Source organism: Burkholderia sp. 4NA327C6 (assembly GCF_005502655.1).
GTDB lineage: Bacteria > Pseudomonadota > Gammaproteobacteria > Burkholderiales > Burkholderiaceae > Burkholderia > Burkholderia contaminans.
Genome location: NZ_SCNZ01000009.1, coordinates 55,708 through 112,601 on the forward strand (window position 1 = coordinate 55,708; position 56,894 = coordinate 112,601).

The 56,894-nt window shown below is 64.6% G+C and carries 50 protein-coding genes and 1 tRNA gene (2 of these 51 only partly in view); 16 read left to right on the top strand and 35 right to left on the bottom strand.

Annotation, left to right across the window (positions count from 1 at the left end; all coding sequences use genetic code 11):
- On the bottom strand, positions 1-470 hold the 5' portion of the coding sequence (locus FFS49_RS11745) for a LysR family transcriptional regulator (protein ID WP_105816488.1). It extends 451 nt beyond the left edge of the window; only the first 470 of its 921 coding nucleotides appear in the window; its start codon is at positions 468-470; its stop codon lies off the left edge, out of view.
- A 161-nt stretch (positions 471-631) separates the two neighbouring features.
- Between FFS49_RS11745 and FFS49_RS11750 the strand changes: the two genes are divergently transcribed.
- Together FFS49_RS11750 and FFS49_RS11755 are read left to right on the top strand one after the other, a co-directional pair.
- Positions 632-1,609, top strand: coding sequence for a zinc-binding alcohol dehydrogenase family protein (locus FFS49_RS11750; RefSeq protein WP_039352079.1), 978 nt, complete (start codon positions 632-634; stop codon positions 1,607-1,609).
- A 24-nt stretch (positions 1,610-1,633) separates the two neighbouring features.
- Positions 1,634-1,786 carry a DUF1427 family protein gene (locus FFS49_RS11755; protein ID WP_105816487.1) on the top strand — a complete coding sequence of 51 codons (153 nt, stop codon included), beginning with the start codon at positions 1,634-1,636 and terminating at the stop codon, positions 1,784-1,786.
- 24 nt (positions 1,787-1,810) lie between these two features.
- Here FFS49_RS11755 and FFS49_RS11760 read toward each other — a convergent pair whose 3' ends face one another.
- On the bottom strand, positions 1,811-2,836 hold the full coding sequence (locus FFS49_RS11760; RefSeq protein WP_039352239.1) for a transporter: 1,026 nt from the start codon (positions 2,834-2,836) through the stop codon (positions 1,811-1,813).
- A 206-nt stretch (positions 2,837-3,042) separates the two neighbouring features.
- The gene (locus FFS49_RS11765; protein WP_105816486.1) at positions 3,043-3,999 is read right to left on the bottom strand and encodes a phage tail protein; all 957 of its coding nucleotides are present in this window, start codon (positions 3,997-3,999) and stop codon (positions 3,043-3,045) included.
- A gap of 121 nt (positions 4,000-4,120) precedes the next feature.
- Between FFS49_RS11765 and FFS49_RS11770 the strand changes: the two genes are divergently transcribed.
- The 4 genes from FFS49_RS11770 to FFS49_RS11785 all read left to right on the top strand — a co-directional run bounded on the left by FFS49_RS11770 (position 4,121) and on the right by FFS49_RS11785 (position 11,165).
- The gene (locus FFS49_RS11770) at positions 4,121-4,966 is read left to right on the top strand and encodes a M15 family metallopeptidase (RefSeq protein ID WP_105816485.1); all 846 of its coding nucleotides are present in this window, start codon (positions 4,121-4,123) and stop codon (positions 4,964-4,966) included.
- 301 nt (positions 4,967-5,267) lie between these two features.
- Positions 5,268-9,212: a type VI secretion system membrane subunit TssM gene (tssM, locus tag FFS49_RS11775; protein ID WP_105816484.1), complete on the top strand. Its 3,945-nt coding sequence runs from the start codon at positions 5,268-5,270 to the stop codon at positions 9,210-9,212.
- Complete coding sequence (tagF, locus tag FFS49_RS11780; protein ID WP_105816483.1) at positions 9,209-10,198, top strand: type VI secretion system-associated protein TagF; 990 nt, start codon at positions 9,209-9,211, stop codon at positions 10,196-10,198. The genes tssM and tagF overlap by 4 nt, the downstream gene beginning before the upstream one ends.
- 4 nt (positions 10,199-10,202) lie before the next feature.
- Positions 10,203-11,165, top strand: coding sequence for an OmpA family protein (locus FFS49_RS11785; RefSeq protein ID WP_105816482.1), 963 nt, complete (start codon positions 10,203-10,205; stop codon positions 11,163-11,165).
- Positions 11,166-11,249: 84 nt separating this feature from the next.
- Here the strand turns inward: FFS49_RS11785 and FFS49_RS11790 are convergent, their stop codons facing one another.
- The 13 genes from FFS49_RS11790 to FFS49_RS11855 all read right to left on the bottom strand — a co-directional run bounded on the left by FFS49_RS11790 (position 11,250) and on the right by FFS49_RS11855 (position 28,977).
- Entirely contained in the window at positions 11,250-13,511 is a 2,262-nt protein-coding gene (locus FFS49_RS11790; RefSeq protein ID WP_105816481.1) for a DUF2235 domain-containing protein, read from the bottom strand.
- On the bottom strand, positions 13,498-14,418 hold the full coding sequence (locus FFS49_RS11795; protein ID WP_171026756.1) for a hypothetical protein: 921 nt from the start codon (positions 14,416-14,418) through the stop codon (positions 13,498-13,500). Before FFS49_RS11795 ends, FFS49_RS11790 begins: the two co-directional genes overlap by 14 nt.
- Positions 14,419-14,573: 155 nt before the next feature.
- Positions 14,574-15,623: a DUF4123 domain-containing protein gene (locus tag FFS49_RS11805; RefSeq protein WP_105816480.1), complete on the bottom strand. Its 1,050-nt coding sequence runs from the start codon at positions 15,621-15,623 to the stop codon at positions 14,574-14,576.
- Positions 15,623-18,181 (bottom strand): type VI secretion system Vgr family protein, encoded by a 2,559-nt coding sequence (locus tag FFS49_RS11810; protein ID WP_105816479.1) that lies wholly within the window; start codon positions 18,179-18,181, stop codon positions 15,623-15,625. Before FFS49_RS11810 ends, FFS49_RS11805 begins: the two co-directional genes overlap by 1 nt.
- Before the next feature lie 122 nt (positions 18,182-18,303).
- Entirely contained in the window at positions 18,304-19,425 is a 1,122-nt protein-coding gene (tssA, locus tag FFS49_RS11815; RefSeq protein WP_071335508.1) for a type VI secretion system protein TssA, read from the bottom strand.
- 42 nt (positions 19,426-19,467) lie between these two features.
- Entirely contained in the window at positions 19,468-22,137 is a 2,670-nt protein-coding gene (tssH, locus tag FFS49_RS11820) for a type VI secretion system ATPase TssH (protein WP_105816478.1), read from the bottom strand.
- Between the two features lie 43 nt (positions 22,138-22,180).
- Entirely contained in the window at positions 22,181-23,281 is a 1,101-nt protein-coding gene (gene tssG / locus FFS49_RS11825; RefSeq protein WP_105816477.1) for a type VI secretion system baseplate subunit TssG, read from the bottom strand.
- Positions 23,245-25,080 (bottom strand): type VI secretion system baseplate subunit TssF, encoded by a 1,836-nt coding sequence (gene tssF / locus FFS49_RS11830; protein ID WP_039352038.1) that lies wholly within the window; start codon positions 25,078-25,080, stop codon positions 23,245-23,247. The genes tssG and tssF overlap by 37 nt, the downstream gene beginning before the upstream one ends.
- Positions 25,081-25,157: 77 nt before the next feature.
- The gene (gene tssE, locus FFS49_RS11835; RefSeq protein ID WP_046544812.1) at positions 25,158-25,643 is read right to left on the bottom strand and encodes a type VI secretion system baseplate subunit TssE; all 486 of its coding nucleotides are present in this window, start codon (positions 25,641-25,643) and stop codon (positions 25,158-25,160) included.
- A gap of 62 nt (positions 25,644-25,705) precedes the next feature.
- Positions 25,706-26,209: a type VI secretion system tube protein Hcp gene (locus tag FFS49_RS11840; protein ID WP_006477093.1), complete on the bottom strand. Its 504-nt coding sequence runs from the start codon at positions 26,207-26,209 to the stop codon at positions 25,706-25,708.
- A 70-nt stretch (positions 26,210-26,279) separates the two neighbouring features.
- Positions 26,280-27,770, bottom strand: a complete 1,491-nt coding sequence (tssC, locus tag FFS49_RS11845; protein ID WP_006477094.1) for a type VI secretion system contractile sheath large subunit — start codon at positions 27,768-27,770, stop codon at positions 26,280-26,282.
- Positions 27,771-27,785: 15 nt separating this feature from the next.
- The gene (gene tssB, locus FFS49_RS11850) at positions 27,786-28,301 is read right to left on the bottom strand and encodes a type VI secretion system contractile sheath small subunit (RefSeq protein ID WP_027783377.1); all 516 of its coding nucleotides are present in this window, start codon (positions 28,299-28,301) and stop codon (positions 27,786-27,788) included.
- Positions 28,302-28,347: 46 nt separating this feature from the next.
- Positions 28,348-28,977: a tetratricopeptide repeat protein gene (locus FFS49_RS11855; RefSeq protein ID WP_105816476.1), complete on the bottom strand. Its 630-nt coding sequence runs from the start codon at positions 28,975-28,977 to the stop codon at positions 28,348-28,350.
- Positions 28,978-29,351: 374 nt separating this feature from the next.
- Between FFS49_RS11855 and tssJ the strand changes: the two genes are divergently transcribed.
- The 3 genes from tssJ to icmH all read left to right on the top strand — a co-directional run bounded on the left by tssJ (position 29,352) and on the right by icmH (position 32,192).
- Complete coding sequence (gene tssJ, locus FFS49_RS11860) at positions 29,352-29,963, top strand: type VI secretion system lipoprotein TssJ (protein WP_011350757.1); 612 nt, start codon at positions 29,352-29,354, stop codon at positions 29,961-29,963.
- A gap of 103 nt (positions 29,964-30,066) precedes the next feature.
- Positions 30,067-31,413 (top strand): type VI secretion system baseplate subunit TssK, encoded by a 1,347-nt coding sequence (tssK, locus tag FFS49_RS11865; RefSeq protein ID WP_039352024.1) that lies wholly within the window; start codon positions 30,067-30,069, stop codon positions 31,411-31,413.
- Positions 31,410-32,192, top strand: a complete 783-nt coding sequence (icmH, locus tag FFS49_RS11870) for a type IVB secretion system protein IcmH/DotU (RefSeq protein ID WP_105816475.1) — start codon at positions 31,410-31,412, stop codon at positions 32,190-32,192. Before tssK ends, icmH begins: the two co-directional genes overlap by 4 nt.
- A gap of 89 nt (positions 32,193-32,281) precedes the next feature.
- Here icmH and FFS49_RS11875 read toward each other — a convergent pair whose 3' ends face one another.
- The 4 genes from FFS49_RS11875 to FFS49_RS11890 all read right to left on the bottom strand — a co-directional run bounded on the left by FFS49_RS11875 (position 32,282) and on the right by FFS49_RS11890 (position 40,937).
- Positions 32,282-32,599: a hypothetical protein gene (locus tag FFS49_RS11875; protein ID WP_105816474.1), complete on the bottom strand. Its 318-nt coding sequence runs from the start codon at positions 32,597-32,599 to the stop codon at positions 32,282-32,284.
- A 164-nt stretch (positions 32,600-32,763) separates the two neighbouring features.
- The gene (locus FFS49_RS11880) at positions 32,764-33,072 is read right to left on the bottom strand and encodes a hypothetical protein (protein ID WP_105816473.1); all 309 of its coding nucleotides are present in this window, start codon (positions 33,070-33,072) and stop codon (positions 32,764-32,766) included.
- Between the two features lie 8 nt (positions 33,073-33,080).
- The gene (locus FFS49_RS11885; protein WP_105816472.1) at positions 33,081-37,703 is read right to left on the bottom strand and encodes an RHS repeat-associated core domain-containing protein; all 4,623 of its coding nucleotides are present in this window, start codon (positions 37,701-37,703) and stop codon (positions 33,081-33,083) included.
- A 54-nt stretch (positions 37,704-37,757) separates the two neighbouring features.
- On the bottom strand, positions 37,758-40,937 hold the full coding sequence (locus tag FFS49_RS11890) for a type VI secretion system Vgr family protein (RefSeq protein WP_105816471.1): 3,180 nt from the start codon (positions 40,935-40,937) through the stop codon (positions 37,758-37,760).
- A 365-nt stretch (positions 40,938-41,302) separates the two neighbouring features.
- Between FFS49_RS11890 and FFS49_RS11900 the strand changes: the two genes are divergently transcribed.
- Complete coding sequence (locus tag FFS49_RS11900) at positions 41,303-42,103, top strand: transporter substrate-binding domain-containing protein (RefSeq protein WP_105816470.1); 801 nt, start codon at positions 41,303-41,305, stop codon at positions 42,101-42,103.
- 59 nt (positions 42,104-42,162) lie between these two features.
- Here the strand turns inward: FFS49_RS11900 and FFS49_RS11905 are convergent, their stop codons facing one another.
- The gene (locus FFS49_RS11905; protein WP_039366802.1) at positions 42,163-42,366 is read right to left on the bottom strand and encodes a hypothetical protein; all 204 of its coding nucleotides are present in this window, start codon (positions 42,364-42,366) and stop codon (positions 42,163-42,165) included.
- 356 nt (positions 42,367-42,722) lie between these two features.
- A complete protein-coding gene (locus FFS49_RS11910) occupies positions 42,723-43,265 on the bottom strand; it encodes a hypothetical protein (RefSeq protein ID WP_105816469.1) in 543 nt (180 codons plus the stop codon).
- Positions 43,266-43,678: 413 nt separating this feature from the next.
- Here FFS49_RS11910 and FFS49_RS11915 point away from each other — a divergent pair, with 413 nt between their 5' ends.
- The 5 genes from FFS49_RS11915 (at position 43,679) to FFS49_RS42375 (ending at position 47,503) form a co-directional block, all read left to right on the top strand.
- A complete protein-coding gene (locus FFS49_RS11915) occupies positions 43,679-44,764 on the top strand; it encodes a histidine kinase (RefSeq protein ID WP_224755860.1) in 1,086 nt (361 codons plus the stop codon).
- A 1-nt stretch (position 44,765) separates the two neighbouring features.
- The gene (locus tag FFS49_RS11920; RefSeq protein WP_105816468.1) at positions 44,766-45,500 is read left to right on the top strand and encodes a LytTR family DNA-binding domain-containing protein; all 735 of its coding nucleotides are present in this window, start codon (positions 44,766-44,768) and stop codon (positions 45,498-45,500) included.
- Positions 45,501-46,060: 560 nt separating this feature from the next.
- A complete protein-coding gene (locus FFS49_RS11925) occupies positions 46,061-46,318 on the top strand; it encodes a hypothetical protein (RefSeq protein WP_124473431.1) in 258 nt (85 codons plus the stop codon).
- Between the two features lie 386 nt (positions 46,319-46,704).
- Complete coding sequence (locus FFS49_RS11930; RefSeq protein WP_105816467.1) at positions 46,705-47,220, top strand: hypothetical protein; 516 nt, start codon at positions 46,705-46,707, stop codon at positions 47,218-47,220.
- A 49-nt stretch (positions 47,221-47,269) separates the two neighbouring features.
- Positions 47,270-47,503 carry an integrase gene (locus FFS49_RS42375; RefSeq protein ID WP_082138526.1) on the top strand — a complete coding sequence of 78 codons (234 nt, stop codon included), beginning with the start codon at positions 47,270-47,272 and terminating at the stop codon, positions 47,501-47,503.
- Positions 47,504-47,560: 57 nt separating this feature from the next.
- Here the strand turns inward: FFS49_RS42375 and FFS49_RS11940 are convergent.
- From FFS49_RS11940 to FFS49_RS11970, 7 genes are all read right to left on the bottom strand, one after another.
- A tRNA-Thr gene (locus FFS49_RS11940) sits at positions 47,561-47,636 on the bottom strand.
- 18 nt (positions 47,637-47,654) lie between these two features.
- Complete coding sequence (locus FFS49_RS11945) at positions 47,655-48,182, bottom strand: ClpXP protease specificity-enhancing factor (RefSeq protein WP_105816466.1); 528 nt, start codon at positions 48,180-48,182, stop codon at positions 47,655-47,657.
- Positions 48,183-48,253: 71 nt separating this feature from the next.
- Positions 48,254-48,865: a glutathione S-transferase N-terminal domain-containing protein gene (locus FFS49_RS11950; RefSeq protein WP_006400565.1), complete on the bottom strand. Its 612-nt coding sequence runs from the start codon at positions 48,863-48,865 to the stop codon at positions 48,254-48,256.
- 92 nt (positions 48,866-48,957) lie between these two features.
- Positions 48,958-49,716, bottom strand: coding sequence for a cytochrome c1 (locus FFS49_RS11955; RefSeq protein ID WP_039366615.1), 759 nt, complete (start codon positions 49,714-49,716; stop codon positions 48,958-48,960).
- Between the two features lie 21 nt (positions 49,717-49,737).
- Complete coding sequence (locus FFS49_RS11960; protein WP_105816465.1) at positions 49,738-51,120, bottom strand: cytochrome bc complex cytochrome b subunit; 1,383 nt, start codon at positions 51,118-51,120, stop codon at positions 49,738-49,740.
- Positions 51,117-51,737 (bottom strand): ubiquinol-cytochrome c reductase iron-sulfur subunit, encoded by a 621-nt coding sequence (petA, locus tag FFS49_RS11965; RefSeq protein ID WP_039366620.1) that lies wholly within the window; start codon positions 51,735-51,737, stop codon positions 51,117-51,119. The genes FFS49_RS11960 and petA overlap by 4 nt, the downstream gene beginning before the upstream one ends.
- A 218-nt stretch (positions 51,738-51,955) precedes the next feature.
- The gene (locus FFS49_RS11970) at positions 51,956-52,702 is read right to left on the bottom strand and encodes a Nif3-like dinuclear metal center hexameric protein (protein ID WP_105816464.1); all 747 of its coding nucleotides are present in this window, start codon (positions 52,700-52,702) and stop codon (positions 51,956-51,958) included.
- 21 nt (positions 52,703-52,723) lie between these two features.
- Between FFS49_RS11970 and FFS49_RS11975 the strand changes: the two genes are divergently transcribed.
- Positions 52,724-53,929 carry a Do family serine endopeptidase gene (locus tag FFS49_RS11975; protein WP_039366626.1) on the top strand — a complete coding sequence of 402 codons (1,206 nt, stop codon included), beginning with the start codon at positions 52,724-52,726 and terminating at the stop codon, positions 53,927-53,929.
- Between the two features lie 215 nt (positions 53,930-54,144).
- Here the strand turns inward: FFS49_RS11975 and tatC are convergent, their stop codons facing one another.
- The 6 genes from tatC to FFS49_RS12005 form a co-directional block, all read right to left on the bottom strand.
- On the bottom strand, positions 54,145-54,933 hold the full coding sequence (gene tatC, locus FFS49_RS11980; RefSeq protein WP_039366629.1) for a twin-arginine translocase subunit TatC: 789 nt from the start codon (positions 54,931-54,933) through the stop codon (positions 54,145-54,147).
- Positions 54,934-54,974: 41 nt separating this feature from the next.
- Positions 54,975-55,496 (bottom strand): Sec-independent protein translocase protein TatB, encoded by a 522-nt coding sequence (gene tatB / locus FFS49_RS11985; protein ID WP_046544798.1) that lies wholly within the window; start codon positions 55,494-55,496, stop codon positions 54,975-54,977.
- A 26-nt stretch (positions 55,497-55,522) separates the two neighbouring features.
- Positions 55,523-55,753 (bottom strand): Sec-independent protein translocase subunit TatA, encoded by a 231-nt coding sequence (gene tatA / locus FFS49_RS11990; RefSeq protein WP_021161850.1) that lies wholly within the window; start codon positions 55,751-55,753, stop codon positions 55,523-55,525.
- Positions 55,754-55,846: 93 nt separating this feature from the next.
- Complete coding sequence (locus FFS49_RS11995; protein WP_011350735.1) at positions 55,847-56,212, bottom strand: histidine triad nucleotide-binding protein; 366 nt, start codon at positions 56,210-56,212, stop codon at positions 55,847-55,849.
- 31 nt (positions 56,213-56,243) lie between these two features.
- The gene (locus FFS49_RS12000) at positions 56,244-56,636 is read right to left on the bottom strand and encodes a membrane protein (RefSeq protein WP_011350734.1); all 393 of its coding nucleotides are present in this window, start codon (positions 56,634-56,636) and stop codon (positions 56,244-56,246) included.
- 69 nt (positions 56,637-56,705) lie between these two features.
- Positions 56,706-56,894, bottom strand: partial view of a phosphoribosyl-ATP diphosphatase gene (locus FFS49_RS12005; RefSeq protein WP_006485344.1) — the 3' portion only. Its footprint extends 177 nt past the window's final position; the window shows 189 of its 366 coding nt (coding positions 178-366); its start codon lies off the right edge, out of view — the gene reads right to left on this strand; it ends in the stop codon at positions 56,706-56,708.

Below are 56,894 nucleotides of genomic sequence, written 5' to 3' on the forward strand. Positions count from 1 at the left end.
GTGTCCTCGAGCGGGCCGATGCGCACCGCGAGATCGACGTCGGAGCCGAGCCGCGCGCCCTGCAGGTCGACCATGCTGTCGGTCAGCACCAGGTCGACCTGCAGCGCCGGATGGCGCTGCATGAAGGCCGCCAGCGCGGCCATCAGGTGCCGCCGGCCGAACGGCGCCGGGCAGTCGACGCGCAGCAGCCCGCTCGGCTCGTCGTGCTGGCTGTGCAGGTCTTCCTGCAGGCCGCGCAACTCGGCCAGCATCCGCGTCGCGCGCCCGTACAACAACTGTCCAGCTTCGGTCGGCCGCAGCGCGTGCGTCGTGCGATGCAGGAGGCGGATGCCGAACTGCGTCTCGAGCCGGTCGATGCGCCGCGTGACCGACGACGCGGCGACACCCAGCCGGCGCGCGGCCGCCGAGAAGCTCTGCTGGTCGACCACGTCGACGAACAGCGCCAGATGCGGGGAAAGGAAGTCGTCCATTCGGTGCCCTCGGAGTTGGCTATGCGTTTCGTGCAAAACAATCATCCGCCTTTGCACGTTTCCGCGTCAAACCGGGCCGACTAGACTGCATGCATCCTTTTCACCCGCTGCGCGCGCCACCCCATCGGGCCGCGCGACAGCCATCCGCCACGGAGATCATCATGCGCAGCATCCGCTTCGACGCCCCCGCCGCCGACATCGAGTCGCTCGACGCGCGCGTCAGGGAAATCGACCCGCCCGTCCCGGCCGACGGCCAAATGCTGATCGAGGTGCGCGCGGCCGGCGTGAACCCGAGCGACGTGAAGGCCGCGCTCGGCCGCATGCCGCACGCGGTGTGGCCGCGCACGCCCGGGCGCGACTGGGCCGGCATCGTGCGCAGCGGCCCGGACGGCTGGATCGGCGCGCCGGTGTGGGGCTCGGGCGGCGATCTCGGCGTGCATCGCGACGGCTCGCACGCGGAGTGGCTCGTGCTCGACGCGGCCCTGGTGCGCCGCAAGCCCGCCGTGCTGACGCTCGACGAAGCGGCCGGCGTCGGCGTGCCATTCGTCACCGCCTATGAAGGCTTGCGCCGCGCCGGCATGCCGAAGGCCGGCGACGTCGTGCTCGTGTTCGGCGCGAACGGGAAAGTCGGCCAGGCGGCGATCCAGCTCGCGACCGCGCACGGCGCGACCGTGATCGGCGTCGAGCGCAGCGCCGGCGGCTATCGGGGCCACGCATCGGGCGACGTGCGCATGATCGACGCGTCGAAAGAACCGGTGGCCGACGCGGTACGCGCGGCCACCGGCGGCCATGGCGCGGACATCGTCTACAACACGGTCGGCAGCCCGTACTTCGAAGCGGCGAACGCGTCGATGGCGATCGGCGCGCGGCAGATCTTCATCTCGACGATCGACCGCAGCGTGCCGTTCGACATCTTCGCGTTCTATCGCGGCCAGCACACGTTCGTGGGCGTCGATTCGCTGCAGCTCGACGGCGCCACGGTGGCGCAGATCCTCGACACGCTCGCGCCGGGCTTCGGTAACGGCACGCTGCGCCCGTTCCCGATCGGCGACGACTACGTGTACCCGCTCGAGCGCGCACACGACGCGTATCGCGCGGTGCTGGCCGGTGCGCGCGAGCGCGTCATCCTCAAGCCCTGACGCCTGAGCGCACGGGAGACTGCCATGACGGAATACGTGACTTCACTCGCGGTGGGCCTCGGCGTCGGCGTGCTGTACGCGCTGCTGCACGTGCGCTCGCCGGCCCCGCCGCTCGTCGCGCTCGTGGGGCTGCTCGGGATGGTGATCGGCGAACGCGCGATCGTGCTGCTGCGCTGACGCGCCGACGCGGCGCCGGTGGTGCTAGCGATCGTCGCGCCGGCGGAACGCCCACCATGCGGCGAGCCCCGTGAAACCTGCGACGAGCAGCACCATCAGCCAGAAGCCGTGCTTGTTCTCCGAGAACGGCACGCCGCCGACGTTCATCCCGAAGAAGCCGGCGACGATGTTGATCGGCAGCGCGATCACGGTCACGAGCGTCAGCGTGAACAGCGTCCGGTTGTTCTGCTCGTCGAGACGCGAACCGATCTCTTCCTGCAACAACTTGATCCGCTCGTTGAGCCCCGCCAGATCGGCCAGCACCAGCGAGAACTCCTCGGTCGATTCGCGCAGTTCCTGCACGTCCTGCAGATGCAGCCATGCAGGCGGTTTCGCGAGCAGCCGGAAGATCGACCCGGGCTCGGGCGCGAGCATGCGCTGCAGCCGCGTCAGCGTGCGGCGCATCGCGCCGAGCTCGATGCGGCTCGACGTGAGCCGCTGCGACAGGAAGCGATCCTCGATGCGGTCGACGTCGACGCTCGTGCGCCGCATGATCTGGCTCAGCAGGTCGGCCTGGTCGCGCAGCAGGTGCACGAGCAGCTCGGCCGGCGACCTGAACTGCTCGCCGTCGCGCACGCACGCGCGCAGCGTGTCGACCGAGCGCAGCGGCTTGAGCCGCGCGGTGACCATGATGCGCCGCTCGACGTGGACGAACAGCGTCGCGATCTCCGACGGCGTCAGTTCGAGGTTGAACATCACGTCGTTGACGATCGCGCGCAGCACGCCGTCTTCCTGCTCGATGCGCGTCGAGCGCGAGCCTTCGTGGAGGAATTCGAAGAAGCTGTCGGGCAGGCCGAGGTGCGTGCGCATCCAGCGCTCGCTCGCGCCGTGCGCGAGATTGAAGTGCAGCCAGACGAAATCGTCCGACGCGGCATCGTGCTCGCGGCACGTGCGCAGCCAGGCCGCAGCCGCGTCCGCATCCAGCGTCGCGCCGGAGCCGCCGGGAACGAAGCGGAATCCGCACACCATGCCGGATGTATCGGCGCCGTAAGTCTGTACGATCAGGTCCATCGTGTCGAAGGTCGTGCTGCGCACGGCGCGCCGCGCAAAGCGGGTCGCGCGCCCGCGCCGGAAAAGGAAAGGAGACGTATGCCCGACGGGCATGACGCGCCGGTGACAGCGTCACGCCGCATCATACCGGCCGATTCCGCGCCCCAAAAACAACGCGCCGCCCAACGGGCGGCGCAGGTGCAGCGGGTCGACACGCGCGGGACGTGTTACTGCCGCGTCTCCGACTGCGCGGCGCTCGGGCACGCGGGATCCTTGCCCCAGTGACCATCGCAGACGCGCCAGCGGCACAGCTGATCCTCGAAGAAACCGCGCTCCGAACACTCCTTCACGCGCGACGCCAGCGAGCCGGTCGTCGCGGCCGTCTTGGTCGGCACGGGCTGCGCCTTCTGTGCAGCGAGCTTCTTGTCGGCCGGCTTCGTGCGCGCGACGAGCGCCGCGAGCAGGTCCGCATCCGGATCGTCCTTCGTGGCCGCCTTCGCGGTACGGGCCGGCGTCGCGTCGCGATGCTTCTTTGCCTGCGCGAGTTCGGCCTGCTGTTCCTTGTGACGCTTGCGGGCCTCGGCTTTCGTATCGGCCTTCGTATCGGTCTTGCCGTGCGCGGCGACCTTCGCGCCCTTTGCGGCGTCGCCCTTGGCGGTTTTGGTCGTGGCAGCAGCAGCGGCGGCGGCCGCGCCGGCCGTGGCCGCACCCGATGCGTCGTCGGCGCCGTTGGCGAGCGCACGCGACAGGCGGCTGTTGTCCGCGGCGGGCGCGGACGATGCGGATGCAACGGTTCGGGAAGCTGCGTCGTCGTTGACGATCGTGGCCGGTTGTACAGCGGATGCGGCGGACGCGGCATTCTGCGCGACCTGCACGGCGGCATCGCTGGCCGCTGCGGCCTTCGCCGGTGCGGCGGCAGCCGGCGCAGCCTCGGCCGTGACGGCGGGGGCCTGCTCGCCCGCATGTTGCATGCGCCATGCACCCCAGCCGCCGACAGCGACCACCAGGGCCACGACGGCGGCGATCGGCGCCTTCAGCGAACGGCGCGGCGGCTCGGCCGGCGGCGTGACACGTCCTTCCAGATTCGCGAGAATGCGCGACTGCTGAGCTCCGTCGCCTGCCGGTTTGGTATCGGACAGCAGGCTGGGCGGAGATTTCGAATTTGAATTTTCCGGCGCACTCATTCAGCGTCTCATTGAATCCTGGTTTAATTCACCGCGATAATATAGCCCGGCCTCTCGAAGCAGCCTGATTCTAAGAGCAAGCATTGCAAAACACAATCAATTCCAATTTCCGGGGATTTCTTTGATTGCCGTCGCACTCGTCGCCTATTTCGCCCTTGCCGTAGCGGTTGCGGCACTGTTGCTTTTACCGGGTATCCGCGCGACCGTATTCGAATCCGTCGCCCAGTTTCACGGCCGCCTGACGCGCCGTGCGAACGATCGCGCCTCGCGTACGCGAAGTCAGATTGTTAAATCGGCAAGCGTTACGCGCGGGGCTTTAAACGACGTGCAAAATTTACTGATTCGCCGGCGCTTGATGATTATGGTATCGGCAGGTATTCTTGCGACGCCGCCATTGGTCGCCATTGCGTTACGCGGCCGGCAATTGTTCCAGTACGACGACACGGCGCGCGTGCCCGACGAGAAGATCGCCGCGCTGCTGCAGGGCGAACAGCTCGTGCCGCCCCCGCCGCTGCCGCCGGAAGTCTTCGCCACCAAGGAAGTCGAGCAGATACGCCCGGCGCTGAAGGATGCGAGCCGCGACTGGAACCTGCTGGATCCGGATTTCCGTACGCGTTTGCTGCTGGTCTACAAGATCATGCACGAACAATATGGTTATGAAATGGCGTTGCTGGAAGGTTATCGGAGCCCGGAACGGCAGAACCGGCTGGCGCAGATGGGCAGCAACGTGACCAACGCGGCCGCCTTCCAGAGTTATCACCAGTTCGGGCTGGCGGCCGACAACGCATTCCTGCGCGACGGCAAGCTGGTCATTTCCGAGAAAGATCCATGGGCGATGCGCGGCTACCAGTTGTACGGCCAGGTCGCCGAGCAAGTCGGCCTCACCTGGGGCGGCCGATGGAAAATGATGGATCTCGGGCACGTGGAATACCATAAACCCGGTTTTAAACTGGGACGCGGCAGCTAGTCAGGGCTGCCGGACAAGAAATAATGAGGGCGGCATGGGGCTTTTTAATCACCCGGCAGGAAACGATTTGGGCGGCGCAAACAATCGGGCATTCCGGTGCGCGATTTTTTCCGGCCGCCGCTTCCGTTTTAAATCTCACAGCGTCCTTTCGTTAATGCGCGCGCCTTCTCCGATGCCGCGGGCGCATTGATGCCAGCCTCCTTCATCCCGTTTGACAGCATGGCGACACATCGCGGCGCCACTCTTGCCGCTCGGCGCGCCTGCGTCGCCTCATCGAATCGCACCGGAACCTGAACGTCCTATGCAACGCATCCTCAACGTGCTGACTCATCCGCGTACGCTCTCGATCGTCGGGATCGTCGCGCTAGCGGCCATTCTCTTCATCGTCGCCGACATGCTGCAGCTGCCGCTCCTGTGGGCGGCGATCGCCTTTGCGGCGATCCTCGCGCTGTGGCTCGTCGTCGCGCTGTGGCGCCGCTGGCGCGTGAAGCGCGCGAACCAGCAGCTAGGCCAGGTGCTGGAAGAGCAGGCGGAAACCGGCAAGATCGCCGCGCCCGCCGCCGCCGCGCTCGCCCCCGACGCGAAGACGGCCGACCTCGACGTGCTGCGCACGCGCCTGTCGGATGCGGTGAAGACGATCAAGACGTCGAAGATCGGCCAGGTGTCGGGCGGCTCCGCGCTGTACGAACTGCCGTGGTACATCGTGATCGGCAACCCGGCCGCGGGCAAGAGCAGCGCCGTGCTCAATTCCGGCCTGCAGTTCCCGTTCGCGGACAAGAACAGCGCCGTGATCCACGGCATCGGCGGTACGCGTAACTGCGACTGGTTCTTCACGACCGAGGGGATCCTGCTCGACACGGCCGGCCGCTATTCGGTGCACGAGGAAGACCGCAGCGAGTGGCTCGGCTTCCTCGGCCTGCTCAAGCGCTACCGCCCGAAGGCACCGATCAACGGCATCATCGTCACCGCGAGCATCGCCGAACTCACCGGCAACCGCCCCGAATTCGCGATCAACCTCGCGAAAAACCTCCGTCAGCGTGTTCAGGAGCTGACCGAGAAGCTCGAAGTGTTCGCGCCGGTCTACGTGATGTTCACGAAGGCCGACCTGATCACCGGCTTCACCGAATTCTTCAGCAGCAGCGACAAGCACGAGTACGACCGCGTGTGGGGCGCCACCCTGCCCTACGAACCGGACGACAAGCGCGACGTCGTCGCGCAGTTCGACACGCACTTCGAGGAACTCTACGAAGGGCTGAAGGAGATCAGCGTCGCGCAGCTGTCGCTGTCGCGCGGCAACCAGCTGTCGCCGGGCCAGTTGAGCTTCCCGCTCGAATTCTCGACGATCAAGCCGTCGCTGCGCGCATTCCTCGCGACGCTGTTCGAGAACAACCCGTTCCAGTACAAGCCGATCTTCCGCGGCTTCTACTTCACCAGCGCGCTGCAGGAAGGCGAAACCAACAGCGCGGCCGCGCAGCGCATCGCGCATCGCTTCGGCCTCGACGGCGCCGCGCTGCCGAAGCCGCACAGTGCGTTCTCGAAGAACGGCTTCTTCCTGCGCGACCTGTTCTCGAAGGTGATCTTCGCGGACCGCCAGACGGTGCGGCAGTTTGCCAGCCCGACCAAGACGCGGCTGCGCTACGCGACCTTCTTCGGCTTCGTCGCGGCGCTCGCGCTCGCGCTCGGCGGCTGGACCTGGTCGACGATCGGCAACCAGCAGCTCGTCGCGAACGTGCAGGCCGACCTCGACAACGTCACGCGCCTGCAGCAGGGCCGCAACGACCTGCAGTCGCGCCTGCAGGCGATGGACATCCTCGAGGACCGGATCGAGCAGCTCGAGCAGTTCCGCCGCGACAAGCCGATTTCGGTGTCGCTCGGCCTGTACCAGGGCGACCGTCTCGAGCAGCACCTGCTGACCGAGTACTACAACGGCGTGCGCCAGATCCTGCTGGCCCCGGTGTCGCAGAACCTCGCGTCGTTCATGAAGGACGTGAACGCGCACCCCGAACAGCTCGTGCCGATGACGCGCCCGCCCGAATCGGGCGCCGTGCAGGGTGGCACGATGCCGGTCTCGACCAACGCGGCGGGCGCCGCGCAGCAGGCCGGTGCCGCACTGGCCGCGTCCGGCGCCGCGCCGGCCGCCGCGCAGCAGCCGGCCGCGCCGCAGGGCGGCCTCTACAGCGACGCGTCACCGACCAACGTGCAGGACGCATACAACGCGCTCAAGACGTACCTGATGCTGTCCGACAAGCGCCACGTCGAGCAGGCGCACCTGACCGACCAGCTCGCCCGCTTCTGGCGCGGCTGGCTCGAAACGAATCGCGGCAACATGCCGCGTGACGAGATGATCAAGAGCGCGGAGCGCATGATCTCGTTCTACCTGTCGCGCGTGAACGACGACAACTGGCCGATGATCGACGCGAACCTCGCGCTCGTCGACCAGACCCGCGAGAACCTGCGCCACGTCGTGCGCGGAATGCCGGCCCGCCAGCGCGTGTACGAGGAAATCAAGGCGCGCGCGTCGACCCGCTTCGCGCCGATGACCATCGCGCGCATCGTCGGCGACGGCAACCAGGGGCTCGTGGCAGGCAGCTACGCGATTCCGGGCACGTTCACGCGCGAAGCCTGGTTCGACTACGTGCAGCCGGCGATCCGCGACGCGGCGACCAAGGAACTGCAGGCGAAGGACTGGGTGCTGAACACGTCGACGCAGGACGACCTGACGCTCGAGGGCAGCCCCGAGCAGATCCAGAAGACGCTGGTCGGCATGTACAAGACCGAGTACGCGCAGCACTGGCAGAAGTTCATGCAGGGTATCGCGGTACAGGGCTTCACCAGCTTCGGCCAGGCCGTCGACGGGATGAACCGTTTGGGCGACCCGCAGGATTCGCCGATCCGCAAGATTCTCGAGACCGCGTACGACCAGACGTCGTGGGACAACCCGTCGCTCGCGAACGTGACGATCAAGAAGGCGCAGACGGGCGTCGTGAACTGGGTCAAGCAACTGTTCTCGCGCTCGCAGGCCGGCCAGGTGGCGGCCGCCAACATCGACATCAACGGCAATCCGGCCGAGGTGCCGATGGGTCCGATCGGCCAGGAGTTCATCGGGCTCGCGCGGATCGTCGCGACGCATGACGGCACGTCGATGCTCAAGGGCTACATGGATTCGCTGTCGAAGGTCCGCACGCGCTTCAACGTGATCAAGAACCAGGGCGACCCGGGCCCGGGCGCGCGCCAGCTGATGCAGCAGACGCTCGACGGCAACGGTTCGGAACTCGCCGATTCGCTGAAGCTCGTCGACGAGCAGATGCTGACGGGCCTGACCGATTCGCAACGCAAGTCGCTGCGCCCGCTGTTGGTGCGGCCGCTGATGCAGGCGTTCGCGGTCGTGATCCAGCCGGCCAGCGCCGAAGTCAACAAGGTGTGGAACGCGCAGGTCTACCAGCCGTTCCAGAACTCGCTCGCGACGAAGTACCCGTTCGCGGCGAGCGCGAAGGTCGAGGCCGGCGCCGGTGAAATCGCGCAGGTGTTCGGCCCGGACGGCTCGATCGCGAAGTTCGTCGGCACGACGCTCGGGCCGCTCGCGGTGCGCCGCGGCGACACCCTCGCCGCCCGCACGTGGGGCGACATGGGCATCGGCCTCACGCCGGACTTCACGAACGGCTTCGCACGCTGGGTCGCGCCGCTTGCCGGCGGTGCGGCCGGCAGCGCCGCCGCGTCGTCCGAGCCGCAGACCGTGTTCCAGATCCTGCCGCAGCCGAGCACGGGCACGACGGAGTACACGATCGCGATCGACGGCCAGCAACTGCGCTACCGCAACACGCCGCCGCAGTGGACCAACTTCGTGTGGCCGAACCCGCAGGGCTCGCCGGGCGCGACGCTGTCCGCGACGACCTTCGACGGCCGCACGGTGCAGCTCGTCAACGAGCCGGGCCGCTACGGTCTCGAGAAGCTGATCAACTCGGCGCAACGCAAGCGCCGTCCGGACGGCACCTTCGACCTGACGTGGGCGCAGGGCAGCGTGAACGTGTCGGTGACGATGCGCATCATCAGCACGTCGCAACCGTCCGGCGGCGGCGGTGACCAGCCGCAGCAGCAGAGCCTGCGTGGCCTGCAGCTGCCGTCGTCGGTCGCCGACGCAAGCGCGGGCGCCGCGCAGAACGCAACCCAGACCACCGGCACGGGCACGCCGGCCGCAGCGCCGGCCGTCGCGGCCGCCAACGCAACGCATGCCCAGGGGGCGCAATGACGCAAACCGTACAGGCGCAAATCGCCTACTTCGGCAAGATTCCGTCGCGCGGCGACTTCGTGAAGAGCGCGCACAACCCGCAGTTGCTGCAGACGCTCGACCGCTGGATCGCGCAGGCGCTCGAACTGCTCGCGGAAGATCCGCGCTGGAAGCTCGTCTACGAGGATGCGAAGCCGATGCATTTCGCGTTCCTCGGCTCGCGCAGCAAGCTCGCGATCGCGGGCCACATGGTCGCGAGCCACGACGTGTCGATGCGCCGCTTCCCGTTCCTCGGTGCGACCGCGCTGGAGGTCGACCGGCCGGTCGCGTTCCTCGCGCGCAGCCCGCTCGCGTTCGCGCGGCTGTGGTCACGCGTCGCCACGCAGATTCCGCCGCTGCTCGGCAAGGACGAGCCGCCCGGCGCGCTGCAGGCACTCGGCGACACGCAGGTGCCGATCGACGTCGGCGGCCCCGGCACGTCGCATGACGGCACCTTCAACGATTTCGTCGAACACCAGACGCTGTACGGCCTGCAGGAGATGCTGCTCGAAAGCGGTCATCCGGTGCGGCTGCGCGGCGCGATGCTCGCGCTCGGCTCGCTGCTGCGGCCGGTGATGCAGAGCGGCTCGTCGCACATCGAGCGCGGCCTCACGCTGCCGCTGCCGGTCGATCCGTTCTACCGCAGCCTCGTCGCCGCGTTCTGGCTCGAGCTGATCGCGCCGTTCGTCGCGCAGGCCGACTTCGAGCTCGCGATCTTCATCGGCACGATCGCCGAGCGCGAACGGCTCATCATCGGCTTCAACGGCGCGTCGGCCAAGACGCTGCTGAGCGTCGTCGACCCGCAGACCTACGCCGCCCACAACATCGACATCGACGATCCCGAGTGGATCGACGCCCATGCGCAAAACGATCAGCAGATCAGCAAGCTCGTCAGCTACCTCGACCAACCGCAACTCTCGCTGCGCGTCGCCATCGACGCGTTCCGCGAAGCGTTCATCGGAGGCTGACGGGATGCTTCGCACGATTCAAACCCGGCGCGCGCGCTTTTCGGCCGCGCTCACGCCTGCCGTCGCCGCCCTTCTCGCCGCCGGGCTGTTCGCCAGCGGCGCGGCGTTCGCGCAGAACACGGGCGCGACCGTCACGCCGGTCGGCAACGGCACGGTTGCGGCAACCGCGCTCTCCGCGAACCCCGGCGCCGCGCCGGGGACGGCCTCCGGCGCCGTCGTGCACGGCACGGCCGGCACCGCGAACACCGTCACGCCGCCGGCCGCAACCGCGACGCCCGGCCAGGTGGTCGTCGGCGGCAAGGTGCCCGACGAGGCGACCAAGGCCGCCGTGCTGCAGAAGCTGCGCGATACCTACGGCGCGACGAACGTCGTCGACCAGATCGAGGTGGGCGACGTCGCAACGCCGCCGAACTGGAGCGCGAACGTGCAGAAGCTGCTCGGCACGCAGCTCAAGCAGATCAGCAAGGGGCAGTTGAAGATCAACGGCACGCAGATCGAGATGAAGGGCGAGGTGCACAACGAGGCGCAACGCCAGCAGCTCGCGAGCGACATGGCGAACACGCTGAACCCGACGTATACGATCAAGAACGGGCTGCGCGTGTCGGCGTCCGAACAGGGCGTGCTCGACCAGACGCTCGCGAACCGGACGATCGAGTTCGAAACCGGCAGCGCGACGCTCACGCCGCAAGGCAAGCTGATCCTCGACCAGATGGCGGCCGCGCTCGCGAAGATGCAGAACCGCACGGTCGACATCATCGGGCACACCGACAACTCGGGGAACCGCACGTCGAACATCGCGCTGAGCCAGGCGCGCGCGGATGCGGTGAAGGGTTATCTGATCACGAAGAGCATTCCGCCGCAGCAGATGACGACGACGGGCGTCGGGCCGGATCAGCCTATTGCGCCGAACGATACGGCGGATGGGCGGGCGAGGAATCGGCGGATCGAGTTCCGGGTGGGGCAGTGAGTTTGCGGGGGGCGGCTCGGGATTAGCCGCCCCGATACGACGGGGCGTCAGCTGCGGTACGCGATTGCGCGCCACGGAATGACGTCAATGTGTCGGTGGTGTCCCCTGGTAACCTCTCGCCCATTGCTGGCTCTGCTTGCTAGCCTGTTCGACCCGTTTGGCGGTGAGATCGTCGCTCTTGCGCTGCTTGTCTTCCTTCGCATAGTCCGTCTTTCCGAACACGTCCTTGTCCCGTGTCCTGAAGTACAGTGACGGCGCGAGCACGTGATCTTGCCAACTCGTCAGTAACGTATCGTGGACGAGCATGTCGAACATCGCCATCACCTCGGCCGGAAGCGGGTTCTTCCCCGCATACCCCTGCTCCCAGGCCTTGACCAGTGCAACCTCGTCCTCGTTCAGCTCAACATGGTGTGCAAACGCGGGCGCAAGGAACAGCGGCGTATAGGTCGGCTTGTTGTTGAACGACTGCGTGAAGCGGCGCTGTTGCTCGGCCTCGTATTCCGGTCGCATCTTCTCCCACTTGCCAGTCATTTCCTTCGCCTCCTTGTCGAGACGCTGCCAGACCGTCGTGTAGTTGCTCGGCGGAACATCCTTCCATAAATCGTTGTAACGTTTGTCCGCCGCCTGCTTCGCGAGCTTCAGCTTCTGAATCTCGGGCGAGTCCATCCGCTGGCTGCCCATCATCGCCCAGTCAAGCTTCGCCTTTGCGTCGCGCCGGTCGTAGTCGGCTTTTCCGACGTCCTTGCGCCACTCGGTCGCCGGGTCGGTCACGGAATGACGGAATTCCGGATCCTGGTATCGCACGGCGATCCAGCGCAGGAATACCTCCGCATGCGGCAGAAAGTTCACGCCTTGCGTGTCCGGAACGACCTTGCGGTACGCATCGACAAGCGCCCTGATCCTGTATTGCTTGCCTTCATAGGTGATCGGCGTCGCAATCGAGAAGCGACTGAATACATCAGGCCGCCGCTTGGCTAGCGTTTCCATGTCGAGAAGCGCACTACCGGCCTTGAGCGCTTCGAACAGCATGTCCCTGAGCGGAATACGCATCAGCTCTGCATTGAAGCCCAGCGAGCCGTGCAACGAACCGCCCGCGATGTCGCTGCTCGTTCCCGGATAGAGTCGTTGCTCGGCACGGGTCTTTTCCAGGCTGTCGAGGCGCTGGTACATGCGCATCTCGTGAGCGGCGGCGAAATGCACGCATCGCTGCACGCTTGCGGGCACGGCAAGCGACCGGTCCTTGTAATTCGGCTTGATGGTGCCGAGAAACGGCAGGATGCCGATGATCTCGCCGGCCTCTTCCGACATGATCGACGACACCGCATCCAGCAGACCGACGAACTTTATTTCGAGCGAAATGCCGTTGAGCGCAAGGTCCTGATCGTCGCGACGCTTGTACTTGGTCGCCAGATCGTTGACGAACGCGCGTGCCAGCACACAACCGCGATCGGCGCCAAACACCGATACTTCGATCTTCCGAATCTTCGACGCCTGCCCCTTGACTGCCTCGACCGCTTTTTCCAACTGCTCCTTCGCGGCAACGAGCCGTGAATCGACGCCCGTACCGAAGTACGCGCTCATCACCTGCGTATCGCGCACGATCGGTACGTTTTCGATCGCGATTCCCGTAATGACCTGACGGACTGTCGATTGCACGATCTTGAGCGGATTGCGTTTCGCGTCGTTCTTCGCGTTCCGGAACACCGCGATGCCGCCTGCCTTCGTGCGCTCCCAGATCCGCTCCGGCGACGCGTCCAGTACGTTCGCGATGCGACGCGCGGTTCGGGGGATGTTCTGGATATCTTTCTTGAAGTCGTTGAAAGCACTCAGCATCGGCCGAAACGAGAACTCCGAGGCGGCCTGCTTGGCTGCCGTCGTCACGCGACCTTTCACGTCCAGTTGCTTGATCGGCTGGTTCACACGTGCGACCGACTCCGCCACGCCTTTCGTTGCGGCGAGCACCTTCTTGCCGATCATTTTCCCCGCGGCCAGGCCGGCATTGAGCCAGTCGTTGGACTTTGCATCCGCGTTGAGATCCGTCCCGAGGCCCGAATAGTAGAGACGGAACCAGAACTGATTCACGGGACGATCGGCGTCCTGGTTGGTGCGGTGCGCATCGAAAAGACGCGAGATGTTCGAGTACAGCCCGCTGTCCGGATCGTCTTCGTCCCTGCTGCGACCAAACGCATCGAAGAATACGCCGATACGGATCGTTGCCCCGCACGGCAGGCAGTCTCCCTTTGGATAGTTGGCAGCCACCATCTTGTCGACTGCCATTCGCACGCTCTGCGGCGTAGCGTCGTCCGGATCAAGTCGAATGGCGTTTCGATCGTTAGCCCCGGCCATGGCTATTCTCCTCACGTGGCGGCGGCACCAGACCCGCCGGAATCGACGGTACTGCAACCGCCTGGAATCGGTTCTGCCCAAGCTCCTTCACAACGGTCGGTGATAGCGCGGCGGCCGCCTTCGCGAATGCGCCCGGCTTCCCCTTGATCGACTGAATGAGCTTCTGCACCTCCGGGTGAGCGTCGAACCGGGGATTCACCAGAAGCGCGTAATAGGCGTATTGCTCGAGGTCGCTGCGATCTGTGAAGCGGTACTTGATCCAGGCTTCCGCAACGGTTCTCGAAATCCTGCGGTGCGACTGGGCGTCATTGTCTTCGTATTTCTTGTCGAGCCGCTTGCCGTACCGTTTCGTCAACTCACGCGACACGTCCACGATCGGCAATCGGGTACTGCCCAGCATCTCGCCAGGAAACGCCAGCTCGACATGACGATCGGGGTAGAAGTGGACCTCGAGAATGCGTGAGCCGATCGAGTCCGGCTCCTTGGTTGGCGGCAACGAAACGTCCGTCTCTGCCTGCTGTTTCTTCACCTGCTCACCCGGCCGCCAGTCGTCCGCATCGTAATACGTCCACTGAACCTTGAAATCGTTGCCCTTCAGCAAGTAACAGCAGGCGATGCTGCCTTCCCCGGCCCCGGGTTCCAGGTCGCCACCACCGCGTGCCTTGTTGCCGAACCGGTCGGTGATCGTGAACCGAACGAGGTTGTATGGCAGGTAGTTCAACGCCTCCGTTGAAATGCTGGTGTAGGTCGGATCGGACTTGCTGCACGCCGCCATCGACACGAAGAACAAGCCTGCCGCGGCGACTCGCAACGCCGCGGAGAACCGTCCGCGAGCGGCGCGCGCACCACGTCGGCCTGGATCGATCGCACGGAATTCCGGTGCAGCGTATTGCATGACATCAGGCATAAGCACTCTCTTCACATGGCCGCGGCAGCATGCCGTCGGGACCTGCCGGTACGGCGACCAGCTTGATATTGTCGTTCGTCGAGTCGAACAGCGGCCTCTTCGGCATCCACGCCGTGCGTGTATCGACCTTGCCGGCGCAAGCGGCAATCGCAGACTTACGCCACACCGCTGCGTTCCTCCAGAAGGCTGCGATCGTAGTCTTCACGAATTGCATTCCACGTCGCGTCATCGATCGTCAACAGCGCATCGTCGAGGCTCTTCTCTCCGCAAGACACGGCCACAAGACAAGCCTGCACTGCCGGATGCTCGTCGAATCGGGGGGCGACCTGCACACCGGTCAATACGTAATACAGCGTCTGCTGCTCGTCGACGATCCCGTAGTTGGCCGCGCGTGCCAGTTGCTCGACGACCCGCTCATACAGTTCCACATCGGACAGGTGCTCGATCGACGCCCCCATCGTCTCGCGAAACTTCAGCACGAGCTTGTCCGGATACCCGAGCTCGATCAACCGAGTGTGCTGCTGCTCGCTCAGGCCCGGCGCATCACTCGCCGGCGCCGCGCCTTCGATCGCCGGTGCATCGTTGCGCCACACGACCTCGTCAAACCGCCGATCGCGATACCGAATTTCGGTGAACGGCGCAACGAACTGCTGCGTCTGCGTATCGCTCCACACCTGTCGAAGTCGCGCCAATACGTGGTTGTCGAAGAAGAACAGGTAGTACGAACGACCATTGGGCAGCTTGTACTGCACATACCGGCGCAGATGCGCGTCGAGCGCATCGAACGACCACGTCGACCACAGCCACGTCACCGCATGCAAATCCACTGCATCCAGCCACAGTTGACGCAGCAGCCTGTGCTGCTCGGCATGCTCGTCGTCGAGCGCGTCGCGGTCGAACGCGATCAGGTACGGCGCGATATCCGTATAGGCATCGAGCCCGGTATCGACCCAGAGCGACGCATAGCGCAGGCCGCGTACCATCGCCAACTGCACATCCAGCTCCTGATAGCCGCGCGTATCGACAAGCACATAAAGCCGCATCGCCCTGCCGTCGTCGTCCGCATGCGCCAGCGAAGCCTTCAGTATTTCCAGGAACGCCGGCCACGCGGGCTCGCGTGGATTCGGCGCGGTGTCGACGGCTTCGCTTGTCTCGACGGCGTCGTCCCGATCGACCACGTCGCCCGTATCGTTGACGTCGCCCATCAATCCGCCTCGACCATCGATTCGCGCCCGCTATGCGCGTTCAGCACGCATTGCTTGCACGTGCCGCCCGGCATCGCGGGCAGCGGATACGGCATGCTCGTCGGCCCGCTGAACGCGTGCTGCGCGCCCTTGAAATCGATCTTCCCTGGCGCGTGAATCTCGATGTTGCCGCCCTTGATCCGGATATAGGCGCCGCCCGACGTCAGCAGGACCTCCTGCTTCGCGGCCACATCAACGACCTCGGTCGCCGCCACCAGCTTCACGGTCTTCTGCGCGGTAAGCTCGATGTTGTCCGCGTGCGCCTGGACCTCGACGTTGCCCTTCGCGGCGAACAGCTTCATTCCGGCATTCTGCGCGAACAGGCTGATGCGGTCGCGGATGCCGGCGATCAGCGACTTGCCGCTCGTGATGAAGGTGCTTTGACCGCTGACGATATTGGTCTGCCGGTCGCTCGCGACGTGCACCGACTGCTGCGACGCCATCCCGATCCCCGCCGGGCTCGCGAACAGCATCACCGGCTCCTTGAACGCATTCGCGTTCCCCGTCCCGCCGCCGGCGGTCCGGCCGCCCGACGACGCGCCCGCCACGCTCTCCTGCGTCGCGTCGGTGAACGTCTTCAGCGCGTCTTGACCGTTGCCGAGGCTTTCCGCCTGATGCGCTTCGCTGACTTGCGACAACGATTCGATCAGCCCCTCGGCATTGACGAGCTGCTGTTGCGTCTCGCGCACGTCGAGCGGCTGGCTGTTCGCCTGCTTCGGATGCGTCGTGACGTACAGCCCCTGCCCGGCACGCACGGCACCATACGCATCGGTGCGCAAGTCGAACCCCGAGCCGAGATACGCACCCCGCGTGTTGCCGTTCTGCTCGATCAGGTAGCCGAGATGCAATAGCGAATTCGCACTGCTGCTGAACAGGCGTGCACGGTTCTGGCCGGTCGCGTCGTCGAGCACCATCTCGTTGTGCCCCGACCCCGCGTACTCTTTCGACCGGAAGCCCGACAGGATGCCGTCGCTATGCCACTGCGGCTTGGTTGCCCCGTTGTAGACCCGATGCATGACGATCGGCCGGTCGCAGTCCCCACCGATGTAACCGATCAGCACTTCCTCGCCGACCCGCGGAATATGAACGGCCCCGTAGCCGCCGCCGGTATCCGACTGCACGACACGCATCCAGCACGATGCGGTTTCGGTGCCCCCGTTCTGCCGGTCCCAGACGAACATGACCTTGATCCGGTTCAGCTCGTCCGTATACACCTCTTCGCCCTTCGGCCCGACGACGACGGCCGTCTCGAGCTGCATCACGGGCTTCTTGTGCTCGAACGGGCTGCGATACGGCACCGCCGCACGTTGCGCTTCGACCTCGACGAGATAGAACCCGGCCGAACCGTCGTCATGACGCACTTCGAACGAAACAGCCGAACCGTGACCGGCTTTCGCCTGCGCGAGCCGCGCCTGCAGGCTGTGCGGGAAGTTCGCTTCGTGGTCCGAGATCGGCAGGTTGTTCTCGATGTACCGCGACACCTTCAAGGCCGCAAATTCCCGGTCCTGCGCCGAATCGCGGTCGTGCTCGGGATGGTCGGCCAGCGTGAAGCGTCGCCCGGCGTCGATCCCCCGCACGCCACCCACGCCGAAGAAGCGTTTCGCGCGCGACTCCCATTCCTCGAGGCGGATCTTCGACAGATGCTCGCCGCGGTCCTGCCCCGCGTACGTATATGCGCCCGTGTATTCGTAGATTTCCATCTGGCCCGGCAGATCGCCCTGGCCGGCCTTCGTGGGCAACGTCGTGCCGTTCGGATTGCCGGGCGTCGACGGCGATTTGTAATCGAACGTGCGCGTGGTGTGCTGCGCACTCTGCAAGGTGCGCGACGCGGCCCATTGCGTGAATCCGGTGGCTTCGCTCCCGGCTCCAGAGCGGTCGAACCGGACGATATTCGGCGACACTTCGTCGAGCGCGTGCAGGTCGTCGGTGATGACGAGCGTGTGCGCGCTGCCGTCCCCCGCATGCCGCCAGAAGCCGAACAGCCCTTCGTCTTCCATCAGGCGATGCACGAAGTTCCAGTCGGTTTCGCTCTGGCGACAGTAGGACCGCGACGGCAGCGGCTTCGACAGCGCAAACTGATAGCGCCCCTTGGCCTGTGGATGCGTATCGAACACGTCGGCCAATATCGCGTCGACCGGCTCGTCCTGCCAGTACCGCATGTCGCTGCGGAACTTGAGGAAGTGCATCCACGACGCGAAGGTCAACTGGTAGCCCGACAGGCTGCCGTCCGTGCCGAGCCGGCGCGCCGTATGGACGTAGCCGTTGATCGGGAGATACGACCGGTCCACCTGCTGGATCCACAGCGTCATCGGCTGCGCGATCAGCGTCTTGAGCTCGACGTCGCTCGCGGTGGACACGAGATTGAGCATCACGCTGAAGTCTCGGCCCAGTTCGGAACAGATCACGGCCCGGCGCGGCACCAGCGCGTTGTTCGGCAGCGACGGGATGTCCGTCTTCAGCAGGCGATCCTGCTGAATCAGGCCACCGCGAATCGCCTGTGCCAGTTCGGTCATGTTCATGCGTCACTCATCTTCTTGTTTGCCGCGGACCCGCCGGGGCCCACGCTCTCAGGAAAGAGCCCTTCTCTCACCGCACGACGGCACCCGGGCCCGCGTCACGCGCGCCGCCACCACATCGTCGCTCACGACTGCTCGTCCGGCCTCACGCCCAGCAACTCACGAATATGCGACAGCGAGCCGTCGTCCTTCACGACGCTCTCGAGCCACTTGTGCAGCGGCATGTCGGCCCATTCGGCGGCCTTGTCGGCGAGATACGCGACCGGGCTGTGCGGCTCGGTCTGGCGGAAATAGCGGGCGACCGCGCGCAACTGGTCGACGGCCTGCGCACGGTTCTGGATGCCGGCGATCATCTGCGGCACCGGGGCGCGCGGAACGGGCTGCGGCTGCACGTGAGTCTCCTCCGTCTGGATCGGGTTGCCGAATACCGGCTCGATGCGCTCGGGCTGCGCCTGCGGTGCCGACTGCGTGTGGGGCGCGCTGCCCGTATAGCCCTGCTCGCGCGCAAAGCGCTCGGCGAGCCGGTACACGGTCTCGAACGCGTCGCGCGCCTGACGGAAGCTCGGTGCCGAATCGCCCGCGCGCTCGACGAGCCGCTCCTCGAACGCGTCGAGCGCGAATTCGAACGCCTTCAGGTTCGCGAGCAACGCGGTGTAGAACGCGATCGACGTCACGCGACGCGACGAGTCGATCTGCTCGATCGACGGCTTGCCGCGCGCGATTTCGTCCGCGTGTTCGGGGTCGCGCTTGATGGCCTGGGCAACGTGCTGCGCCACTTCCCAGTCGAGCGTGCTGAACGCGTTCGACGCGCCGTCCGTCATCGGCACCGCACGCAGCAGCTCGGCCGTGCGGCCGGACAGCCATGCGACGTTGCCGAGCCGGTGCTCGGTGTCGTCGTCCTCGGGCAGCGGGTGCACGGTGTCCCAGAAGTCGCGGCACAGGCCCTCGAGCAGCGCATAGCCTTCGGTGAGGCCGGTGATGCCGTCTTCAAGCGCGAGCGCCTCGGTCAGCCACACGGCGAGCCGCAGGTCCTTCGTGCGCGTGCGCAGCAGCTCGCCTGCATGGTCGACCACGAAGCCCCAGTCGGCCTCCTTGATCTCGGTCACCCACTCGCCCTGGTCGAGCGTCGGATCGTCGTAGCGCCGCGCATCCTGGATCGCGTCGAATTCGTTCGAAAACAGCAGGTCGTCGCCGCTGGGCGACGCATCGCTGATCGGCGTCAGCAGCTCGGGGAGATTGATCGGCATGGTTCGGTCAGTTCATCAAATGCTTGCGTTGCACGGCCGCGCTCATTCGACGGTGTACGTGAATTCGCCGGCCTCGTCCGCGCGCACCGCGATGCGCGCGATGGCCTCGCCGTCGGCGATCCGGCCGAGCACGTGGCCTGCGATCTCCGGCAGCAGTGTGCCGTTCAGGATGTGGTCGACGTTGCGGGCGCCCGAATCGACTTCGGTGCAGCGCGCGAGCACCGCATCGACGAGCGACTCGTCCCATTCGAACGCGGCCTTGTGGTTCGTCTCGATCCGGCGGCGGATCCGCTCGAGCTTCAGCTCGATGATCTCGGCCAGCACGTCGTCGGAAATCGGGTAGTACGGCACGACCTTCATCCGCCCGAGGAACGCGGGCTTGAAGGTCTTGTACAGCTGCGGGCGCAGCGTCTCCGCGAGCGCGTCCGGATCGGGCAGCTCTTCGGCCGGCTTGTTCAGGCACGCCTGCATCACCGCGGCGGAGCCGACGTTCGACGTCAGGATGATCAGCGTGTTGCGGAAGTCGATCTCGCGGCCTTCCGCATCGTCCATCGCGCCCTTGTCGAATACCTGGAAGAACATCTCCAGCACGTCGGGGTGCGCCTTCTCGACCTCGTCGAGCAGCACGACGGAATACGGGTTGCGGCGCACGGCCTCGGTCAGCACGCCGCCTTCGCCGTAGCCGACGTAGCCCGGCGGCGAGCCCTTCAGGCCCGACACGCTGTGCGCTTCCTGGTACTCGCTCATGTTGATCGTGACCATCTTGCGCTCGCCGCCGTACAGGATGTCGGCCAGCGCGAGCGCCGTCTCGGTCTTGCCGACGCCCGACGGCCCGACGAACATGAACACGCCGCGCGGCTTGTTCGGATCCTCGAGGCTCGCGGTCGCGGTGCGCACGCGCTGCGCGATCGCCTCCAGCGCGTGGTCCTGGCCGATCACGCGCGCGGCGAGCAGCGGCTGCAGGTTCATCACGGTGTCGATCTCGTCCTTCACCATCCGGCCGAGCGGAATGCCCGTCCACGCGGCGACGATCTCGGCCACCACGTGGCCGTCGACCTGCAGCGGCACCATCGGCTCGCCGCCCTGCAGCGCGTGCAGCGCCGCGACGCGTTCGGCGAGCTTGTCGCGGGTGGCCTGCACATCGACCGGCTGGCCGTCTTCCGACGGGCCGCGTGCCTTGTCGAGCGCTTCGCGCAGTTCGGTGATCTCGGCGACGATCACGCGCTCGGCTTCGTAGCGCGCTTCGTCCTTCGCCAGTTGTTCGAGCGCCGTGTCGCGCGCACCGCGCAGCTCGCCGAGCCGCTCATCGTGCGACGCGCCGCCGGCCGCCTCGCGCTCCAGCGACGCGATCTCCGCGTCGATCCGCTCGATGCGCTTCTTCGTGTCGTCGATCGCCGCCGGCGTCGCACTGTGCGCGAGTGCGACCTTCGCGCACGCGGTGTCGAGCACGCTGATCGCCTTGTCCGGCAGCTGGCGGCCGCTGATGTAGCGGTGCGACAGGCGCACGGCCTCGGTGATCGCGTCGTCGAGAATCCGCACGTTGAAGTGCTTCTCCATCAGGCCCGACATCCCGCGCAGCATCGCTGCCGCGAGCGGCTCGCTCGGCTCCTCGACCTTCACGACCTGGAAGCGCCGCGCAAGCGCCGCGTCCTTCTCGAAGTACTTCTTGTATTCGCTCCACGTCGTCGCCGCGATCGTGCGCAGCTCGCCGCGCGCAAGCGCCGGCTTCAGCAGGTTCGCCGCGTCGTTCTGGCCGGCCTGGCCGCCCGCGCCGATGATCGTGTGCGCCTCGTCGATGAACAGGATGATCGGGTGCGCGCTCTTCTTCACCTCGTCGATCACGCTCTTCAGGCGATTCTCGAACTCGCCCTTCACGCTCGCGCCGGCCTGCAGCAACCCCATGTCGAGTACGTGCAGCGCGACGCCGCGCAGCGGCGGCGGCACGTCGTCGGCCGCGATGCGCAGCGCGAGGCCCTCGACGACCGCCGTTTTGCCGACGCCGGCCTCGCCGGTCATGATCGGGTTGTTCTGGCGGCGGCGCATCAGGATGTCGATCGCCTGGCGGATCTCGGCTTCACGGCCGATCACCGGGTCGATCTTGCCGTCGCGTGCGCGCTGCGTGAGGTTGGTCGTATACGTGTCGAGCGCGGGCGTCTTCGACGGGCCGGCCGCAGGGGCGAACCCGTCGGCGGCCGGCGCGACGTCGCTGCCGTCGTCGTCCGCCTGGCGCGGCTCGGCCTCGCTCGAGCCGGCCATGATCTCGTCGAACTTGTGCTTCAGGTCCGTCACGTTCATTTCCGCGAACTGCGACGACATCCGTTGCGCGAACTGCGCGAGATCGGGTGCGGTCAGCAGCGCGAGCAGCAGGTGCCCCGAACGGATGCGGCCGAGCTGCGAGTCGAGCGACGCGATCAGCCATGCCTGTTCGAACAGCGCGATCAGGTGCACGGAGAACACCGGCGTGCGCGTGTTGCCCGTCTTCAGGCGCGTCAGTTCACGCTCGAGATCGGCATGCAGCGCGTGCGGATCGACGCGGCTCGCGCGCAGTGCGAGCGGCAGGTCGCCCGTCGCTTCCTCGAGCAACGCGAGGAACAGGTGCTCCAGATCGACCTCGTAGTGGCCGCGCGCCAGGCACGCGCTCGCCGCACGCTCGGTCGCATGGCGGCACAGCGGGTTCAGTTTCGTGATCAGGGTCTTCAGAGGCGTGCTCATGGCGTCGATCTCAGGTTCGATTGCGTGTTGTTGTCGTTCGGAATCAGTGAATCACGTGCAGTTCGTAGCGGGCGTCGGAGCGGTCCTCTATCGCGTCGCGCGTACAGAGGAATGCGTCCCAGCCGAGCCGCGAGCCTGCGCCGAGCACGCTCGCGCCGACTTCGGTGCGCTTGAGCACGAGCTTCACTTCGTACTCGAGCGTGACGCCGGCGAGCAGCGTCAGCATCCGCTCCAGTGCGGTGGCGTGCGCGCCGCCAGGCAGGAACGCCTCGTAGTCGCGCTTGGACAGCGGGCCGACGACGATCCGCGCGCGCATGTCGCGCTGCCACACGCGTTCGCCGACGAGCGCCGTCGCGCCGAGCACCGCGTTGACTTCGCCGAGCACGCTCAGCTGGTCGGGCGGCACGTCGTACCACTTGCCGACGAACTGGTCGATCTTCACCGGCACGCGGAAATAGTCGGACAGCGTGCGCTGCAGGTAGGCGGCCGACATCGGCCGGTGCCGTGCGGCGAGCGCATAGCCGGCCACGGCCTCGTCGAGCACGCCGCCCACGCCGGCCGCGAGGCTGTCGCGCACCTCGTCGCTCGGCACGCCCGCGATCGCGAGCAGCAGCGGCAGGTAGCGTTCGTCGCGATCGAGCTCGTAATGGAACGGCAGCCGGTATTTCTTCCACGCGGCATAGAACAGCGCGGTCGCGCGGTTCGAGAACACGTCGAAGAACGCGCGCGCCGCATGGTCGCGCTTCAGATGCTCGCGCGCAACGATCTGCTCGGTGTAGTGCAGCGGCAGCGCGCCCTGCCCGCCCAGCAGCCCGAAGAACGCGGGCGTCAGCTCGACGTGGCCGAGCTCGCCGGCCGCGAGCGCGGCGCCGCGCGCCTCGCCCGTGTCGAGGTGGGTGCCGTCGTCGTCGAACGAGCGCGCGCCTTCGATCTCGCTCGGCGGAAAGCCGAGCGACAGCGTGTTGCGGAATTCGATGCGCTGCGCGACCACGTCGCCCTGCCGCCACGCGCCGGGCGCATCCGACGCCTGTCGCGCAAACAGCCCTTCGAGCACGCGCACGGCCTGGAAGAACTCGAAGCGGTGCGGTTCGTCGAGCAGCGCGTCGACTACGCCAGGATCGATTCGCCGGTCCGGGGCTTGCATCGGATGATCTCCTCGCCGGTGCGCTTCGACACCACGACTAGTTGAACGAAACTGTTGAGGTGCACGTACAGCCCGAAGAAGCTGTCGAGCACACGCACGAACGAGGCCAGGCTCGCGCCCACGAAGTGTTCCTCGTCGATCGTCAGGCGGATCTCGATGCCGCGCACGAAGGTCGCGAACGGCTTGCCGGGCAGCCACTGCACGGCGCCGCGCTGCTCGACGCCGGCGAGCCCGTCGATCTGGCGCATCGACACGGCGGTGCGCCGCAGGTCGTACAGCGTCAGCATTTCCTTCAGCGGCGCGAGGCCGTGCGCAACCAGCGACACGTGATTGAGCGCGAGGTGCGACACGAGCCGCCAGTGCGCGGCGCGACCGCGCTCGAAGCGCACGCTCTGCGTCGGGCGGCGCAGCAGTGAAATGCCGCTCGTCTGCGCACCGCCTTCCTGGAACAGGTCGCCGCCTTCGAGCCCGAACGCGAGCATCGCGGGCAGGTCGCGGTTCGTGCAGGTGAGATCGAGGCTCAGCGTGTCGGTCTGCGGCGACGTCGGCTCGAAATCGATGTCGACGATCGAGATCTCGGTTTCGTAGCCGGGGCTCTTCTGCGCGACCCAGTCGTTGCGGCGCGCGAACCAGTAATGGCCGATCCGCGCCGATTCGCCGTGATGCAGCGAATAGAACGGCCGGAACTCGATCACCGACTCCTCGTGCGCCTGCTGCCTGACGAGCTTCACCGAATCGATCGAATACACCTCGTAGGCGAACGCGCGCCGCGCCTCGGCGATCACCGGGTACGACACCGCGCGGTGCGTGATGCGGATCGGCTCGCCGTGCTGGCGGAACAGGTTGACGATCGGCGTGCAGAACAGCCGGAAGTGGCTCGCCGTCAGCAGTTCGAGCAGCCGCGCGACGTGCGAATCGCTGCGCACGTCCTGCAGCACGAGATGCAGCGTCGCGCGCTGGCAGCGGCCGCTCGCGCGCGCGATCGCCGCGAGGTCGAAGTCGACGAAATCGAACTTGTCGGGGAACGCGAAGTATTCGGTGAGCAGGCGATACGCGGGATGCGATTTCGCCGGGTAGTCGATCAGCGCGTCGTCCTCGTCGAAGCCGGCGTGCGCGATCGGCAGCTTGCGCAGCGCGGTCCAGCGGCCGTTGCGCTCGGGCTCGACATACGCGCCGAGCACGTTGACGAACAGGCAGTCGGTCAACGCGGCGACGAACGACTGCTCGCCGTGCAGGTGCGCGCGCAGCGTCGGCAGCTTCAGCGCGCCGAGATCGAGCTGCGCGGCGAGCGATTCGAACGTGATCGAGATCACGCCCGTCGCATTGGACGGCAGCACCGTCGCGCTCGGCGCGAGCGCGACCGGCGTGTAGCGGGCTTCCGAGATGCGGATCGGCGCGAGCGTCACGTCATAGGCGGTGCGGAACCGGCATTGCACGCCGCGGATCGGGCGGCTCTTCAGCTCGGTGCCGCGATCGATCACGACCGGTTCGGTCTGCTGGCCGGGCGACGCCGGCGTGAACTGCGCGATCGAGCACGACGGGAACGGCCGCAGGTAGTGCGGATACAGCACTTCCAGCAGCGCTTCGGTGAATTCCGGGTAATCGTCGTCGAGCTTCTTGTTGATGCGCGCGCCGAGCAGCGCGAACGACTCGATCATCCGCTCGACGTGCGGATCCTCGCAATGCTCGCCGGACAGCGCGAGCCGCGCCGCGATCTTCGGATAGCGTTCGGCGAAATCTCGCGAATAGCGCCGCAAAAACGATAATTCGCGCTCGTAATACGGCAGCAATTCTTCCATCGACGACCCCGAACCTCAATGTTTCCTGCCGGACCCTGATCCACCACCGGGCGGTCCGGCCCGCTCGGCGGCTTGATTTACTGCATTCTTGCGGCGCGTGCGCGCGTGACCGAATACTGCAGCGTGGAGGGCTGCAGCATCGCGTCGAAACTCACCGGCTCCTCGGCCGGGTGCACGACGAGCAGCGCCTGGATCGCGAAGTAAAGCGCGTTGGTGGCCTGCTCGTTCAGCTCGAACGTCACCTGCACCTGCTGCAGGCGCGGCTCGTGGCGCGCGATGGCCTGCTGGATCGACTTGCAGATGAACGCGCGATCGTAGTGACTCGCGAGGCTCAGCCCCGCGAAATCGTTCAGCCCGTAGGTCAGCACCGACTTCTGGCACTCCGGCAGCGTGGCCAGCTCGTTCTCGGTGTGCGCGATACGGGTATTGAGGATCGCCTCGACGTCGCGGGCGACCGTGCTCTTGAGCTCGTCCAGCGACAATTGCCGCATCGCTGCCGAGGCCGGCAGGTGCGGTTCGTCGTCGAACAGCTTGTCGAGAAAACTGGGTTCGAATCGTTTCATCGGCCGGTGTGCACAGCGAAAACGGCAACGGGACGCCGCGCGCCCCGTTGCCGCAACCGACCTTAGACCGCGTAGGTCTTGTCGTTCTTCGTCAGACTCCAGGCGCCTTGCGTGTTGCCGCCCTGGTTGCCGCCGATCTTCTGCTGGGTTTGCTTCCACTGCACAGCTGCGTACTTCAGCGAGAACGTCTCGAGCGGCAGACCTTCTTCGCGAACGCTCGGGGCGATGCTCGAGATGATCACGTACTTGAGCTTGACTTCCAGATACTGCACGCGCTTGCCTTCACCGTCAGCGCGCGAGAAATGGACCGTCACCTCGTCGAACGTGGTGCCGCCCGAAGCGTGTTGGTACAGCAGCGGGCTCGACGAATCGATTTCCTTCGTGAAGATCATGTCGCCGTGTTCGCAACGCGTCATCGTGTGACCGCCAGCGGTCGATGCGGTTGCCGAACGCGGCTGAACGATCGAGTGATCCCATGATTTCAGTTCGATCCAGCCCTGGTGGTCCTTGTCCGCGGATTCGCCCTTCACCGCGGGACTACCAAACTGCAAGTGCATATGTAACATGGCCCTTCGACTCCCCAAAGAGGTGGTTTTAACGTCCTACCCAGGCGGCCCGCCCGGGCGATCTACTCGCTTATGAATTTGCCGGTTTGGGCAGATCAGCGACAAGTCGCAGAGAAATCGAGAGTTCGTCGAGCTGAAAGTGCGGGCGCAGGAACGCGACCGAACGATACGAGCCCGGCTTGCCCGGAATCTCCGACACTTGTATGGATGCCTCGCGCAGCGGAAATTGCGCTTTCTGTTCCTGCGAGGCGTTGTCGTCGAGCAGGACGTACTGCGAAATCCACCGGTTGAGGAAAGTCTCCACGTTCTGCGCCGATGCGAAGCTGCCGATCTTGTCCCGCATCATCGCCTTCAGGTAGTGCGCGACGCGCGATACCGAGAAGATGTACTGAAGCTGGGCGGACAGGACGGCGTTCGCATTCGCGCTGTCGGTGCTGTATTTCTTGGGCTTCTGCACCGACTGCGCAGCGAAGAACGCGGCGTAATCTGAGTTCTTGCAATGGACGAGCGGGATGAAGCCGAGGTCGCTCAGCTCCTTCTCGCGGCGATCGGTGATCGCGATTTCGGTCGGGCACTTCAGCGCGACTTCACCGTCGTCGGTCTTGAACGTGTGGGTCGGCAGGTCCTCGACGAGGCCGCCGCCTTCGACGCCGCGGATCGCCGCGCACCAGCCGAAGTCGTCGAATGCGGCCGTCAGGCGCGCAGCGAACGCCCACGCGGCGTTGCACCACAGGTACTTGTCGTGGTCGGTGCCGTCGACGTCCTCGACGAAGTTGAAGTTCTCCGCGGTCTGGCCGTCCTTCGGATTGAACGGCAGGCGGCCGAGGAAGCGCGGCAGCGTCAGGCCGACGTAGCGCGAATCTTCGGCGTCGCGGAACGACTTCCACTTCGCATATTCGACCGTATCGAACACCTTGCCCAGGTCGCGCGGCTTGCCGAGGTCGGAGAACGACTCGAGGCCGAGCAGCTCGGGCGATGCCGACGCGATGAACGGCGCATGCGCGGCCGCTGCAACGTGCGACATCTGCTCGATGAAGTACATGTCTTCCGGCTGGCGCGAGATCTCGTAATCGCCGATCAGCGCACCGAACGGCGAGCCGCCGAACGTGCCGAATTCTTCTTCGTAGACCTTCTTGAACAGCGCGCTCTGGTCGAACTCGCTCGCGCCTTTGAAATCGCGCACGAGGTCGCGCTTCGGTGCGTGCAGCGCCTTGATCTTGATCGTCTGACCGGTGTTGCTTTCCTTGACCAGGTAGTCCATCCCGCGCCACGTGCTTTCGAGGCGCTGGAATTCCGGCGCGTGCATCACTGCGGAAAGCTGCGTGGAAATCAGGCGGTCCAGTTCCGCGACGCGCGCGTCGATCGTGGCCGACAGGTTGTCCGACACGATCACCGTGCCGTCGAGCACCTGGTGCACGAGTTCGCCGATCAGGTCCTTCGCACGCGCATGCTCGGAATCGGATTTCGCGACCTTGCTCTTCTCGACGATGTCGTCGAGCAGCGAAGTCCCGGCGGCGTATTCCGCGCCGCTCGCTTGGGCCGCAGCCGTTTGCTGGTTCATCTCAACACTCCGTCGTCATTCGCCGTCTTTGTCGCTGCCCGTGCCCTTCGCGAGCTCCTGCAGCTGCTGCGTGTTCTTCAGCACCTCGGACAGCAGATCCTCGAGCTTGTCGTTGCCGGCGAGCTTGTTGCGCAGGTCGGCGAGCTTCGAGCGCGCCTCGAGCAGGCGGCGCAGCGGCTCGACCTGTTCGACGACTTCGTCCGGGCTGAAATCCGACAGCGAACGGAACTTCAGGTCGACCGCGAACTTGCCGCCTTCCGGGCTCAGGCGGTTTTCCACCTGGAACGCGGCACGCGGCTCGATCGCCTTCATCACGTCGTCGAAATTGTCGCGATCGATGTTGACGAATTTACGGTCGCGCAGCTTCGGCTGCTCGATTTCGGACTGGCCCGCCAGATCGCCGACGACCCCGACGACGAACGGCAGTTCCTTCACCTCGATCGCATCGCCCTTCTCGACCTCGTAGGTCAATTGGACGCGCGGCGGCCGTATTTTCTGCAAGCTTTTCTGAATGCTTTCTTTCTTGGCCATCTCGACGGCTCCCAGGTTAGTTGTGGTTATCGCGTCAGTTTTGCGGTCAGTTGCGCAGTGCGCCGAACGGGTCCGCGCCGCCCTTCTGCGGCGTGGCGGGTGGCGTCGGCGTGCTGGTCGCCGCTGCTTCGGCCGCCGGTGCAGCGCCGTTCTTCGCACGATGAACGACACGGCGCGTCTGGCGCGGCTTCACGACCTTCGTTTCCGGCGGGAACAGCGCCGATTCGCCCAGCGTGTCGCGCAGCTGCTTCGCGAGCGCCTGTGCATCGGACTTCGCGTCACCCGCGAGCGACGAATCCTGGCGCAGCTCGCCGAGCGACTGCGTCGCGATCCGCAGGCCGGCCACGGCCAGCACGCTCTTCGCCTGACGGTCGGTCGCGTCGCGCTGCAGCGCTTCCTGCGCGGCAACGATTGCCTGACCGTAGTGGTTCTGGGCGAACTGGATTTGCGCGATGCGCGACCACGGCTCTTCGCGCGTCGGATCCGACTTCGCGAGCTGCTGATACAGGCCGAGGGCCTTGTCCTGATCCCCTGCCTTCGCAACTGCGTCCGCATCCGCCAGCGACTTGTTGAACACGTCGGCGGTCGGCGGCGCGGGGGGCTGGCTCGCACAGCCGGCGATCACGCCGCAAGCCACTACTACCCCAGACAGTTTTGCGAAGAGACGGTCTTTCATCGTTATATCCACCGGCGCGTGAGTTTTAAATCGTTGAGAATCTGGTTCTTTTGCTTTGCAAGAAGCGCGCGGGTATAGTACCGATCAATTTTTCATAATTCAATCGTCGTGTGAAGAGTAATTCCTTTTAAAACCGGGCGCTACCCCCTCCAATGGCCTCTCGCAGCGGGCTCGCAGCGATTTTTCTGGCGGCCGGAATGGGCAAGTTTTACTGGTTTCGCGACGTGCCGCCCGGGCGGCGGAAAAAATTTCCGGGCGCCTGCCATGACGCGGGCGTGCTTAATAGTTGAACGGTGCAATGCCGGGGATACGCAGCGAACGCGGAAATACCCGGCAGATTTGACAGGGATAAAAGGCAGCCCGCCGGAAATACGATGAGATCGCTGATGATTCGCTACGCGCTGCCACTGGTTGCCTGCGCCCTTCTGGCCGGATGCGCGGCCGCCCCGCTGCTCGGCTCCGCCGCGAGCGCCGTGATGTCCGCGGCCGGCATCGGCAAGCCCGAGGTACCCGACGCGCAGAAGCCCCCGCGCAACCTCGGCATCACGCTCGCCGCGGCGCCGAACCTGAATGCCGCGACCGACAACAAGCCGCTCGCGCTCGTCGTGCGACTCTATACGCTGAAGGACCCGACGTCGTTCCAGCAGGCGCCGTTCGACGCATTCACGGATCCGACCAAGGAAAAGGCCGCATTGGGCGCGGATCTGCTGAACGTGCGTGAAATCACGCTGATTCCGGGCCAGCGCTATACGGCGACCGAGAAGGTTTCGCGCGAGGCGCAGGCATTCGGCATCGTCGCGCTGTTCCGCGATCCCGCACTGCAACGATGGAAACTGACGTTCGACCCGGTGAAGTCGGAGAAATCCGGCATAATCATCGGCCTGCATAATTGCGCGATGACGGTCACCGACGGCACTGTCATCGCACCGCAACAGGGTGCGCCTTCACAACCGCTGAATTTGCTTTCTTCGGTCTCCTGCGGTTAAACAATGACGCACGAATGTCAATTAACAAGAGTTAACAATTGCCGATTTAATTCGGGCACGAACAAATCGATTACATCGCAACGCGACATTAACCGGATTTGACATGAGTTATTCGGCCAAGGTGCTGTGGGGGGAAGGGCTGTTCCTCCGGCCTCAACACTTTCAGCGGCAGGACGCGTACCACGAAGCGCGCCTGTTCGAATCGATCCAGGCGATCCAGCCGTACAACTGGGGCGTGCGCTCGGTGCGCATCGACCGCGACGCGCTCGGCAGCAACGTGCTGCGGGTGGCCGAGCTGGCGCTCGTGTTCCCGGACGGCGCGCTGTACGCGGCGCCGCAGGCCGACGACCTGCCGCCGCCGATCGCGCTGGACACGCTGCCTGACGGCATCAACGAATTCGTGTTCTATCTCGCGCTGCACCCGCTGCGCGAGAACGGCACCAACTACAGCGACGATCCGGCCGCCGGCTTCATGACGCGCTTCGTCAGCGAGCAGACGAGCGTCGGCGACAACTTCACCGACGCCGCCGAAGCCGACATCACGTTCCTGAAGACGCAGGTCAAGCTGATCGCGCACAGCGAACCGCGCGACCAGCTGCTGTCGGTGCCGCTCGTGCGCGTGCGCCGCACCGCGACGTCCGGTTTCGAGATCGACGACAGCTTCGTGCCGCCGTGCCTCGCGATCGACGCGTCGCCGATCCTCCACCAGCGGCTGCGCCAGCTCGTCGACGCGCTGCAGGCGAAGGTGAACGCGCTGTATGGCTTCCACCGTGAGCCGTCGAAGAACATCATCGAATTCCGCTCGGGCGACATCGCGTCGTTCTGGCTGCTGCACACCGCGAACGCCGCGTTCGCGACGCTCGCGCACCTGCACCAGCATTCGGCGCTGCACCCCGAGCGGCTGTTCCAGGAACTGCTGCGCCTCGCAGGTCAGCTGATGACGTTCTCGAAGGGCTACACGCTCGCCGACCTGCCGGTGTACCGCCATGACGATCCGGGCCCGAGCTTTGCACGTCTCGACCTGATGCTGCGCGAGCTGCTCGACACCGTGATCTCGACGCGCTACTTCGCGATCACGCTCGACGAGGTGCGCCCGTCGTTCCACCTCGGCCGCCTCGATTCCGGCAAGATCGACGACAAGACCGAGTTCTACCTGGCAGTGTCCGCGGACATGCCGAGCGTCGAGCTCGTCGATGCTGTGCCGGCCCGTTTCAAGGTCGGCGCACCCGACGACGTCGACAAGCTCGTGCTGTCGGCCATGCCCGGCGTGCGCCTCTCGTACACGCCGCAGGTGCCGCCGGCGATTCCGGTGCGCCCCGGCGCGTGCTACTTCGCGCTCGATTCGCGTAGCCCGCTGTACGAGCGCATGCTGCAGGCCCAGTCCGCGATGATCTACGCGCCGACTGGCATCAATGACCTGAAATTCGAACTGATCGCGGTCACATCATGAGCTACGCGCCTTCCCTGTTCGGCGACAACGCGCCGGCACCGCTGCACACCCCGGCGTCGACGGACGCCTCGTTCCAGGCCCGCTCGCTGCTCGACCTGCTGTACGACGGGTTCTTCATGCTGTTCCTGCTCAAGAACGGGCGGGAGCCGGAGAGCGCGGGCGAGTTCAGCACGCGCATCCAGGAATTCCTGTCGGACTTCGAGCGCGGCGCGAAGAAGCTGAATATCGCCGCTGAAGACGTGTACGGCGCGAAATTCGCGTTCTGCGCGGCGATCGACGAGATGGTGCTGTCGTCGCAGTTCAAGATTCGCACGGAGTGGGAACGCCGGCCGCTGCAGCTCGTGCTGTTCGGCGAGCAGCTCGCGGGCGAGAAGTTCTTCCAGTATCTCGAGGATTGTCGCGCGCAGGGTGCGGCGCGGCTGCAGTCGCTCGAGGTGTTTCATATGTGCCTGCTGCTGGGGTTCCAGGGGAAGTATCTGCTCGAGGGGCCGGAGAAGCTGGCTTACCTCACTGCGCGGCTGGGGGACGAGATTGCGCATATGAAGGGCAAGCGGGCGCCGTTTGCGCCGCATTGGCCGCTGCCGGATCAGATCGCGCACCGACTCAAGCGTGAGGTGCCGGTTTGGGCGATCGGGGCGGTTTTTGCGCTGGTTGCGCTGCTCGGGTATCTCGGGCTCAACACGTATCTGAAGGACAAGACGCTGCAGACGCTGGCGCCCTACTCCCAAGTCATCAAGGTCGGGCCGGAGTCGGCTAATTTGACGATTTCGTTGCCTTGAGGGGTGGGCTTCGCTCCGGCGCGGATGCTTCATGAAAAAAGGACCGCTTGGCGGTCCTTTTTTGTTTGCGACGTGCTCGCGGCGTGACGTCAAAACAGGATGAACGCGTCGTTGTCGACGTAGAACACGAACGCGTCGAATAACTGCGCCACGCTCGGTTCGTCGATCTGGTCGTGCGCGTTGATCACGATGTCCTCGATCGTCGCGCTGTCCAGCGTCACGTGCCAGCCGGGCTGCCGGGCAATGGCCGGCACTGCATCGTCTCCGGCATCTTTGGTGTCTTCGGAGAATGCCCCCTCCGTGTCGAGCGTCCATGGCATCGGGGGGAGGGAGAGCCATCCGGAGAAATCGCCCGGGCGTTCGAGAATGTGTTTCAGCGACACGACGGTCGCGGCGGTGGTCGACATGGGTAGTGCGGTTGTATCGAAGTGAATGCGGCACGGCCGCCGCAAGATCGCAGCGGCCGCGCGTGATTATGCCAATTCCACGCCAGCGCGATTGGCCGGTTGTCGTCGCAGGTCGATCTGCTGGTTGCCGGATGATCAGCAATGCACCTGATTTGCCGAGCCGGTCACGCGGTCCTGTTCAGATATTCGTCAAAACACTTTTCGCAGACAGGGACGAGCCCGTCAAAGACAGTCGCGTGCGCTTCTTCGAAATCCGGACCAAATGGTGTGTCACCAGGTTCCGGCAACCCGGACTGCTTCGCAATATCCACCGAAACAAAATATGAAATGTCGGCGAGCCCGCCTCCAAGCCAGTCGATGTCATAGCGGAACATCTGCAACCGCCCCGCGTCCTTCTTCATATCGGCCGCGATATCACTCGAAACATGCACCACGCCGGAAGCGCCGTGCGATTTACACAATATCCTGCCCATGCCTCACCCTATTGACGTCGCCCGTTCGCAAGCAACCATTTGATGGTTTCACGTGTCGTTGTCGGGACATTCTGCGCGCCGCCGGCCCGCAGAATGTCCCCGACGTGCGTCACGCAGCTGTTGGTATTTTTGTCATACACACCCTGGTCATGCCCCAGGCGCTTGGCCTGAGCCTGGTACGCCGAGGTGGCATCCGGCAAATCGACGTGAATCGTATTCTCAACCGTTGATGCCGGCGCCATATGCTGCCCGGTAATGATTGTATTTTGATCATCGTCGACGATCACCTGGTGCGTTCGCAACGTTCGCCCCGAATTCGGAACCACCTCGACATCGAAATGAGGCCCGAATTCACTTCGCGACTGCCGGACGATTGCTTTCCCGGGACACAGCCCGAGCGGATCGATCCATTGAGTCGGGTTCGGCGCATACTGATAAACGTTGATGCCCCCCGCCAATCCGATCGGATCGCGGCTGACGAAGCGGCCAATTTGTGGATCGTAGTAGCGGTAACGGTTGTATGCGAGTCCCGTCTCGTCGTCGACTTGCTGCCCCTGGAACCGCAACGAATTCTTCGGCGTGATTCCGGCCGCCTTCGACGCCTGCGCGATCACCTCCCGCGCTTCACCCCAGGCCTTGTACGACGCCTCCCACACCACCTCGCCGTAATCGTCGGTCAGCCATTGCGGCGTGCCAATCTGGTCGCAGTGGTAATAGAACAGCTTGGCGTTCGAGCGCCGCTCCGGCATCTTCTGCAGCGGATCGTCTTCCGGCACATAGCGATCGGTGCTCTTCCATTCCGGCGTCGCGATGCCCTCCACGGGCTCGGCCACGTACTGCGCAAGCGGTATGAACGTTGCCGGCTCATAGATGTAGTGCGTACCGCGCTCCGCGTTACTTTCATACGCGAGCATGTTGCCGTCCCAGCCGAACACGGTCCTCTCGCCGTTCACCTCTTTCGCAATCCGGCGGCCCAGCGCGTCGTAGAAATACCGCGACCGGCTCTGTCGCGATTTCTCGGCAACACTCGATGCCCGCAAGCGGTTGAATTCGTCCCATTCGAATGCCTGCTCTCCGTCGGGCGTCCGCTTGCGTACCGGGTTCCCGCGTGCGTCGTACTCGAAATGGATTCCGGCGTACGCCTTCAGCAGGTTGCCGAGCACCTTCGGCACCTCGATGGCCAACGTATTCTCCGGCCTGACCGGACTGGGTCGCGACGCGTTGCCGACCGGCTGCGCCGGATCGATTATGTTGCTCGCCGGATCGAACGCGAACCGTTCCTGTGCAACGGGACTGATGGCCTCGATCAGACGCCCGACCGGGTCGTATCGATAGTCGATTCCCCCCTTGCGGCTATCTTCGATGCGCGACAATTGCCCTGCCGCGTCGTAGCGATACCGACGCTCCGCCAGCGGCGCTGACGACGTCGAGCGCTGCAGCGTCTGCTGCAGCATCCGACCAGCCGGATCATAGGTCGTACGCTGCCCGACTTCGCTCGACAGCACTCGCATCGTCTCGCGATGCAGGTCATCGCGCTCGAACTGCACGCGCTCCTCGCCATCCAGCAGCATGCCGTGCACATGTCCCGAGCCATAGATCAGCCAGTCGATCGCATGACCGTCCGGTCGCACGGTCCGGCGCCGGTTGCCGAGTTCGTCGTATTCGTGGTGCCAGACATAGCTTCGCCGCTCGCCGAACAGATCGTAAGCATGATGCTCGCGCACCAGATTGCCGATCGGATCGAAGAAAAACTGCACCCGGCTGTATCGGTTCACCGCCTCGATCAGCCTGCCGCTCGGATCATAGGCGAAGCGCTCCTCACTCTCCCCAGAAGTGCGCCTCAGCAAGCGACCATTCACATCGAGCTCCAGCGTGGTCACGCATCCCGATTCGTCGACCGCAATGAGGCTGCCGCTTTCCTTGTCGCGCTCATAGCGGGTGGACTTCCCGTCAAAGCCGATTTGCTCGATCAATCGCCCTGCTTGATCGTAGCGGAGCTCATGTGTCGCGAAATTGGCATCCGTCAGCATCGACAATCGCCCGATCCGGTCATAGCGATACGTCAGCGTCTGTCCAAGCGCATCCGAACGGCTTGCGATCCGGCCGGCCGCGTCATAGCTGTACCCGATTGAACGATTCAGCTGGTCGGTATGCCGAAGCAAGCGGCCCTCGGCGTCGTGATGTACCTGCTCCAGCCCGGCAGGCGAGCGGATCTCGGCCAGTTGCCCGTTCTGGCCATAGCCATAGGCTGTCACCCCGCCCGCTGCGTCCGTCACCTCGATCACTCGACCGATGGCGTCATACCGCCATTCAGTCTTCTTTCCCGAGCAGTCCGTGTAGCTCGTCAGCTGCCCGGCGGGGTTGTATTCGATCGACTTCGAGCCGCCCTTGGCATCGGTGATCCGCGTTGGCAGCCCCTTGTCGTCGTAGCTGTACGCCGTCACCTGATCGAGCGGATCGATCATTTCGACCAGATTGCCCGCATCGTCGTACTTGCGATGCCACACGTATCCGCTCGGGTCGACGACGCGAACCATCTGATTCTTGTCGTCGTACGCCATTTCGACGACGCTGCCGTCCACACGTTCATGCCGCACCATATTGCCGCGTGCGTCGTACTCCATCCGCTCGATGCTGCCGTCCTGTCGAATATGCAGGACCAGGTTGTGATGCGCATCGCGCCGGAACCATTCCTCGTTGCCGTCGGCGTACACGATTCGGTACACGTACCCGTGGATATTGAAGTAATACCGCGTCATCTGACCCAGTGCATCGGTCACGTACGTGAGGCGAATGTTCGGATTCCACGCAATGCGGATGTCGAGGCTTCCGTCGTCCGCATATTCGCGGACACACTTCGCATTTGCATTGTCGTCCGCATCCGCGCCATCCCATTCGAGCGTCATCCCGCGCCCCGTACGGTCGGTATAGCGCGTCACGAGATGTCGATGGTATTGATAGGTCCGCGCATTGCCATGGCGATCGACCGCACGAACGAGATCCCCCGCCGAATCGTATTCGTAGCCCGCGAGCACGACGCGTTCGCCGTTCTTGAGCACCTGTTCGATTTGCAGGATCCGGCCATGCTTGTCGTGCTCGAACGCGAGCACATTGCCGCTCGCATCGATCAGTCGAGCAAGACGATCCAGCGAATCGTAGTCGAGCGTAATCGCGTTGCCGGCTCGATCCTTCTGCATCGCGAGCCGGAAGACATCGCCACGCCGCTCGTACACGTGCAGCGCGACGTGACCGTACGCAACCGTCACCCACCTATCGTCAAGACGCGACAACGTCAGTTTTTCGGACAGGTCATCGTGTACTTCGCCGGCCGCGAGCGCCCGATATTCGATGCTGCGCCCTTCTGCGTCGCGATAAATCCATTGACCGCCCTTGATATCGATACGGGTCGTATAGGGCGTGATCCACCGCGCCCCCAGCTCGCCACTGTCGTACGCGGAGAGCCTCGAACGGTACCTGCGCTCCCAGACGAGAGGCAATGCACCCGGCAATTCAAAATCCTTGTGCGAGAACGTTTCGTCCCCGAACGCGAAGTCGATCGACGCGGTCGACGACCCGCGCGGGCACCACTGGCAGCCGCTTTTTCCCGGCCCCTCCACCGGCGCCTGCACGTTGTTCGCCTCCAGCCCTTCCTGGCCCCTCGTCTTCCGCGCCTGCCCTTTCCCTCCGGGCTTGACCTCCGTGCTCTGCTCGTGCAGCTTCGAACGCGCCTTCACTCGGCCCACCGCCTCGATCAGTTGCAAGACGAGCCACATCATCTTGCCTTCCTCGCTGCCGGCCAGCGAACGAATCGACGACGCGACCTTCGGTGCTTCGGTTCGCAGGAACGCCACGATTGCGCGAAACGGCTCGAGCCACGAATCCGGTGCGAGCTTCGCCGCCGTCCCGACCGTCGCATTGCCGACCGTTTTGCCGAGCGCCTTGTAGCCCTCGTATGCAAATGCCAGCCCGTCCCCCACCCGGCTCGCGCTGTACCACGGCCGGTTGTCGCGCATCTTCTTCGCGAGCTGTTCGGCGCGCTTCAGGTTGCCGCTGTTGTCGAAGAGCTGACCGTGGAGGGCCCGTTCCATGCCGGTCGCGATTGCCCCCATCAGCTCCTCGGCCTTCGCCGCACACCCGTCGAGCAGTTTGACGAGCCCGTCCTTGAGCTTGTTCAGGAAGTCCTCGATCTCCGTCGCGCAGGTCGCGTTGATATGCGTGATGAGCACAGAAATGAGCGCCGCGCCGAGATTGCTGCGCGTGATCAGCAACTGGTTGCGCACGAGCGCGAGCAGCGGGCGCGCCGACATCCGGAACGGCGCGAGCGTAGGCGGAATCGGAATGATACCGATCAGGTTGATCGCGAGGCTCAGGTAATCGAGCACCTTCCCGCCGCGCTTCTGGACGATCTCGGCAATATCGCCAAGCGCGTCGATCGCCGCCATGATGTTGCCGACGATCGGCACCGCGCCGGCAACCGTCTTCACGTCTTCGAACGTGACGTGGTTGCCGCTGATCTTGCGCAACCACGCATCGAAGCGATTGCCGCCCTGCGCCACGTCCTTCGGAGAAACATCGCTGAGCCAGGTAACAGCCTGTTCCTTATCGGCACCCGGCGGAAGTTGTTGTGCCATGTCGTTCTTCGTTCAATTCGTTCTTTTCAAGGCGGCTGACAAGACACCGCCCTCTCAGGATTTCAGCGGTCCGCCAAACCCGCTCGTCGGGAGCTTCATGCCGGTGGCACCGGCAGCAGACGCCACCGTCGTGACGCCCTTCCCGGCGATCCCGGCAACACCCGGCAGCGCACCCTGCAGTGCTCCGGAAGCCGCATTCGCCACCGGTGCGGCCAGCGCCGCAAGGCCGCCCTGCCGCGCGGTCTGCACCATCCCGGCCACCTGCTTCGCGGCGCTGCCCAGGCTCGAAGCCGTCTGCAAGGCAGACACCGCACCCGCCCCGCCCAGCGCACCTGCCGCCGCCGGCAACGCGGAACTCGCCAGTCCGCCCAACGCCGCACCGGCACCACCGCCGCTCACGAGCCCCATCGCAGCCGTCGCCGCGGCAGGCGCCATCCCTTGCAACTGGCTGGCTAGCTGCCCCGTCGCCGCAGCCTGTGCAGCCTCCGGCGACGGCTCGATCGGCTCCGCCGGCCACTTCGCCTGCTTGAAGTAATTCGCCGGCTGATCCGACTCGCGCGGATCCTTGCCGAACTCGACGCGCACCGCGCCGGGCGGCAGCCCGCTCACGACCGTATACCCGCCGTTGTCGAGCGCACCCTTCTTGAGCACTGCGCCGTTCACGTCTCTCACCGTGAACAACCCGCCCTTGACCGCCTCGCCGTTCACATACTTGTGGAACAACTCCAGTTGCCCCGGCTGATCCGGTCGCGGGCTCGGCAGCGGATAACCCATGCTCGCCGGCCCCGCGAACGTATGCGACGCGCCCTTCACATCGATCGCACCGGGTGCATGAATCTCGATGTTTCCACCCTGGATCCGGATATATCCGCCACCGCTCGTCAGCAGGATCCCCTGATCGGCCGCGATCTCGATCCGGTCCGTCGCCGACACCACCTTCACCGCCTTTTGCGCGGTCACCTCGATGTTGTCCGACTGTGCCTGGATCTCCACCTTGCCCTTGCCCGCGAACAGCTTCATCCCAGCGTTCTGCACGAACAGGCTCAGCTTCTGCCCGATGCTCCCGATCAGCGACTTGCCCGCCGCAACGTGCACGCTCTGCCCGCTCGCCACGTTCACGTGATCGTTCGCGACCACATGCACCGACTGCTGCGTCGACATCCCGATCCCCGACGGGCTGCCGAACAGCATCACCGGCTCCTTGAACGCGTTCGCGTTACCCGTGCCGCCGCCTGCCGTGCGCCCGCCGGACGCGCTGCCCGATGCACTGTCCTGCGTCGCATCCGTGAACGCGCGCATCGTGTCCTGCGCGTCCTTCATGCTTTCGGCCTGGTGCTGCTCGCTCACGTCCGACATCGCCTCGACGAGGCTCTCGCCCGTCACGAGCTGCTGCTGCGCTTCCTTCACGTCGAGCGGCTGGCTGTTCGCCGCCTTCGGATGCGTCGTCACGTACAGGCCCTGGCTCGCGCGCACCGCGCCGTACGCATCCGAGCGCAGATCGAACCCGCTGCCAAGATACGACCCGCGCGAATTGCCGTTCTGGTCGATGATGTAGCCCAGATGCAGCAGGCTGTTCGCGCTGCTGCTCATCAGCTGCACGCGGTTCTGCCCGGTCGCGTCGTCCATCACGAGCTGGTTGTAGCCGCCGCCCGAATACTCCTTCGACCGATACCCGGACAGGATCCCGTCGGTATGCCACTGCGGCTGGTTCGCGCCGTTGTACACACGCCCGACCGCGAGCGGCCGGTCGCAGTCGCCGCCGACGTAGTCGATCAGCACTTCCTCGCCGATGCGCGGCACGTGCACGCCGCCGTAGCCGCCGCCCGTATCCGACTGCACGACGCGCACCCAGCATGACGCGTTCTCGTCGCCCGGGTTCATCCGGTCCCACACGAACTGCACGCGAATCCGGTTCAACGTGTCGGTATAGACCTCTTCGCCCTGCGGCCCGACGACGATCGCCGTCTCGAGGTGCATCTCGGGCTTGTCATGCTCGAACGGGCTGCGATACGGCACACTCACGCGTTGCGCTTCGACTTCGGCGAGATAGAAGCCGACCGAACCGTCATGGTGCGGCACGCGAAACGCGGGATCGGCGCCGTGGCCCTCCTGCACCTGCGCCAACGCTTCGCGCAGACTGTATGGAAAGTCCGCGGCATCGCTCGCGACAGGCAGGTTGTTCTCGATCCACCACGCCACCTCGATCGCGGCGAATTCGCGCTGATCGGCGGGATCACGATCGTGCTCGGGATGATCGGCCAGCGTGAAGCGCCGGCCGGCGTCGATCGCGCGCACACCGCCCACACCATGGAACCGCTTCGCCCGCGACTCCCATTCCTCCATCTTGACCTTCGTCAGATGGTCGCCGCGCGTCTGGTCGAGATAGGTGTAGGCGCCCGTGTATTCGTAGACTTCGAGCTGATCGGGCAACTCGCCCTGGCCGCCCATCGTCGGCAGCGACGTACCTTTCGGGTTCGACGGCTGCGAAGGATTCTTGTAGTCGAATGTCCGCGTCGATCGCGTGACGCTCTGCAGCGTGCGCGTGCCCGACCATTGCGTGAACGCGTCGGCTTCGCTGACCGTGCCGCTGCGATAAAACCGCACGGTTTCCGGCGACAGCGGCGCGAAGGCCTGCAGGTTGTCGGTGATCACGAGCGTATGCGACTTGCCGTCGTCGGCCTGCTGCCATGCGCAGTAGAGCCCCTCGTTCTCCATCAGCCGATGCACGAAATGCCAGTCGGTGTCGTGCTGGCGCGTGTAGGAGCGGTTCGGCAGCGGCTTCGACAGCGCAAACCGGAAATGGCCCTGCGCCTGCGGATGCTGGTTCAGCACGTCGCTGATGATCTGGTCGACGGTCGTGTCGTTCCAGAGCCGCTGATCGCGACGGAACTTCAGGAAGTGGGTGAAATCGGCAAACGTGAGTTGATAGGTCGTGAGCCCACCGTCGGCACCGAGCCGGCGCGCGGTGTGCACGTACCCGTTGATCGGCCGGTAGCCGAGATCGCCCTGCTGGATCCACAACGTGACGGGCTGCGCGATCAGCTTTTTAAGTTCCACATCGCTGTCGGTCGACAGCACATCGAGCGTGAACTCGTACGCGCGCCCGATACGTGAGCGACCGACTGCCCGCTGCACGGTCAGGACGTTGGGCCCCAATGGCGTATCGAACTTCAGCAACCGGTCCTGCTGAAGCAATCCGCCGCGTAGGGCGGCGATTGAATTCTGCATGTTCATGAACGGCCTTTTTTCTTTTGACGCGCCCTCGGATGGCGCAGTGTTCGATTTCTCCCGCGCGATTTTACAGAAAAATTACGGCACGATTTGGAAAAACGACCTGATTTAAAAGAACATTTTCTCGACAATCGAAGCCGGTCCGTGCGGGCCTCGCGGGCCGGTTGCGCGCCGCCAACCGGCCCGTGACGATCCCATCTGCTGTGTGTCGTCTGCAGCCCCCCATGAAATCGCTTTCAATCAGGGCCAATTCGACTTCCGGCGCGGCCCGGTTGCGAGTAGTGTCTACGTGCCCGTATTGCGGCCCGCCGCGCCCACCCGGCGCCCGGCGCTCACCCCAACACCACGCTGTCCACTGGAGATCTGCAATGAAACGTTCGAAGTTCCTGCTGTCGGGCCTGCTGCTCGCATCGGCCCTCGGCTTCACGGCCGTCGCCGCGCACGCGGAAGACCTGCTCGACTCGGTGAAGAAAGCCGGCGTGCTGCGCGTCGGCCTCGAAGGCACGTATCCGCCGTTCAACTCACGCGGCACGTCGGGCCAGCTCGAAGGCTTCGATGTCGACATCGCGAACGCGGTCGCCGGCAAGCTCGGCGTGAAGACGCAGTTCATCCCGACCGAATGGAGCGGCATCATCGCGGGCCTGCAGGCCGGCAAGTTCGACGTGATCGTCAATCAGGTCACGATCACGCCGCAGCGCAAGGAAGTGCTCGACTTCAGCGAGCCGTACACGTATTCGGCCGCCCAGCTGATCCAGCGCAAGGACGACTCGCGCAACTTCAAGTCGCTCGACGACTTCAAGGGCAAGAAGCTCGGCGTGACGCTCGGCACCAACTACGACCAGATGGCGCGGACCGTGCCGGGCATCGAGGTTCAGACGTATCCGGGCGCGCCGGAGAAGCTGCGCGACCTCGCCGCGGGCCGGATCGAGGCGACGCTCGACGACCGCCTGATGCTGCCGTACATGATCAAGACGTCGAACCTGCCGCTGCGCGCGGGCGCGGTGCTTAACGGCGGCAAGCAGGAAATGGCGATCCCGTTCCGCAAGGGCAACCCGAAGTTCGAGAAGGCGATCAACGATGCGCTCGACTCGCTGCACAAGGACGGCACGTTGAAGAAGATCTCGATGCACTGGTTCGGCAGCGACGTGACCGTGCCGGTCGCGCAGTAAGCGGCCCGGCGCTTCAACGCGTCACGTCCTTCGTTCCGACGAAGGCGTGACGCTGCCCTTCAAGCCGCTTCGTCGAAGCGCGCCAGCAGCATCTGGCCGATCGGTGTCAGCGCCGGGTGCGCGGCCACGGCATTCATGCGTACCTGCGTATCGTCGACCAGCCGCTTCTCGACCAGCACGGCAAAGGCCGGATTCGACGGATCGACGCTGTCCGGCGCACGCGCGACGCGCAGCAGCATCGAGAATTCATGCGGACTCAGCATGGTCCCTGTCTCCTGATCGTCCGTGGTCCAGTTCGAACCGTCGTCGATCGTATTTTCGAATGAAATGGCGCGATGCATGACCGCTGCGCCGCCGGGAGCGAGATCCCGGTCGGCCCCCACCTGCGACTTGGGCACGTCGTCGCGAGCGGGTTGCGCACGTTCCCGGTCCGGCGGTGCCGCCGCGACGGGAACGTGCAACGTTATGGGCGCGCCATGACGCGACCGTGACAGGAAACGGGGTGCAAATCGGGGCGCGTCACACGCCGCTTCGGTTCGATGCCGCCCCCGATTGACGAAGACGGGCCGCATCGCCTGTCAGGCCGTCAGGTGCCCGCTCGCGGCCCGTTTCGCACCCTTCATCGCGGATCGACCGAATACGGGAAACTCCCATGCTCCGCTCCGTTCGCATGGCGCATGCAGCGCACGACCACATTCAGCGCGCGCCCGAGCGTCATCCCGACGAGCACGCCCCATACCGCGAACGACACCATCACGAAGCCGCCCGTCGCCGCCCACGGTGCATGCACGGCGACCGCGTAATGGATGCCGGTTTCGGCGACGAACGTCAGCATCAGCGTGACGAGCAGGCTCGCGTCGCCGGGCAGGCGCACGCGCAGGCCCGACGAGGCCCGGCGGTACGCGAGCCGCCACCGGCTCGCGTGCAGCCAGCCCAGCGCCGCGCCGCCCAGGACGGCTGCCAGCGCGATCGCATTCGCGTCGACACCCGCATGCGGAAAAAGTCCGTTCAGGCTGGCGATGCCGAGCATCCCGAACGCGACCGGCGAGATCAACGGTCGGACAGCCGGCACCTCGCGCGGGAAACAGCGCTTGATGCCGATATAGAGCAGCACGCAGAACATCACGTACACGTAAGGCTTCAGGTGAAGGAGCGCGGACATGGTCGGAGTCGCCTGATCGGATGGACACGGCAACACCGTACTGCCCGATCGCGGCAGGCGGCGGGGCTTGCGACGGGCGGCCGGAATTCGCGGACGAGTGGCGCGTCGCGACGATGATCGTTCGGCTGATCGGGCAGACCGATGCGCCCACGAATCCGGAGGCCGGCAACTTCCGAACCGAAAAGTCGGCCTTCGACGAGCCGGCCGACGCTTCATGCTCGACGCGAAACCAGCCACGCCCGGTGTCCTTCCGCAGCCCCTTCCACTACACTCGTGACGGAAACCGGCCAACCATCGGCAGCGGAAGCGCTTCGTCGAGGCCGCGCACCGTTCGTCGCAATGCGTGCGCAGTCGGGCCGTCCGGCAGTAAGGTCAGACCATCAGCGCATCGCGCGCCATCCTCACCCGATACCATGCGAGCCACGTCCGACCCTTCGCCGATTCCGCAGCCACCCGCCGGCGCCGAGCCGCGATTGCTGCGCGATCCGGCCGCACTGCTCGCGTTCGCGTGCTTCAACTCGGTCGTCGGCCTGGGTTTCTGGGCGCTCCATTTCCAGCAGCCGCTGTTGCCCGACCTTGTCGTCGCCAACGCGATCGGCTTCTCCGCGCTGCTGCTCAGTCACGCCGCCGACTGGCTCCTGCCGCGCAAGCCGGGGCTCGCGCTCAAGGCCATCGTGATCGCACCGGCCAGCGTGCTCATCGGTTTCGAGATCACGGCAGCGCTCACCAGCGGAAACGTGCCGCACGTGTTCGGGCGCGCCCGCATCGGCACGTGGGACAACTACGGGCCGTCGTTCCTCATCTCGGCGATCCTGTTCGTGTGCGTGTCGCTGTTCCTGCAGTCGATGCGCATGCGCGCGACGCTCGAGACCGAGCGCCGCGAAGCCGCCGAAGCCCGCCAGGCCGAGACGGCGGCGCGCCTGGCGTTGCTGCAGGCGCAGATCGAACCGCACTTCCTGTTCAATACGCTCGCGAACGTGCAGAGCCTGATCGAGCGCGATCCGGCCCGCGCGTCGACGATGCTCGACAGCCTGAACCGCTACCTGCGTGCGAGCCTGCGACGCACGCGCGATGCGACGTCGACGCTTGGCGACGAGCTCGAGCTCGTCGACGCGTTGCTGAAGATCGCGTCGATCCGGCTCGGCGAGCGGCTTTCATATGCGATCGACGTGCCGGCGGATCTGCAGGCACTGCCGTTCTCGCCGCTGCTGCTGCAACCGCTCGTCGAGAATGCGCTGCTGCACGGGATCGAGCCGTCGATCGACGGCGGCGTGATCGTGATTCGCGGCAGGATGCGGGGCGACTGCATGGAACTGAACGTGATCGATACGGGCGTCGGCCTCGGCAATGGCAACTCGCGCCTGCATGGCGGCGTCGGCCTTGCCAACGTCGCCGCGCGCATCCGGACGCTGCACGGCGAGCGCGGCCGCGTCTCAGTCGAGACGAACGCCGCCGCCGCGCATGGCGTCACTGCGACCCTCCTGATTCCGATCGACTGACATGCCGACCGCCCTCATCGCCGACGACGAACCAAACCTGTCCGCCTCGCTTGCGCAGCGGCTCGGTCAGCTCTGGCCCGAACTGGACATCGTCGCGATGCCGCGCAACGGCATCGAAACGCTGGCCGCACTGAACGCGTCGCCGCGCCCGGACATCGCGTTTCTCGACATCCGGATGCCCGGCATCGACGGCCTGAAGCTCGCGGCGCTGGCACCCGACGTGCACGTCGTGTTCGTCACGGCCCACGACGAATACGCGGTCGATGCGTTCGATCGTGCGGCGGTCGACTACCTGCTGAAGCCGGTGACCGACGAGCGGCTGCTGCGCTGTATCGCGAAGCTGCAGCGCGGCGGCCCGGCGCTTGCGCATGCCGATGCGCTCGCGCAGGCGGTGCAAACGCGGGACGCGGCGCCGATCCGCTGGCTGACGGTAGGCGTGAAGGATGCAACGCGGCTCGTCTCGGTCGATGACGTGCTGTATTTCCAGGCTTCGGAGAAATACACGGAAATCGTGACGGCCAGCGAACGGCTCGTGATTCGCACGCCGCTGAAGGAGCTGATGCAGCGGCTCGATCCCGAGCGGTTCGTGCAGGTGCATCGCGGCGTGATCGTTGCGTACGCAGCGATCGATCGTGTCGAGCGCGATCTGTTGGGAAGGTTGCGGATTCGCGTGAACGGGCAGCGGGAGATGCTGCCGGTCAGTCGGGCGTATGCGGGGTTGTTCAGGCAGATGTGATGCAGATCGGGCGGGGGATGCCTGTTCAGCAGCCCCGCTGGAAACTGGCCTGAAAACGACGAAGGGCTACGAGACAAGATCTCGTAGCCCTTCGTTCAATGTGGTGCGGCTGCAGGACTCGAACCCGCCACCTGATGATTACAAGGCACTTGAAAAAATCAACGATTACAGTGAATTAGCTGTATTTCGCGTTTCCAAAACTACAGACTATGCCGGCTTGTCAGCCTTATCTGTCGGGGCTTTGGTTCGAATTGGAAGCGCCTGCCCGCCGCGGTTTCAGCAGTTTTGCCCTGGTTTCGTTAGCCGCCTTCCACCACGTCCTAATCCAAGCGATGGCTACCCGCTCGGTTCGCGATGAAGTTTGCATGTTTGCGTAAACAAAGGAGCTCAGCGTTTCCGCCAACTTGTCACTCGCGTAATTACTTGTAATTGATTTGGAAAGGCGTCTAACCGATTCTTATATCGTTACGTAGATGTCCGACAGGCTTCGAAGTTAGATGGATATCGGACTTTATATAACGATATGTTTTCGATAATCGCGATCACTTACGAGGTTAAAAATGACTGAACTGGTAAACGAAGTGACAATCGTATATGCTGGCTACGGCTATCTTAACCAGACAATCGATGTCACCAATGGCATCAAAACGGAATTCGCCGAAGGGGCACGCACTTTTTTGGCGACCAATCGATTCGGAGATCCCGCCAAAGGCAAAACCAAGGCACTGTATGCTATCTGGAAGTATGGGTCGGGCCCCCTCCAATCCGGAGTATCATTTGAAGGCTCGAAGGAAGGATTTACGATCCAATTGACGTAACGATCGAAATAGTCCTTTGATATCACCCCAATGGTTTGGTGACGCTTCCGCCACCAAACCATTTTCAATTACGTGACGAATTGACTTTCTATAAAATATATAGTTCCAGATAATTCCAATCGCAGTTGATTACCGGACTCGCGTCACCGGATATTGGGAGTGCGGCGTCTAGCGTCAGGAGTGTCCGGCCAGGGGTAATCGTCATTTTCGTGCAAAATCTGGCAGTTTCGCCGCAAAGCCTTATGTAGCGAGGCCTTAGTGCCGATTCTGACTATCGTCGGCCAGTACTCGGAGCATTCGGGACCGGCGCTATTGTGAGCGGCCCATTATTGTGACCGAACCGAGCACAAAGGACAGGAAGCGCCGATGCTGCATAACTAAGGCACATGGAAGTACATACCGAAACCGCCCTGACGCCCCCGCGCTGCAGAAGTCTGCTGCGGCGCATGTACGACCTGTTCCTGTCCGGGCCCGCTGCCGTCATCGGCGATCGCGAGCTCGATACGCTCGCGCCGGGCGACGTCGCCACGATCTGGCGCACGACGGTAGAGAAGCGCGGCGTCGTGACAGCGAACCGCACGAAGGCCGGGCTGTCGCTGGTCCTGAACTGCGGGCGGCTGTGGGGCATGATGGCAATCGCGAACCCGTGCGCCGGCGTGCGCAGGAAGAAGGAGACCGGGCGCCGGGACGCCCTCATCGATGACGAGCTGTATGCGGCCGTCTATGCCGCGCCCTACCAACCGCTGTGCAACGCGATGGATCTGGCCAATCTCTGCGTACAACGCCCCTCGGACATCCTGCGCATGCAGCGCGCCAACATTGTGCGGGCATCTTCTTCCGCACACAAAAGACTGGAGCATTGTCAACGTACAGATTACGGGCGCCCTCGCGGCGCTGTTTGAGCGACTGCTCGCCTGGCGCGGTTCGAAGGTCGACCTCTCGCCCCACCTCTTGCGCGACCAAAAAGGCTACCCACTTTGGAAGGGCAAGCTGCCTTCACGCTTCGACAAGGCGACGTTTCCATTCCGCGATCTCCGCGCGCGCGGCGTGACGCACAAGACGAACCATGAAGGATTGGAAGTCGGGCAGCGCCTGGCGGGTCACAGCGGACCGGGCGTGACGGCGCGTTACGTGCGCGGCACACGGCCGGTTAAACCGTTTCGCCGACGCGCATTGGAAACATGAGAGGGTATTGGAAACGCGAAGGGGCTACGCAAACATCGCGTAACCCCTTGCTGGATATGGTGCCGGCTGCAGGACTCGAACCCGCCACCTGATGATTACAAATCAACTGCTCTACCAGATGAGCTAAGCCGGCGTAGCGCGAGATTCTACCTCATTTCACGATCTTGAGGCGAGGTCTGCTGCCACCTTTTGAACCGTCGCCATCGCCGTCCGTCTTCGGCGGCTCGTCGGCGCCTTCGGAGGGCTCCTCGTTCGCGCCGCTGTCGGCCACCGGTGTCAAGACGGCCGGCGTTTCGTCGCGCTGCGCATCATCCGTCTGCGGCGCATCTTCATCGAACGCGCCCGAATCCGCGCCTTCACCCGCGACCGCATCGACCTGGAACGCCATGCCCTGCCCGTTCTCGCGCGCATAGATCGCGAGCACGTTGGCAACCGGAATCTCGATCTTGTGCGCCTTCCCGGAGAACCGGGCCGTGAACTCGATCCACTCGTTGCCCATCTGCAACTGGCTCGTCGCCTCGAAGCTGATGTTGAGCACGATCTCGCCGTCACGCACGAACTGACGCGGCACGCGCGTCGAGTTGTCGACCCTCACCGCGATATGCGGCGTGTAACCGTTATCGGTGCACCACTCGTACAACGCGCGCAGCAGATAAGGCTTCGTTGAAATCTCTTGCATCACAATCCTCGAACCCGGAGCGGGGGCGCGGCACGCCGCGCCGCCCTCTCCGTCATGCACTCATTGCACCATCAACGACGCATGACCTTTTCGGACGGCGTCAGTGCTTCGATGTAGGCCGGACGGCTGAAGATCCGCTCGGCGTACTTCATCAGCGGCGCGGCGTTCTTCGACAGCTCGATGCCGTAGTGATCCAGACGCCACAGCAGCGGCGCGATCGCGACGTCGAGCATCGAGAATTCTTCGCCGAGCATGTACTTGTTCTTCACGAAGATCGGCGCGAGCTGCGTCAGGCGATCGCGAATCGCGAGGCGTGCCTTCTCGTGGTTCTTCTCTGCTGCCTTGCCCTTCTCGTTCTCGAGCGTGCTGACGTGGACGAACAGTTCCTTCTCGAAATTGAGCAGGAACAGGCGTGCACGTGCGCGCTGCACGGGATCGGCCGGCATCAGTTGCGGATGCGGGAAGCGCTCGTCGATGTACTCGTTGATGATGTTCGATTCGTACAGGATCAGGTCGCGTTCGACCAGGATCGGTACCTGACCGTACGGGTTCATCACCGAAATGTCTTCCGGCTTGTTGAACAGGTCGACGTCACGGATTTCGAAATCCATGCCCTTCTCGAACAACACCAGCCGGCAACGCTGGGAGAACGGGCAAGTTGTGCCGGAATACAGAACCATCATGTTTGCGTTTCCTCAAAAAAGCCGAGGGCCGGCACGCGGCGAACTCCTTGCGGGGTTCCACCTTGCGCCGGCCCCACGCCGGTCAGGCGTGATTACTTGATATCTTTCCAGTACGCGGCATTGAGCCGCCAGGCCAGGAAAGTCAGAACACCGAGAAAGATCAGCACCCATACGCCGAGGCGTTTGCGGGTCTGCTGAGCCGGCTCGGACATCCAGGTCATGTACGCCACCAGGTCGGCAACCGCAGAATCATAATCCACCGCGGATAGTGTCCCCGGTGTGACCTGCTGGAAGCCGACGAGCGTATGGACCTTCTCGCCCGTCTCCTCGTCCGTCTTGTCTTCGAATTTGGCGGTGCGCTGCCCCTGCAGCTGCCACAGTACATGAGGCATGCCGACGTTCTCGAACACCGCGTTGTTCCAGCCGCTCGGCCGCGTATCGTCGCGGTAGAAACTCCGCAGATACGTATACAGCCAGTCGCGGCCGCGCGCACGCTCCTCGACCGACAGGTCGGGCGGCGAGGTGCCGAGCCAGTTCTTCGCGTCTTCGGGCCGCATCGCAACGGACATCGTGTTGCCGACCTTGTCGGTCGTGAACAGGAGATTCTTTTCGATCTCCTTCTGGGATATGCCCAGATCCGTCAGACGGTTGTAGCGCATCAGGTTCGCGCTGTGGCAGTTCAGGCAATAGTTTACAAACAATTGCGCGCCGTGCTGAAGCGAAACGAGATTTTCCGTGTTATCGGGCGCCCGGTCGAGCGGAAAATTACCTTCCGCCCGAACCGCCGGCGCCACCAGCAGCGCACAGGCGGTCGCCCCGATCAGCGCGAGTGTCGAAAGCAGTTTCTTCATGTCGTTCTCTCCTCGCTCACGTTAATGGGGCTTGAAGCGCACCCGCTCCGGCGGCTGCTTGAACGTGCCAAGCGGCGTCCAGACGGGCATGCCGAGGAAGAACGCGAAGTAGATCAGCGCACAGGCCTGCGCGATCAGTGTCGAGGCCGGCGATGGCGGCCGCGTGCCCAGGAACCCGAGGGTCAGGAACGCCACGACGAAGATCCCGAGGAACACCTTGTGGAACAGCGGCCGGTAGCGGATCGACTTCACCGGGCTGCGGTCGAGCCACGGCAGGAAGAACAGCGTGATCACCGCCGACCCCATCACGACGACGCCCCAGAACTTCGACTCCGTCAGGTACATGAACACGACGATCGCCGCGGCCAGCACCGGCAGGCCGACCTTCCACTTGCCGCGCGCGCGGATCAGCGCGAGCACGCCGAGCAGCACGATCACGATCATCAGCACGATCTTGAACGGGTCGGTGGTCGCGCGCAGCATCGCGTAGAACGCGGTGAAGTACCAGACCGGCGCGATCTCGGGCGGTGTCTGCAGCGGGTTCGCCGGGACGAAGTTGTTCGCCTCGAGGAAGTAGCCGCCCATTTCCGGCGAGAAGAACACGATCAGCGCGAACACCATCAGGAATACGCACACGCCGAGGAAATCGTGCACCGAGTAGTACGGGTGGAACGGGATGCCGTCGAGCGGAATGCCGTTTTCGTCCTTCTTCGCCTTGATCTCGATGCCGTCCGGGTTGTTCGAGCCCACTTCGTGCAGCGCAACGAGGTGCGCGATCACGAGGCCGACCAGCACGAGCGGAATTGCGATCACGTGGAACGCGAAGAAGCGGTTCAGCGTGACGTCCGACACGACGTAGTCGCCGCGAATCCACAGCGACAGGTCGGGGCCGACGAACGGGATCGCCGAGAACAGGTTCACGATCACCTGCGCGCCCCAGAACGACATCTGGCCCCACGGCAGCAGGTAGCCGAAGAACGCCTCGGCCATCAGGCACAGAAAGATCGCGCAGCCGAAGATCCATACGAGCTCGCGCGGCTTGCGGTACGACCCGTAAAGCAGCCCGCGAAACATGTGCAGATAAACGACCACGAAGAACATCGACGCGCCCGTGGAGTGCATGTAGCGGATCAGCCAGCCCCACGGCACCTCGCGCATGATGTACTCGACCGACGCGAACGCGAGCGTCGAATCGGGCTTGTAGTTCATCGTCAGGAAGATACCCGTGACGATCTGGTTGACGAGCACCAGCAGTGCGAGGGAGCCGAAGAAGTACCAGAAGTTGAAGTTCTTCGGCGCGTAGTACTCGGAAACGTGCTTCTTCCAGGTGGACGTGAGCGGGAAGCGCTGATCGATCCAGCCGGTGAGACCTGTCGTGGAGACTTCCTTGTTGTCGGCCATCACGCTTCTCCTTTCTCGTCCTTGCCGATCACGAGGGTCGTTGCCGACGTGAACATGTAGGGCGGGATGTCGAGATTCTGAGGCGCCGGTTTGTTCTTGAACACACGGCCGGCGAGGTCGTAGGTCGAACCATGGCACGGGCAGAGGAAGCCGCCCGGCCAGTCGTCCGGCAGGTTCGGCTGCGGACCCGGCGTGAAGCGTTGGCTTGGCGTGCAGCCGAGGTGCGTACACACGGCCATCACGACGAGAATGTTCTTGCGATCGGCCCGCGCGCGATATTCGTTCGCGCAATACGCGGGCAACGGCATCGTATAGGGCTTTTCGGTGGTCGGATCGGCCACTTCCTTGTCGGCCTTGACCACGTCGGCCAGCATTGCGTCGGTGCGGTTCAGGATCCACACCGGCTTGCCGCGCCACGGAACGGTCACCATTTCACCGGGCTTCAGCCCGCTGATGTCGACTTCGACCGGTGCACCGGCCGCTTTCGCTTTCGCGGACGGCGCAAGCGACGCCGCGAAAGGTATGACGGTGGCTACGCCTCCCACGCCACCTGCTACGGATGTCGCAATCAGCCAGGTACGGCGGCCGCTGTCGACGCGTTTCTCTTCCTTGTCTCGCATCACACGCCCCACTTCTGAGTTGGATTTTCCGTCACGACTTTTCATTCCGCCGCTAGTTTGCGCGAATGGAGTCGCCATTTACAAGGCCCGGAGATGAAAATCCCTTCGAAGTGATTGATAGTCAAGGGTTTTCCCCCACTATCGGAGCGATTAAATCATTTCGCTTTTAAGTGTTAGCTACATTGCGAAATTTCGATGCGCTGCCGCAAATCCGGCATTCAGACGGGGTTATGAATATCGATAAAAAGGTGTTCGATATCGAATTCTTCGGACAAGTGGGCGCCAAGTGCCTGGATTCCGTAGCGCTCGGTCGCATGGTGCCCTGCCGCAACGAACGCGACGCCGCTCTCGGCAGCCGTATGCGTCACGTATTCGGACACCTCGCCGGTCAGGAACACGTCCGCGCCCGCGTCGATCGCCGCGTCGAAATAGCTTTGCGCGGCGCCCGTGCACCACCCGATGCGGCGCAACTGCATGTCCGGATCACCGAGCACGAGCGGCGTGCGGCCGAGCGTACGCTCGACCTTCGCGACGAAGTGCTCGAGCGTGACGGGCATCGGCAGCGTCGCCATCCAGCCGAGGTCGCCTTCGCCGAACCGCTGCTCGCCGATCAGGCCGAGCCGGTCGCCGAGCTGCGCGTTGTTGCCGAATTCGGGATGCGCGTCGAGCGGGAGATGGAACGCGAACAGATTCAGGTCGTTCGCGAGCAGCAGCTTCAGGCGCTGGTATCTGCGGCCCGTGATCTGCGGCGGCTCGTTGCGCCAGAAATAGCCGTGATGGACGAGCACGGCATCCGCCCCCCATTCGAGCGCGGCTTCGAGAAACGCGACCGACGCCGTCACACCGGTGGCGATCTTCTCGATCTTGCGACGCCCCTCGACCTGGAGGCCATTCGGGCAATAGTCCTTGAAGCGCGCGGTTTCAAGGGTATTGTTCAAGTACAATTCAAGTTCGATCCGATCCATATAAACCTCTAATCCATTCAGATGCTTAGACGCTTCTGGCTGTTCTTCGCGCAGGCGGTCACCGTACTGCTCGCGCTGATGTTCATCGTCGTGACGCTCAAGCCGCAATGGCTGCAACGGCAAGGACAGCTCGGCAAGCAGCTCGCCACGCCGATCGTTGCGCTGCGAGAAGTCGCGCCGGGCATCGGCGGCGCACCGGCGACCACGTCGTACGCCGAAGCCGCGCAAAAGGCGATGCCGGCCGTCGTCAACGTCTTCTCCAGCAAGGACGGCTCGCTACCGCCCGACCCGCGCGCGAAAGATCCGCTGTTCCGCTACTTCTTCGGCGACCGCAACGCCCGCAAGCAGCAGGACGAACCGGCCGCGAACCTTGGCTCGGGCGTTATCGTGAGCCCTGAAGGTTACATTCTAACGAACCAGCACGTCGTGGACGGCGCCGACCAGATCGAAGTCGCGCTCGCCGACGGCCGCACCGCCACCGCGAAGGTGATCGGCAGCGATCCCGAGACCGATCTCGCGGTGCTGAAGATCAACATGACGAACCTGCCGACGATCACGCTCGGCCGCTCGGACCAGTCGCGGGTCGGCGATGTCGTGCTCGCGATCGGCAACCCGTTCGGTGTCGGCCAGACGGTCACGATGGGGATCATCAGCGCGCTGGGCCGCAACCACCTCGGCATCAACACGTTCGAGAACTTCATCCAGACCGATGCGCCGATCAACCCCGGCAACTCGGGTGGCGCGCTGGTCGACGTGAACGGCAACCTGCTCGGCATCAACACCGCGATCTACTCGCGTTCGGGCGGCTCGCTCGGCATCGGCTTCGCGATCCCCGTGTCGACCGCGCGCACGGTGCTCGAAAGCATCATCACGACGGGCTCGGTCACGCGCGGCTGGATCGGCGTCGAGCCGCAGGACGTCACGCCGGAGATCGCCGAGTCGTTCGGGCTGACGCAGAAATCGGGCGCGATCGTCGCCGGCGTGCTGCAGGGCGGCCCGGCCGACAAGGCCGGCATCAAGCCGGGCGACATCCTCGTCTCGGTCAACGGCGACGAGATCACCGACACCACGAAGCTGCTGAACACCGTCGCGCAGATCAAGCCCGGCACGCCGACCAAGGTGCACGTCGTGCGCAAGGGCAAGGAGCTCGATGTGAGCGTCGTGATCGGCAAGCGCCCGCCGCCGCCGAAGCAGACGCTCGACGAGCAGGACAGCGATACCGAGTGACGTCCGGCGAGCGGCGCACGGCCGCATGCCCCGGATACCACCGTCGGAAATGAAAAAGGGCAGCCGGTTGGCTGCCCTTTTACTTTGTATCGAAAAAACCTTGTTGCCGGGAAGATGGCCCCGCCATCCGCCCCCCCGGCCGACTACGTTCACCGGGTTTTACTCAAGCCTGGCGCCGAAGCCCCGGCCGCCGCGCGCCGCCCGGCGCGCGTTCATCAACTGGCGGCTTCGCCGTTCCCCGCCTCGCCTTCTTCGGCCGGCTTCTTCGGCACGAAGAACCGCGCGGCCAGCAGCCCGATCTCGAACAGCACGACCAGCGGCAATGCGAGCATCAGTTGCGAGAACACGTCAGGCGGCGTGACGACCGCCGCGACGACGAACGCGCCGACGATCACGTACGGCCGCATCTCCTTCAGCTTCTTCAGCGACAGCACGCCCATCCGGACGAGCAGCACGACGACGATCGGCACCTCGAACGTGACCCCGAACGCGATGAACATCCCGAGCACGAAGCTCAGGTAGTTGTCGATGTCGGTTGTCATTTCCGCACCGAGCGGCGCGTTGTAGTGCGCCATCACGCGGAAGATCGTCGGGAACACGAGGAAGTACGCGAACGCCATCCCGCACAGGAACAGCAGGTAGCTGCTGCCGACGAGCGGCGCGACGAGCTTCTTCTCGTGCTGGTACAGCCCTGGCGCGACGAACGCCCAGATCTGGTACAGCACGATCGGCAGCGCAATCACCAGCGCGACGAGCATCGTGACCTTCATCGGCACGAAGAACGAGCCGGTGACGTCGGTGACGATCATCTTGCCGTCTTTCGGCAGGTTCTCCATCAGCGGCCGCGCGAGCAGCCGGAAGATGTCGGGCGCCCAGTAGACGAGCCCGAGGAACACGACGATCACGGCCGCGCCCGCGCGAATGATGCGATCGCGAAGCTCGACGAGATGGGAAATGAAGGTTTCTTCCGGGGCGTCGCCCGGGTTCTGCTGGGGGTCGCTCACACCGGCCCTCGGTAGGATTGACGAGCGAGCATGCGCTCGGCTCAGAAGAAGCGCGTCGGCCGGCGCAGGCTGGCCGGCTGGTGGCGCGCGACACGCGCGGCGCCCGACTGCACGTGCGTACGGCGGGTGGTCGCGCGCTTGTACCAGGCAGGCGCAGCCGCCTGCTTGACGCGCCAGTTGCGGCGCTTCGGCGCGAGCGCGGCCGTACTGCCGCGCCACGACGGCATGTCGGAACCCGTCGAACCGGCGTCGCCCGCCGCTTCGTTGAGACCGCCGACCGCGGAATGCCACGTGTCGTTCAGGTCCTTCTCGTGCTCACGCAGGTTGTCGTGAATCGTCGTCTCGACATTGCGCGCGGCCGTCTCGAAATCGGTCTTCATCGTCCGCAGCGCGTCGAGTTCGATTTCGCGCGAGACCTCGGCCTTCACGTCGTTGATGTACCGCTGCGCACGGCCGAACAGCGCGCCTGCCGTACGCGCAACGCGCGGCAGGCGCTCGGGGCCGAGCACCACGAGCGCGACGACGCCGATCAGCGCCATCTTCGAAAGACCGAGATCCAGCATCGCGAATGCCTGTCAGCGTAACGGCGTTACGCCTTGTTCGAGTCGGAACGCGTCGTTTCCTTCGCGTTGACGTCGACCGAGCCCGAACGCGGCAGTTGCTGCGCGTCCGCCGGTGCTTCACCGTCCTTCATGCCGTCCTTGAAACCCTTCACGGCGCTGCCGAGATCGTTGCCGATGTTGCGCAGCTTCTTGGTACCGAAAACCAGCGCGACGATCAGCAGCACGATCAGCCAGTGCCAAATGCTCAATCCACCCATGATGAAACCTCTCCTCAACCACGCCGCCAGGCGGCGTAAATCGCCGGCAACGCGCCGGCTTCGACCATCGATGCGGGGAAACGCCCCGCGCCGTCAACCCATCCGCTGCCAGGGGCGCGGGCCGGCCAGGATATGCGCGTGCAGGTGGTAGACCTCCTGCCCGCCGCCCGGGCCCGTGTTGATCACCGTACGGAAACCGGTTTCGCCTCCCGTATACGCGACGCCGAGCTGGCTGGCGAGACGCGAGACGAGCAGCATCAGCCGGCCGAGCATCGGCGCATCGGCGTCGCTCGCCGCCGACAGCGTCGGCAGATGCTGGCGCGGAATCACGAGCACGTGTGTCTCGGCCGCCGGGCGGATGTCGCGGAACGCGACGAATTCTTCATCCTCATGCACCTTCGTGCTCGGGATCTCGCCTGCCGCGATCTTGCAGAACAGGCAATTCGGATCGTGACTCATGTTGCTCCTGCAGACGCCCGCCCGCGGCCGGTCAGAACCAGGCCTGCGGATCGAGCGGCTTGTTGTCGTTCAGGTACAGCCAACCCTTGATGATACGGTACAGCGTCCAAATCCATGTGACAAACATCACCGCGAATCCGATCACCACGAACATCAGCGCGAACCCGATCACGTACGCAATCAGCGCACGCCAGAACGTGCGGATCTGCCACTCGAAGTGAGCCGCATACGGCGTACCGGCCACATCGTCGCGCTTCACGTAGTTGATGATGATCGCGATGATGCCCGTGACGCCGCCGGTCAGCCAATGAAACGCATAGAGGCCGTAGAGCACGTGAGTCAGCGTGCGCAGCCCGTTCAGGCGCTCGGCGTCCGCGGCCCCCGGCACCGACGGCGGCGGAAACTGGCTTGGCGTATCGGTCATGATGCTACCCCCGTTAGATGACAATTCTTACAGCTTACCGCACTGTGGCCATCCCGCGACAAGGGGCTGTCACCCGCCGTTTTCCTCGCGCTCGCGACGCTTGCGCAGGGCCTTCTCCTCGATACCCGACAGCCCTTCGCGGCGCTCGAGCTCCGCGATCACGTCGGCCGGGCTCAAGTCGAAATGCGACAGCATCACGAGGCAGTGGAACCACAGGTCGGCCACCTCGCCGACGAGTGCGGTCGGCGCGCCGCCCTG

Coding starts and splice junctions, on each gene's coding strand:
- FFS49_RS11750 (WP_039352079.1), top strand. CDS start 632: ATGCGCAGCATCCGCTTCGACGCCCCCGCCGCCGACATCGAGTCGCTC.
- FFS49_RS11755 (WP_105816487.1), top strand. CDS start 1,634: ATGACGGAATACGTGACTTCACTCGCGGTGGGCCTCGGCGTCGGCGTG.
- FFS49_RS11760 (WP_039352239.1), bottom strand. CDS start 2,836: ATGGACCTGATCGTACAGACTTACGGCGCCGATACATCCGGCATGGTG.
- FFS49_RS11765 (WP_105816486.1), bottom strand. CDS start 3,999: ATGAGTGCGCCGGAAAATTCAAATTCGAAATCTCCGCCCAGCCTGCTG.
- tssM (WP_105816484.1), top strand. CDS start 5,268: ATGCAACGCATCCTCAACGTGCTGACTCATCCGCGTACGCTCTCGATC.
- tagF (WP_105816483.1), top strand. CDS start 9,209: ATGACGCAAACCGTACAGGCGCAAATCGCCTACTTCGGCAAGATTCCG.
- FFS49_RS11785 (WP_105816482.1), top strand. CDS start 10,203: ATGCTTCGCACGATTCAAACCCGGCGCGCGCGCTTTTCGGCCGCGCTC.
- FFS49_RS11790 (WP_105816481.1), bottom strand. CDS start 13,511: ATGGCCGGGGCTAACGATCGAAACGCCATTCGACTTGATCCGGACGAC.
- FFS49_RS11795 (WP_171026756.1), bottom strand. CDS start 14,418: ATGCCTGATGTCATGCAATACGCTGCACCGGAATTCCGTGCGATCGAT.
- FFS49_RS11805 (WP_105816480.1), bottom strand. CDS start 15,623: ATGGGCGACGTCAACGATACGGGCGACGTGGTCGATCGGGACGACGCC.
- FFS49_RS11810 (WP_105816479.1), bottom strand. CDS start 18,181: ATGAACATGACCGAACTGGCACAGGCGATTCGCGGTGGCCTGATTCAG.
- tssA (WP_071335508.1), bottom strand. CDS start 19,425: ATGCCGATCAATCTCCCCGAGCTGCTGACGCCGATCAGCGATGCGTCG.
- tssH (WP_105816478.1), bottom strand. CDS start 22,137: ATGAGCACGCCTCTGAAGACCCTGATCACGAAACTGAACCCGCTGTGC.
- tssG (WP_105816477.1), bottom strand. CDS start 23,281: ATGCAAGCCCCGGACCGGCGAATCGATCCTGGCGTAGTCGACGCGCTG.
- tssF (WP_039352038.1), bottom strand. CDS start 25,080: ATGGAAGAATTGCTGCCGTATTACGAGCGCGAATTATCGTTTTTGCGG.
- tssE (WP_046544812.1), bottom strand. CDS start 25,643: ATGAAACGATTCGAACCCAGTTTTCTCGACAAGCTGTTCGACGACGAA.
- FFS49_RS11840 (WP_006477093.1), bottom strand. CDS start 26,209: ATGTTACATATGCACTTGCAGTTTGGTAGTCCCGCGGTGAAGGGCGAA.
- tssC (WP_006477094.1), bottom strand. CDS start 27,770: ATGAACCAGCAAACGGCTGCGGCCCAAGCGAGCGGCGCGGAATACGCC.
- tssB (WP_027783377.1), bottom strand. CDS start 28,301: ATGGCCAAGAAAGAAAGCATTCAGAAAAGCTTGCAGAAAATACGGCCG.
- FFS49_RS11855 (WP_105816476.1), bottom strand. CDS start 28,977: ATGAAAGACCGTCTCTTCGCAAAACTGTCTGGGGTAGTAGTGGCTTGC.
- tssJ (WP_011350757.1), top strand. CDS start 29,352: ATGAGATCGCTGATGATTCGCTACGCGCTGCCACTGGTTGCCTGCGCC.
- tssK (WP_039352024.1), top strand. CDS start 30,067: ATGAGTTATTCGGCCAAGGTGCTGTGGGGGGAAGGGCTGTTCCTCCGG.
- icmH (WP_105816475.1), top strand. CDS start 31,410: ATGAGCTACGCGCCTTCCCTGTTCGGCGACAACGCGCCGGCACCGCTG.
- FFS49_RS11875 (WP_105816474.1), bottom strand. CDS start 32,599: ATGTCGACCACCGCCGCGACCGTCGTGTCGCTGAAACACATTCTCGAA.
- FFS49_RS11880 (WP_105816473.1), bottom strand. CDS start 33,072: ATGGGCAGGATATTGTGTAAATCGCACGGCGCTTCCGGCGTGGTGCAT.
- FFS49_RS11885 (WP_105816472.1), bottom strand. CDS start 37,703: ATGGCACAACAACTTCCGCCGGGTGCCGATAAGGAACAGGCTGTTACC.
- FFS49_RS11890 (WP_105816471.1), bottom strand. CDS start 40,937: ATGAACATGCAGAATTCAATCGCCGCCCTACGCGGCGGATTGCTTCAG.
- FFS49_RS11900 (WP_105816470.1), top strand. CDS start 41,303: ATGAAACGTTCGAAGTTCCTGCTGTCGGGCCTGCTGCTCGCATCGGCC.
- FFS49_RS11905 (WP_039366802.1), bottom strand. CDS start 42,366: ATGCTGAGTCCGCATGAATTCTCGATGCTGCTGCGCGTCGCGCGTGCG.
- FFS49_RS11910 (WP_105816469.1), bottom strand. CDS start 43,265: ATGTCCGCGCTCCTTCACCTGAAGCCTTACGTGTACGTGATGTTCTGC.
- FFS49_RS11915 (WP_224755860.1), top strand. CDS start 43,679: ATGCGAGCCACGTCCGACCCTTCGCCGATTCCGCAGCCACCCGCCGGC.
- FFS49_RS11920 (WP_105816468.1), top strand. CDS start 44,766: ATGCCGACCGCCCTCATCGCCGACGACGAACCAAACCTGTCCGCCTCG.
- FFS49_RS11925 (WP_124473431.1), top strand. CDS start 46,061: ATGACTGAACTGGTAAACGAAGTGACAATCGTATATGCTGGCTACGGC.
- FFS49_RS11930 (WP_105816467.1), top strand. CDS start 46,705: ATGGAAGTACATACCGAAACCGCCCTGACGCCCCCGCGCTGCAGAAGT.
- FFS49_RS11945 (WP_105816466.1), bottom strand. CDS start 48,182: ATGCAAGAGATTTCAACGAAGCCTTATCTGCTGCGCGCGTTGTACGAG.
- FFS49_RS11950 (WP_006400565.1), bottom strand. CDS start 48,865: ATGATGGTTCTGTATTCCGGCACAACTTGCCCGTTCTCCCAGCGTTGC.
- FFS49_RS11955 (WP_039366615.1), bottom strand. CDS start 49,716: ATGAAGAAACTGCTTTCGACACTCGCGCTGATCGGGGCGACCGCCTGT.
- petA (WP_039366620.1), bottom strand. CDS start 51,737: ATGCGAGACAAGGAAGAGAAACGCGTCGACAGCGGCCGCCGTACCTGG.
- FFS49_RS11970 (WP_105816464.1), bottom strand. CDS start 52,702: ATGGATCGGATCGAACTTGAATTGTACTTGAACAATACCCTTGAAACC.
- FFS49_RS11975 (WP_039366626.1), top strand. CDS start 52,724: ATGCTTAGACGCTTCTGGCTGTTCTTCGCGCAGGCGGTCACCGTACTG.
- tatB (WP_046544798.1), bottom strand. CDS start 55,496: ATGCTGGATCTCGGTCTTTCGAAGATGGCGCTGATCGGCGTCGTCGCG.
- tatA (WP_021161850.1), bottom strand. CDS start 55,753: ATGGGTGGATTGAGCATTTGGCACTGGCTGATCGTGCTGCTGATCGTC.
- FFS49_RS11995 (WP_011350735.1), bottom strand. CDS start 56,212: ATGAGTCACGATCCGAATTGCCTGTTCTGCAAGATCGCGGCAGGCGAG.
- FFS49_RS12000 (WP_011350734.1), bottom strand. CDS start 56,636: ATGACCGATACGCCAAGCCAGTTTCCGCCGCCGTCGGTGCCGGGGGCC.